We start from the raw sequence: 57671 nt of genomic DNA, 5'->3' as shown, positions 1-57671 counted from the left end.
ATCCTTATTGGCTCCTTGATAATACGGGTTTAAAAGATAAGGTTGACAGGATTTTACCGGCCATTAACTTTTCCTACAAACCCCTGTCATGGCTTACCATAACAGAAAGATTTGGAGCAGACATGTATTACAATTCTACCGATTATCACGAAGCAATAGGCACCGTGGGCAGCTATCCGACCGGGAGAGTTTATAGCAGGGCTATAACCTACCAGCAATTTAACAACGATCTTATTGTTGATGCCCAAAAAACTTTTAACAATGATTGGTTTACAGAATTGCTAATAGGCAATAATATACTTACCAACTATAATGATAATAGGTTTGACCAGGGTGTTGGCTTGAATGTGCCTAATTTTTATAATATATCAAATGCCTCTACGGTAACTTCAAGCTATGCTTATTACAAAACCAGAAAGATTGGTTTTTATGCACAAGCCAATATGGAATATAAAAAAATGCTTACCCTTGGGTTGACAGGCAGGTATGATGGCAGCTCAGTGCTCTCAACCGATAATCAATTTTATCCTTATGGATCAGCAAGTGCAGGTTTCATTTTTACAGAGCCACTAAAAATGTCTGATAACCCTATTTTAAACTTTGGTAAAATACGAGCTGCTTATTCTTCAGTTGGTAACGATGCTGTTGGTCCATATTCATTAACCAATCCATATTACCAGGCCTCTATTGGAAATATTTCATTTCCTTTTAATGGCCAAAATGGATATCTTTTAACCACGCAGTATGGTTATCCTCTAAAAAACGAATTGGTAAAAGAATTTGAAGTAGGTCTTGAACTGCAGTTTCTTCAAAACCGCATTTCTTTTGATGGCGCTTATTTTAGTAAAAAGAGTGTTGACTTGTTAACTTCAGGCGTGCCGCTTGATGGTGCAACAGGCTTTGCCAGCGCTTCAGAAAATGCAGGCAGCATGCGTAACAGGGGTGTGGAAATAACCCTAAGTGCCATACCTGTAAAATCAAAGAACTTCAACTGGAATATTACAGTGAATTTTACCAAAATTAAAAATGAAGTACTTGAGTTAGCACCCGGCGTACCTTACCTTCAATTTGCAGGTTTTGTAAACCCCGGCATATTTGCCTATGCTAATTCTCCCTATGGGGTTATTTATGGCACACATTTTAAACGAAATGATGCAGGTGAAATGTTATTGGATGATGATGGCTATCCGCAACGGGATGACAACCTTGGGCCAATTGGTAATGCAACCCCCGATTGGCTGGGCGGTCTAACCAACGAATTTACCTATAAAAATTTCTCACTTTCTTTTGTATTAGATATGAAACATGGCGGGCAGATAATGAACCTGGATGGTCATTATCTTGATTTTTATGGTGTTTCAAAAATTACCGAAGACCGTGATGGCTCCAAAGTATTTCCAGGTATTATTGAAAGCACCGGCAAACCAAATACTACAGCTGTACCAACAGATCAATCCTTCTATCAAAATCTTTGGTCTAATATAGATGAAACATCATTGCAGGATGCATCTTACCTTAAACTGCGCCAGGCAACACTGGCATATAGATTTTCTAATGAAACGCTGAAAGGTTCTTTTTTCAAATCAATTACTTTAAATGTAACAGCTACCAATTTCATTTTGCATAAAAATTATTTTGGTGCCGATCCTGAAGTAAGCCTTAATGGCAGCGGCAACGGGCAAGGGTTTGCCAACTTTATGACGCCCACAAGCAAAAACATCCTGTTTGGTTTAAAAGCAACTTTCTAAGCAATAAAAAAATAACTAATGAAAAAAACAATAAAAATAATTTCTACTGTTATATTCATATTTTTTGCAGCCACCGGGTGCAAAAAATTTTTAGATATTAATGATGACCCCAATAATCCATTAGCAGTTTCTGAAAGTCTAATTTTATCCCCTGCTGAAGTAACGCTTTCTACAAGCATAGTTGGTGGATATAACGGCACTATTACTGCCTACTGGATGCAACAAATATCGCTCAACCAGGCACCGCCAAATAATGAATCTTATTTTATTACTGATGCAGATGTAAATAATACATGGAACTTTTATATGTATCCCAATGTATTAAAAAATCTGCATGATATGATAAATATGGCCGAAGCCCAGCAACATAATCAATATGCAGCTATTGGTAAAACTTTAATGGCATACTCTCTGGCTATTACAACAGATGTATGGGGCGATGTGCCTTATAGCGAGGCATTCCAGGTACCGGAAAACCTTACGCCAAAATATGATGCCCAGGAAGATATATACAAAGGCATTCAGGACCTTTTGGATAGTGCTATTTATTACACTAACCAAACGCCAAGCGAAGTTGCACCCGGAACAGATGATTATATTTATGGGGGCGATATGGATAAATGGAAAAAATTTGCTTATATGCTCAAGGCACGTTTTTATTTAAGACTTACAAATGCCCCGGGCTATACAGCATCTACGCAAGCAGATTTAGCACTTTCTGCATTGGCTAATGGGTTTAGTTCTAATGACGATAATGCTTTTGTGCCTTACACCGGCGCCTCAAGTGCAGAGAATCCGTGGTATGAAAACACATTGCCCGGTGCCGGGGGTGTTGTATTAGGCAAAACTTTTGTAGATTCTCTCAAAATTAAAAATGATCCCCGGCTTCCAATTATTGCAGCTAAAAACAAAGATGGTGAGTACGCAGGTAGGCAAGCGGGAATAGATGCTGTTCCTGACCCAAATATTTATTCTTCATTAAATACATTTTATGGAGGCTATCTTCCTTTAAATGAAGACAATTCAGCCGGTGCCGGAGCACCCTTGTTCCTGGCAACCTATGCCGAGCAATTATTTATAAAAGCAGAAGCAACTTTTTATAAAAATGGTGCCATAGCTGCTGAACCGATTTACCGGCAAGCTATAGCTGCGCATATGGATATGTTAGGCGTTTCTGGTGCAGATGCCGCTGCCTACATTAGTTCAAGACCTGCATTAACTGCCGGCAATGCACTTGAAAATATTATTAATGAAAAGTTTGTTGCTGACTTTTTAAGTCTTGAAACCTATAACGACTGGAGAAGAACCGGATATCCGCACCTCGCCTTAGCTGAAAATGCATATGTTGATTATATTCCTTTACGCTGGCCGTATGCAACAACCACTAAACTGGCCAACCCGCAACCTCAGCAAAGTTTAACAACAAAGGATCCTGTTTGGTGGGATGGTAATTGATAATAGTTTTAATTAAATATATAGCAAAGCAGGATGGTTACAAGCCATCCTGCTTTGCTATATAAAACCTAATAATAATCAAGTTCTCTTTTCAAATGCCTTAATTCTTAATTCTGAACAGCAAAGTTACGGTTACAAAAACGGTCTTACTGCAAGATTACTTTAAATAAGCATTACGTAATTATTTAGTGGCATCGCTGCAAATAGCAGCACACCCATTTTTGCTGAAAAAGAACCAAACAAAATGTTTTTAAACTTTGTTGACAATAATAATTTTTACAGCTCCGCCACTTACAGCAGTGATACAATAACAGGTAAATCAGGTTGTATAGATAGCTTTATGGCAGGCCTTATTTATGGTATATATAACCATCTTCCTTTTCAGCAACTCATCAATTTTGCAGCCGGCGCTGCCTTTCAGAAATTATTTATAAAAGGAGAAGCCATGAACAAAACGGTGGATGAAATAAAATCATTCCTGCAGCATTATCACTAATCTTTCGGCCTGTCTGCCGGATCGAGATTGCAGAATTTAAACGGCCCGAAACCCGCGCCATCACTGGCTTTCTTGCAGGCCGGCGGCAATCGCTTGTATGTGGTTTCTTCAGCCGTAATGCTGTCTGCATCAAAGCCGGCATTCGCTACAGCCGTGCGGATATAATCAAGCGTTATACGGTCTGGTATGTATTGGATTTTTAAAATACCGTTGCGTAGATCAGTTTTCCATTGCACAATACCGGCATCGGTATTTGGCCCCTTTTCACGCGTTAAATATTGGTTGAGCCGCTGCTCGCATTCCCAGCATTTCAGTTGCGGCACTTTTATGGTTCCCCACTGCGGCTTATTTTGCATCACCTGTGCATCAGTGCTTCCAATAACAAACATGAAAGCAACAACACTTATCCATTTCATATAAATAAAGTTTTTGATGGTATCAACGATTATGTTTTAAAAACGATAATACTGACAAAACATTGTTTAATCAGTCCGGCCATTTACACCAATAGCCGATATTTAGTTTAGAAGTAACACAAACTTTCTATCATCTTCCCCACACTTCCGGATTTATCCTCCAGCTTTTCAGCAACTCTTCCGTTTCTGCTGAAACAATTTTCTTTTCAATTGCCAGGTCTATCAAAGAAGTATAGGTAGTTAATGATTCAAGCATCACACCAGCTTTTTTAAATGCTTCTTCCGATGCATTAAATCCATAATTAAAAATAGAAACCATGCCCGCTATTTCAACACCGCTATTTCTTAATACATCTACCACCTGCAAACTGCTTTTACCGGTTGAGATTAAATCTTCCACAACTACCGCTTTCTGCCCTTGTTCAAAAAAACCTTCCACCTGGTTGCCAAGGCCATGCTCTTTGGGCTTGGGCCGCACATAAATAAATGGCAGTTTCAACTGGTCGGCGGCCATGGCGCCCCAAGCAATTCCCGCTGTAGCAACACCGGCAATCAAATCGGCTTCAGGGTATTGCTCAAATATTATATTACACATTTCGCTTTTAATAAAATCCCGCAGGTAGGGATAAGAAAGTACCCGCCTGTTATCGCAATAGATCGGGCTTTTCCAACCACTTGCCCAGGTAAAAGGCTGCTCCGGGTTTAATTTAATTGCTTCTGCCTGTAATAATTTTTCAGCAATAATTTTTTCATTCTTCATGCTGCGAAGATATTATTATTGAATATTGCAAACTGTACATTGTATAATCTCAAACAAACATCATGGCAAAAAAAATTATTGCAGCAGGCGGATTGGTCTTTAATGACAATGCTGAGTTGCTTATGATCTTTCGCCGCGGCAAATGGGACCTTCCCAAAGGAAAATTAGATGAAGGCGAAACCATAGAACAATGCGCCGTGCGTGAAGTGCAGGAAGAAACGGGTTTGCAAAGCATAACGCTCGACAGCTTTTTAGGCACAACACATCACGAATATTTTGAACCGCGCATAAACAGTGATGTTTTTAAAGAAACGCATTGGTTTAAAATGCATGCCGCTGCCACGCAAAGTTTAATACCCCAAACGGAAGAAGATATTGAACAGATTGAATGGGTGGATAAAAAAGATATTATGGAAAAATTGCAAAACACCTATCCAAACATCATAGATATTATTAACAAAATTCAATAACGACTAAAATATTTTCTGTCCTTAGTAAAGCTGCACTGGCTTATTTTTAGCGCATGAAAATATGTTTTGCCTGTTTTTTTACCTCGCTTATTTGTATTCAACTGAATGCACAAACATTGCCAGTTGCAAGAAATTATGAAGCTGCTTATAACAAGCAAACCCGCTCAGCAGATGGCAAGCCTGGTAAAAACTATTGGCAAAACACGGCGCACTATAACATTCGTGTGAGCTTTAATCCTGTAACAAGAGTTGTATCGGGCAGTGAAGACATTGCATATATAAATAGTAGCCCTGATACATTAAAGGAAATAGTTTTCAAACTTTACCCTAATCTCTATAAAAAGGGTTCTCAACGCGATTCACCAATTGATACGGCCGATTTAACCGACGGCGTTCAAATAACTAATTTTTCTGTTGACGGTAACAGTCAAAAACTAAAAGAAGCAAAAGGCACCAACATGAGTGTGCAGCATGTTTTATTAATGCCCGGGCAGCAGATGAACCTGCATCTTGATTTTTCTTATATACTCAATAAAACTTCTCATCAGAGAACCGGAATGGTTGACGACAGTTCTGCCTTTATCGCCTATTTCTTTCCGCGAATTGCTGTGTATGATGATATTGACGGGTGGAACAGGACCCCTTATACAGGTCACCTGGAAATGTATAATGATTTCTGCTCTTTTGATGTAAATATTACGGTTCCGAAAAACTATATTGTTTGTGCAACCGGCGATCTGCTGAATGCCGGTGAGGTGTATGCCCCTGCAATTGCAGAACGCATAAGTTTGGCAGAAAAAAACGATAACATCACCAAAGTGATTGATACAAGTGATTTGAATGCTGGCAATGTAACCGCCCAAAATGCTTACAACACATGGAAGTTTAAAGCAGATAGTGTAACAGATTTTGTATTTGCCACCAGCAATCATTATATATGGTATGCAAGCAGTCTTGTGGTTGATAAAACCACACAGAGAAGAACAAGGGTTGATGCGGTTTTCAATCCACAGCATAATGACTATTACAATGTAATAGATTATGCAAGAAAAACAGTGGAGAGCATGAGTTTTACGTTTCCCGCATGGCCTTTCCCATATTCACATGAAACCGTATTTGACGGCCTGGACCAGATGGAATATCCCATGATGGTAAACGATAACCCGCTTGAAGATAAAACAGATGCCATTGCATTAACCGATCATGAAATCTTTCATACCATGTTCCCGTTTTATATGGGCATCAATGAAACAAAATATGCCTGGATGGATGAAGGCTGGGCTTCTATTGGGGAATGGGTTATTTCACCGATGATTGATTCTTCTATTGTGGATGATTATGGCATGAACGCTTATAACCACAGCGCTGATTATGATTTTGATGAACCCATTACTGCATTAAGTACAGGACAAAAAGGCGAAAACTATTTTTTAAATGCTTATGCAAAACCTGCAATGGCCTATTTGTATATAAAAGATATGCTGGGAGATGAACTGTTTACAAAAGCTTTGCATTATTATATTGAACAATGGCATGGCAAACATCCCATGCCACTCGATTTTTTTAACTGCATGAATGCGGGCAGCGGCGAAAATTCAAACTGGTTCTGGCAAAAATGGTTTTATGACCGTGGCTATCCCGATCTTGCCATCAGCAGTGTAAAACAAAACGGCAGCAACATTACTGTTACGGTTATAATGAAAGGTAGTAAACCTGTTCCCGTTCATCTCACCATCTATTATAAAGATGGAACAACGCAAGCTTTGCACCAAAGCATTGCCGTTTGGGAAAAGCGCAATGAAACTTCTATCAGCTTTGCTTCATCCAAAAAAATAACTAAGATTGTTTTGGGCGAAGTACATGATGCAGATGCGGATAAAAGCAATAATGTTTGGAACGCGAAATAAATTAATCATCTTAATAAGTTACCACAGATGCATAGATGTATTTTTATCTGTGCACCTGTGGCAACAACATAATATCCTGTCAAAAATATTTTTTTACCAGCCCGCCAATAAAAGGAAACTGAACAAATTCTTTCTTTTCAATCTTTATAATAAAAAATATAAAGGCAAGTATAAACAACACTGCAATGGTTAAGCTGAATATGATATTATCATAAAAGCCTGTAATTACATTATGTAAAAAGAAAATCAAAACGGAAATGATAATATATGCCAGTAATTTTTTCCATGCATAAGGCACGTAGTATTCTTTCTGGCCCCATATAAAACTTATTACCATCATGCTTGCATAACAAAGGAAAGTTGCCCATGCTGATGCAACGTAACTGTACTTTGGAATAAAAAAGTAATTGATAACAATGGTTATAGCAGTACCAATTAACGTAATCGCAGCGCCTGCCATTGTTTTATTGGTGAGTTTATACCAGATGCTGAGATTATAATAAATACCAAGGCTCATGTTTGCCAGTAAAAGAATGGGAACCACCCTTAACCCGCCCCAATATTTTTCATCAATAAAATATCGCCACACCGGCAGGAATAAAGTAACGCCCAAAAACATTACCGCCACCGTTATTACAAAAAATTTAGTAACACGGGCGTAGGTCTTTTGTGGGTTATCGCTTTCAGCTTGCTTAAAAAAGAAAGGCTCAGCGCCCATTCTGAAAGCCTGGATAAATAGTGTGATAAGAATGGATAGCTTATAACAGGCGCCATAAATACCGCGTTGTTCATCTGCATAGCCATTGGCATTTGGCAGCCACCAACCCAGCATAAGCCTGTCGAAAGTTTCGTTAACAGTGCCACCTAAATTAGCCACGAGCATGGGCAGCGAATAAGCCATCATGCTTAACCATAATGCAGTATTAAAACTCCAGCGTTTGGGTAATATCCACTTGCCTAATAAAAATAAGGTACACAAAGAAGCCAGTGCATTGGCAACTAAAACATAGGTAATAGGATTAAGATCAGGCCTGTAAATGATAATCGCCCAACTGTTGGGATCGGCTTTTGCTTTTGCCGGGCAATAGCTCAGAAAAAAAACCGTAAAACCTATATTGATTAAAATGTTTGCAATTTTTATAAGGGCAAATAGCCTGGGCCTGCCTTCATACCGCAGCCTTGCAAACGGAATGGTTGCAAGCGCATCAAGTCCAATAACGATAATGCTTAATTGCACCAGCAGCGGGAATTCTGCAAGCGATGTGGCTTTGGCAAGCCAATCCTGGTTTAACCATAGCACAATTGTTAATACAACGGAGCTTATAAGCAGGCTGATAGTAGATGTGTTATTCACCGATTCATGATCAACATCTTTGCGCATAAACCGGAAATAAGTTGTTTCCATGCCATAGGTAAAAATGGCATTGAATAAAGGAATGGCCGCATACATTGCAGTCATCTGCCCATAGTTTGCCGTGGAAATAAGCGCAGAATAAGTAAGGTACGGCGTTAATAAATAATTAATAAACCTTGCTGCTATACCGCTTACGCCATACCAGAAAGTTTGTCCCGCCAATTGTTTAATACTGCTCAATCAAAAAAATGTTTCGGCAAAAATAATGATTGGGCAACAGCCGCCTGCCCGCAGGAATAATAATATTTTAAGCTTTAAACTTATATAATCTATATTGACAGGCCCGCAATGAAAGCTTCAACAAATTTTCACCGCATACATTCACCATTCACATTGGTAACATTGCCGTAACATTAGCATAACATTGAGGTAATTATAACGTAACACCTTTGCAGCCATAAATACTAACTATGCAAGGTGGAAATTTGGCAGCAAGAATACTTTCAATCATCTTTCTAATATTTATTACCTCGTTACCAGCACTGGCCCAAACAGGCAAAATAACAGGCCGGGTGGTTGATGAATCAAATCATGCCATCACAGGGGCCAGTATTAAAGTAGCCGGCAGCACCGCAGGCACTGTTACAGATGTAGATGGCCATTTTACATTAAATATAAGCGCAAAAGACAGCGTTACCATTGAAGTATCTGCAGTGGGCTTCACTGCCAAAACAATAAGCGGCATTATACCCGGATCAGCAGAAGATTTAAACATTAACCTTACAGCATCCAGCAACGATTTGCAGGCAGTAACGGTAAAAACTTCTGCACGCAGGGAAAGCACCAATGCGCTAATCAGCTTTCAGAAAAATACAAATGCAGTTGCCCAGGTAATTTCTGCAGAAGCCATAAGACGTTCGCCCGATAAAAATACCGGTGAAGCATTAAAACGCGTTACAGGCTTATCAATGCAGGAAGGCAAATATATTGTGGTACGCGGCTTAAGCGACCGCTATAACCAGGCCATGCTTAACGGTGTTTTGTTAAGCAGCACGGAACCCGACAGGAAAACTTTTTCCTTCGATATTTTTCCTTCGTCTATTGTTGAAAATATCATCGTAAATAAAACCTTCATACCTGAATATTCTGCAGAATGGGCAGGCGGTTTAATACAGGTGAATACAAAAGATATTCCCTCAAGGAATTTTATGAATGTGCAGGTAGGTACCAATTTCAACACCAATACCATTGGCAAAGATTTTTATATATATAAAGGAGGAAAGCTCGACTGGCTTGGCATTGACGATGGCACAAGGGCTTTGCCAGGTAACTTCCCCACAAAAAACCAGTTTTCGGTATTAGGCAGCAGTGAAAAAACACAGCTCGGCACACCAGTAGCTTCAGGCAGTTGGGCGCCCGAAAAGAAAGGCAGTTTTTTGCCAACCCTGGGACAAACTTTCCAGTTTAACTCCGGCTTTGCAAGCAAGGTACTGAAAGATAAAGACCTCGGCGGCGTTATCTCTGTTACCTACAACAGGAGTTTAAAGAATCTTGATTACAACAACAGCTTCTATAATATAGATGGAACAAAAGCCGATCCTTCGTTCCGGTATCATAACAATCGTTATTCAAACGATGTTTTATGGGGTGCGTTGGCCAACTTCTCTTTAAGGCTTAACAGCAATCACAAAATTTCTTTCAGAAATATTATTAATACAAATTCTTCTGACTATACAACCCTGCGTACAGGTAAAGATTTTGAATCGAATGCACAAACCGGCGAGAATATAAAAGCCTATGAATATGCTTTCAGAAACAATACTTTTTTCAATACGCAGTTAAGTGGCGAGCACAATATCCCATCGCTGAAAAGCAAGATTAACTGGTTTGGCAGCTTCACCATTCTTGATCAATATCTTCCCAAACAAAGACGCTTACAATACAACCAGGCAGCAGGAGACGATACGGCGCCATACCTTGCTTTGTTATCAAACACATTGTCCCAAAAAACAGGAAGTATATTTTATTCAGATCTGAATGATTATATATACAATGCCGGCGGCGATATTACTACCAGCTTTAACCTGTTTGGTCAAAAACAAACTGTAAAAGGCGGATATAATTTCCAGGTGAAAGACAGGATTTATGATGCACGTCCTTTCTCGGTAACATTGCCTTCCGATAATCCGGGATTAAAAGCGCTCGACCCGTCGCAGATATTCAATGCTTCAAATTTCGGCGACGGCAGTAACCAACTTCATTTTGATGAAATACCCGGCATTTATTACAGGTATATAGCCAATTCAATTTTAAATGCAGGTTATATTCAATTTGATAATGCTTTCACCGATTGGTTACGCATAGTTTGGGGCGCCCGTTATGAATATTTTGACCAATTAGTAGGCAGTGTTTATAAATCAGACCCACGTTTTAACTGGCAAAAGAAAGGCGATCTTTTGCCTGCCTTAAATATCACTTTTAAATTAAACAACAGGACTAATTTAAGAATTGCCGGTTCGCAAACCATTGTAAGGCCGGAATTCAGGGAACTGACCGGAACAGCGTTTTATGATTTTGAAGTAGGCGCCACTATCATTGGCAATCCTAACCTTGTAAGAACAAAAATCACCAATGCCGATATCCGCTATGAAGTATATAGCCGGCCCGGTGAACTCTTTACCCTCGGCGCATTTTATAAATATTTCCAAAGCCCGATAGAGCTTGCATTTAACCAGACAGGTGCCGGAGGCTCAAGCACATTTAATTATCTCGATAACAATAATTCAAAAGCGCAAACTTTTGGTGGTGAAATTGAGTTTCGCAAAAAGCTTGATTTCTGGCCTGCTTTCGAGCGCTTTACCGTGCAGGGAAATTTCTCTTACATCTACAACCGCGTAAAGTTCCAGGAGCAATCGCTTAACAGGCCAATGCAGGGCCAGTCGCCATATCTTATAAATGCAGCCCTACAGTATGATGTACAGGAAATTGGGCTAAGTACAACTATGTTATTCAATCAGATTGGAAGACGCATATTGTATGTGGGCAACGAGCAGGTGCCTGCTATATGGGAAGCGCCAAGGCCGCTGCTCGACCTGCAGATTGCCAAGAAATTAATGCATAATAAGAGTGAATTGAAGCTCAACATTGCAAACCTTATAAACAAGCGCGCCAATTTTTATCACGACCTCGATGGCAACAAAGTGTACAATAAAGGCGCTGACGCGTTGGCTATATCAAGGAATTACGGTACTAACGTAAGCCTGTCTTTTTCATATAATATAAAATAAATTAAAACTTTAAATCAAATACAAATGAACAAGCTACTTAGCTGTGCAGCATTATTAATCTTATTATTAGGTTCATGCCGCAAAATTCAGGAAGATGTAATTATTCACCCGGGCGGCAGTGGCAGTGATTCTACTGAAGAAAACACTGTTCTTGAAGGAAAGATTTCTTCAGACAGGACACTGAAAGCGAACTATGTATATAAGATCCGTGGATTTGTTTACGTAGTGAACGGCGCCAAGCTTACCATTGAACCGGGCACTGTTATAAAGGGAGAAAAAGGCAGTTCAACAAGGGGCGCATTGGTTATTACAAGAGGCTGCCAGATTATAGCGGATGGCACTGCTGATAAACCCATTATTTTTACTTCAGACCAGGCAAACCCGCAAAGAGGTGACTGGGGTGGCATAGTTGTACTTGGAAATGCAAAAACAAATGCGTCTTATAATGGCGTGCAGGGAACAGGTTCTGTTGAAGGCGGCGTAAACACTGCCGAAGGCCTGGGCTTGTTTGGCGGCACAAACGATGATGACAATTCCGGCATATTGCGTTATGTGCGTATTGAATATGCAGGCTACGCTTATTTACCTGACAATGAACTTAACGGCTTAACACTTGCCGGCGTAGGAAAAAGCACTACTGTTGACTATGTGGAAATATACAAAGCGAACGACGATGCCATTGAATGTTTTGGAGGTAATGTAAACCTTAAGCACACTGTATTTATAAGCACGCTGGATGATGATTTTGATACGGATAATGGCTGGAGCGGCAACGTGCAGTTTGGTATTGTAATAAGGGATTCTGCCATTGCCGATATTTCAAAAAGCGAATCTTTTGAAAGCGATAACGATGCTAACGGAAGTTCTTTAATGCCGCAAACATCAGGCACATACAGTAACATTACGGTTATTGGCCCACGCGCTGCACTTAATAATGCCGGTAACAGCCTGTTTCTTGCTGGTGCACAAATAAGAAGAAATTCAAGTATATCAATATTTAATTCTGTTATAATGGGTTATCCCACAGGTATTTTAATTGATGCCAGCAAGGGCACACCAACTGATAATAATATAACTGCAAATACGCTGCAAATACAAAATACAGTTGTAGCAGGTTGTAATGTTCCAGTTGATTATGCTGCAAGCGCTTCGCCTACCGGCTGGGATAAAGACGCTGTAAGCAAGTGGTTTTTAACCGCAGGTTACGGCAATTCAATATTAACCAACAACAGTGATGTATTATTAACGGCACCATTTGATTATTCAAATCCTGATATAACGCCAAAGGAAAATTCACCTTTGTTAAGCGGCGCAAGCTTTTCCGCTCCCAAATTATCAAACAGTTTCTTCAGTAAAGTTAGTTTCAAAGGCGCTGCAGGTGCCTCAGGCGATGAAGCTAACTGGTGGAAAGGCTGGACAATGTTAGACCTGAATTTATAATCCTTAATATACACTTAATGTTCCGTTCACAATTTAGTTACATAAATAAAGCATTTTTGTGATGGGTTCATAGCATTAAGTTAGAGATTCTATGCAGCCTTGCTTTCCAGCAGGGCTTTTTTATTGCTTTTATTTTCAGCAGTTTTTGGCAATAATTCTTCTTGCATTCATTAAACAAATGAGCCGCCCATTTCTGAACGGCCCTAAGCATAACCCCCATAAACTGTTTAATGGTGTAACAGGCTCTTTGTTAATTTAACCAATGATATTAATCGCAGTAATTATTAAACAGGTAACAGCACATCAGCGCAGGTTATATAAAAACTTATTGCATTTTAATAAAACATAGTAATTAAGTTTTATCAATTCACCACGTGCACAGGCCTATCATTAAAAAACGCAGAAAGGTTGGCTAATGTTATGTTCATCATTCGTGTTCTGGCTTCTTTTGTAGCCCATGCAATGTGCGGTGTGATCATACAATTTTTTGCTTTTAATAAAGGGTTGGATAAAGAGGGTGGTTCTGTGGAAAGCACATCAATGCCCGCGCCTGCTATTATATCGTTGTTTAATGCATCGGCAAGGTCTTCGTCAATAACAATCGGGCCGCGGCTTGTGTTCAATAAAAAAGCAGAAGGCTTCATCAGTCGTAAACTTTCTTTATTAATAAGGCCTTTTGTTTCAGGAGTTAAAGGACAATGAATACTTATTACATCTGCCTGTTGCAATAGTTCCTGCACGCCTGCCCATTTAAAATTTTTACGATGCTGCTGATTGGTTTCCGTTCTGCTGTTGGCAATTATATGCATACCAAACGCGGACGCTATATCAGCAACTTTCTGCCCGATAGTGCCAAAACCAATGATGCCGATGCTTTTACCATCAAGTTCCATTAAAGGATAATCCCAAAAGCAAAAATCAGGCGATGCAGACCATTTGCCCTTTATAACAGCATCGCTGTGGCGCTGCACATGATGTGTTAATTCAAGCAGCAAGGCAAACGTTAACTGCGCCACAGAAGCTGTGCTGTAACCCGGCACATTGCATACAGGAATATTCCTTGCACGTGCTGCAGCCACATCAATTATATTATAACCGGTTGCCAGTACGCCGATATATTTCAATGAGGCAAGCTGATTAATGGTTTGTGCTGAAAGCGGCACTTTATTGGTGAGTACAATGTCTGCCTCTTTTGCGCGTTCCACAATCTGCAACGGGTTTGTGCGATCATAAACAATCAATTCACCTAACGCTTCCATTTCTTTCCAGGAAAGATCGCCCGGGTTTAAAGTATAGCCATCTAAAACAACAATTTTCATCGGTAAAATTTTATTAATAAACATGCCTTATTTGCAAATCCTTATATCAATTTTCCACTTCGCCTATTATACAGCCGGATATATTCCATGCGCTGAAGCTATTGCCTTCACGTTTGCCTAAAGGAACAGCGACCTTTAATGTATGTGTGCCTCCTGCAAGATCATTCAGCGGAATATATACCGGGTTGGTAGTGGTGCCGGGACACCAGTTACTGCGGCTGTAATCGGAGGAGGAAACGCCATTGCCAAAATTCCCTGAGGAAGGATTGAACATCCTGTAAGTCCCGCAATCGGTGCGCCAGGGAATGAATTCAAATATTTTCCTGCCGTCTAAAAATATTTCGTTTAGCTTTTTATTAAATTCATCGCCGCCACCCCATCCTCCATGGCCTGTTGCAATATAACGCAATGCGGCATTTTTTAATCCTTTCGGAATGTTTACCGTAACAGTTAGCGAATCATCGTCGAACATAGTACCATAATTCTGCTGGGCCATTTCCATAAGGTTAAGCGTATTGAATACTGGCTGCACCCAATATTGTTTTTTAATACTGTCGGCTTCTTCTTCATGGTATTCCAGGTCAAGGTTTATGATATGGCCGCCTTTATCATAATTACCAATGTAAACACCAATCCAAACTTCATTATTCAGGCGTGGTAACAGCTCTGTTATATCCTGTTTATAGTTTACAGAATCAGCCCAGTTATAGCCCTCAATTTTTGAGCGTTCATTATAATGCCGCACACCAAACGGTGTAAAGAAACGCATCAATTCAAGCGGGGGCAGATAATCTTTTGTTTCAACCACGCCCTGGTATTCCTGCTGCTGCTTATCCTTATAAACCGGCAATACTTTTACGCCACTTTTTAATGCATCCAGGAAATTTATTTTTTTATCGAAGGGAATAATAAACACGCTGCCGGTGCGATCGTATGCATCGCCATTGGAATATTCAGTTAAACTGGCAAACACCAGCGCATTTTGCATAGCAGGCAGTTTCATTTTCTTTACAACCACCGTACCGCCGGCATACCGGCACACAGTATTTATTTCATCGTCTTTAGGATTAATAATAGTATCGCCAAAATTTATTTGCTGATGATTGAAAACAGGGATAGTAGTAAAGCGGTTATCAATCTGTTTCCTGCGATAGGTGGCTTCGTCCACAACCTGCAGGTTATTTGCAGGCATAGCAACATCTGTGTCGTTTATCTTTTTAAGATCTACAGATGTTGCATATGTTTCAAAACTTCCGTTGCGCACCATTTTTAATATTAATCCCAATGCAGGTGCAACACTGATAGACGGGCTGCCCTTTATACCGGCTTCATTCGTAAACCACACTTCAATTGTATTTGAGCGAATGGTAAGTTTTGCTTTTTGGCAATGATATCCCAGTATTGTTGCCGTATCATTTAAAACAGTTGCCTTTTCAAAATCATTAAACGGTGTTTTTAAAATATAGTGGCTGCCATCTTTCATGGTGAGGATTTGAAAGGCCTCCTGGTGGTTGTAATCAATAAACAGGTCTTCACTATTGGCCCTTCTTCCGCTTTGCACAAGATGCGCTGTGTTATTTTTAAAATATAGCTGAAGCGGCGGCGCCTCTTTAAGTTCTTTGGCATTATTTCGATAAGCGTAAGTTATTATGCCTTCAGATGTGGTTTTGGTGCCAGGCTGTGCTATTGATACCACATAAAAAAATAATGCAAATATCAAAAGCATATATTTTTTTTGCACTTCTTGAAAAAGTATCACAGCATAATTTTTCAAATTGTTATTTAGCATTTATCATTAGAAATTTTTCATTGAATGAATAATAAATTACAATGGTTGCTTACAGACATTCGCTGTAATTTAAATAATACACTAATTAAATAAGCCTGATGCAATATTAAGCGCATCTGCCATAATATATTTTTTCAAATTGTTCTTAATATAGTTTGATATACTTTAATAGACTGATGAAATATCTTAGACACATGAAAAAACTGTTTGCTTTTATTTTTATTTTACCTGCTCATTATTTGTGCGCACAGCAAATAGATTATAAAGGATTACCGCAATGGAGCTGGCACACAGAAGATTCTACAGAGTATTACTTGTACACACCATCAGGCATGAAGAAAAACAGGAAATATCCTGTTGTACTAGCAATGCATGGCTGTTGCGGTGAAGATGATCATGCAAGCCTGCGCAATACGGTTGACCCTATTGTGCGCATGTGGCACAACTTCTCCAACAATACACAAAAAATTCCCACTTACATTATTGCGCCTGCAACTTCACGAGGATGGCGGCAGCATTTTAATGACCTGAAAAAAATAACAGACAGTCTTATTGCCGATGGTAAGGCAGATCCGCAACGAATATATGTTTGCGGATTTTCAATGGGTGGAGAAGGCACCTTTGATATAATACAACAATATCCTGGCTATTTTGCAGCAGGCATTACAATGGGCATGGCTTTTCATGGAGATTCAACTAAAGTAAAAGATATTCCTATATGGTGCAACCAGGGTGAGACCGATTATTTTTCAAGATCGCTGCGCAAAAATGTTGCGGATATCCGTCACTTAAATGGCGCTGTAAATGATACAGGCGCAACTTGGGTTACCGGTGTAAATCCGCGTTATTCAAATTTTAAAGGTTATGATCACGGCGTGATGTGGGTTGCAGCCAGCACACAGAATTTAACGGATTGGGCTTACTCAAAAATTAATGACGGCAATATTTATCCAACAGTATTTTTTAAAACACCTTCCTATAAACAAACGGCAGAGGCTGGAGAAAAAATTAACGTTGAAATTGCCGCACACGATGCCGACGGAAGCATTAAAAAGGTGGAAGTTTTTTACAATGGCAAATCAGCAAAAACTTTTAAGAAAGCGCCTTATAAACTTGCATTAAAAGCCCGCGGCGGCGACAACATTATAAAAGCAGTTGCTTACGATGATAAAGGCAAAACATCAACGGCTGAAACCATCCTGAGAGTAAATATAAAACCATCTATAGCTTGGCAGTTTTTATACGATGCACAGGTTGCAAAATTTTACAGCGCTAAAATAAATGCCAGCGGCGGCAACGGTGTATTAACTTTTATTGCGGATGAAACAAAACTTCCGCCGGGTTTGCGCCTTTACCCCGACGGCACATTAAAAGGCATACCATTAATTGCAGGCAGTAATTATTCAATTCCGGTTAAGGTTTACGACGAAGACAATGATACGGCGGAATATACTTTTAATTTAAGAGTGCCTTTAAAAAGCAGGAGTGATGTACTGGTTACAAACCCCGTTTCCGCTAACGGAATACCTTATCGCGTTTCAACAATGACGTTAGGCGAATCACCGTTTTTTGATAATAAAGATACCGTGTTGACTATGGCAACGGAAGAAATTAACTTTAGTAATGTTGGCAGGTATGAAGGGTTGACTTTTATTAAAACCAATATTAATGAAAAAGACACGGCGGCTGACAATTTTTTAAGCTTTACTACAGATGAAGATGCAATAGTGTATGTGGCGTATGAAACCCTGGACTCCAACTATCACTCAACCATTCCAGCCTGGCTGAATGATTTTAAAAAAGAAGAGGGACAGATTGTTGCGCAGTATCGTTATTACAATGTGTATAGTAAAAGTTTTCCGGCAGGAAAGGTAACGTTGCCATCAGCAGATGCAAAAGTCAATAATGTTGGCACCGGTTATTTTATAATGATCAAAAAAGATTAATACAGTTGTTATGATAATTAAGATTGGCTGTAGTCAGCCAATCTTAACAATAATAGTATTACATGTTGTGCTTTAAAAGCTATTAGGTAGAAATTATGCAGTAAAATTTTTTGTTGAGGCAACGAAACATTTCCTGAAAATTTAAGTGGTTAATAATACAAGAGATTTCTCCTATCGTGGAAACGACGGTTCAATCTTCATCATAATAAACTTAATAGCGCAACATGTATATTGCTGTTAGCTCAAACAACCGCTGAATACAGTATGAAAAATTTTATAAGTGTAATTATATTTTGCGCCATTTCGTTGAATGGGTTTACGCAAAACATTATTAAAAGCAATGATCCGCGTATTCGTTACGAAGGCCGCGTAAGTGTTAATGATGATTCGGCTATGCTAAGCTGGCCGGGAAATTCCATCACCATTAATTTCAAAGGAACCGGTGTGAAAGCTTTACTCCGCGATGAAAAAGGCACTAATTACTTTAAAGTTATCGTTGACGGGCAACTTATGCCTGATATAAAAATGGATTCTTCAAAACAATTATACACGCTTGCTTCCGGCCTGCAAACAGGAAGGCATACGGTGCAGCTTTTTAAAAGAACAGAATGGGTTTTTGGGAGAACATGGTTCTACCAGTTTCAGCTTGATGCGGGCACAACTATTTCCAGAGCGCCTGCAGCCCAAAAAAGAAAAATAGAATTTTATGGTAACTCTATTACCTGCGGTTATGGCGTTCTGGATACCAGCGGCCAGGACAGAGGCACGCCGCCGTTTGAAGATAATTACCTAAGCTACGCTGCTATCACTGCAAGACATTTCAGTGCGCAATACAGTTGTATTGCCCGCAGTGGTATTGGCATTTTAATAAGCTGGTTTCCGCAGGTAATGCCAGAGATGTATGACCGTTTATATGGCGATGACGTGAACGGCAAATGGGATTTCAGCAAATACTCACCGGATATTGTGGTTATTAATCTATTCCAGAATGATTGCTGGCTGGTACAACAGCCGCAACATGAACAATTCAAACATCGTTTTGGCACAACAGCGCCATCGCCGGAACAAATTATTAAAGCCTACCAGAATTTTATTGAAAGCATTCGCGGTAAATATCCCAAAGCCCATATTATTTGTGCCCTGGGAAATATGGACGCTACAAAAGAAGGTTCAGCATGGCCGGGTTATGTTTCAAAGGCTGTAGAAAATATGCACGATAAAAAGATTACTGCACATTTTTTTCCTTATAAGAATACGCCCGGTCATCCGCATGTAAACGAGCAGCAGGCAATGGCCGATGATTTAATAAAATATATCGAAGACAACATACAGTGGTAGCTGCATTACGTTACGACATTTAATCGCTAAATAAAAAGAGGCAGTCTTGCTTTAAGACCGCCTCTTTTTATAAACACATTTGAGCAAATACAGCATTATTCGTCATCAGAACTTTCATCATTACTTTCTACACCAGTCTCAGTCTCCTCTCCTTCCTCACTAAAGCCTTCATTGTTTTGAGGCAAATCATATTTCTCTTCAATATCTACAAATTTTTTACCCAGCAGGCTGCGGGTGCCATATTGTTGCGGGCCAATACCCTCGACCCTCGATGTTGCCGGGTAAATTATTTTACTGCTTTCTTCTTTTGACACATTAATAAGCTCAATATGAAAGGTCCAGCTTTTTTCAAAATCATAGATGTAAATAAACTTCTGGTTCGTGTCACGGATTTCACTGCCAATGGTGGTATTAATCATTATCAGCGGTTCGGCTTTATATTCCTTATCATATTTTTCAAGCGTAATTTCCCTGCCGCGCTGCCAGTTATCGTTGCTCCTGTAAAAAGTTGCCTGGTGTTTATTGTCAAACTCATAAGATTTTAAGATTGCATTGTGCAGGTCGAAAAAATTTTGAGAATGCTTTATCACCACATCCCTGTAAACGGCTTCATCTTCTTCGTAATATGCCCTGAATTTTAAAACTGCCATGGGTAGAATTATTTATATGTCAATTTATTATTTCGATTATAATTAAGCTTTTCATGCAAAAATCATACTGGTTATGCATACTTTTTTTTATTAACAGGCCTTGTGTTCTGCAGGCTATTTTAAAATCAAACAGCAACAATACATAAAAAAAATGTTATGCAATGTTTTATGCCAATGGCTTTAAATTCAGCACAGCGGCTTTTTCAATCATTAAATTATAAGCGGCTTCATAATCGTTTGGAATTTCACCGTCAAGTATGGCTTCGCGTATGGCATCTTTTATAATACCAATCTGCCTGCCGGGCGGCAACCCGAAAGTTTCCATAATTATCTCACCTGTTATAGGTGGTTGCCAGTTACGTATTTTGTCTTTCTCTTCCACTTCAATAAGGCGTTTACGCACTATTTCAAAATTGCTTAAATAGCGTTTTACCTTTATTCTATTCTTGCTTGTTATATCAGCTTCGCACAACATCATTAAAGCATCAATATCATTGCCGGCATCAAAAAGCAAACGCCTTATGGCGCTGTCTGTTATATTTTCTTTTGTAAGACTGATGGGCCGCAAATGCAGCGCTACCAGCTTTTGCACCAGTCTCATTTTTTCATTCTGCGGAAGTTTTAAACGTGCAAAAATTTTAGGCACCATCCTGGCGCCCACTGCTTCATGCCCATGAAACGTCCAGCCTTCTTCTTTGCTGAAACGTTTTGTTGCAGGCTTTGCAATATCGTGCAGCAAAGCAGCCCAGCGTAGCCACAGGTCATCCGTTTTGGCTGCCATATTATCCAGCACCTGCAGTGTATGGGTAAAATTATCTTTATGGCCAATGCCATCAATATATTCTGCGCCCTGCAATTCAAGCAGTTTGGGAAATATGATTTGAAGCAGCCCGCTGTCTCGCAAGAGAAACCAACCCACAGAAGGTTTTTCAGCAAGCATAATTTTATTCAGTTCATCAGTAATACGTTCCTGCGATATAATTTTTATACGTTCTGCATCTTTTTTAATAGCATTGAATGTGCCGGTTTCAATTGTAAAACCAAGTTGCGTTGCAAAGCGGATGGCCCGCATCATGCGCAAAGGATCATCGCTGAAAGTGGTAACAGGCTCAAGGGGTGTTTTAATTATTTTTTCATGCAGATGTTGTATGCCATTAAACGCGTCAACAACTTCACCATAATCATTTTTATTCAGGCTGATGGCAAGTGTGTTAATAGTAAAATCCCGCCGGTTAAGGTCGTCTTCCAATGTGCCGGTTTCTACTGCAGGTTTGCGGGAATCCGGTGCATAGCTTTCTTTTCGTGCACCCACAAATTCGATTTCAAGACCCGGAATTTTTATTTGTGCTGTACCAAAATTTTTGAAGTAAGCAACTGCTGGTTTGGGGTTGAATAATTCTGCCACTTCATGCGCCAGCTTAATACCATCGCCAATGCAAACAATATCGGCATCTTTGGTTGGCCGGCCCAGCAATTTATCACGAACAAAGCCTCCAATAAGATAACATGGCATAGAAAGATCTTCTGCTGCCCTTGCTATTTTTTTAAAAATTAAAGCTTCATGGCCGGTTAATTCAATTTGCATAGCCGGCAAAGATAGGGTGGAAAAAAGGAGTGTTTATTTATTCAAACTCCAGTTCATTGCTGAAGAATTCCCAATCAAACAAAACATAATCAGGATGTATAAAATGGTTTATGATATAACGCGTTTTTTCTGCCCTTGTTTTCAAACGCAGAAAATCAACCTCTTCATCTTTCTCACTGTCACGTTTTAATGATAATTGGTTTATCATCGCTTTATCTAACTTGCCCATAAAAAACTTTTGAATAAACCCTCAAAAATGGTGCATCTGAAAACCTAAAATCCACGAGCCATTGATTTTCAGGGGCGGATTATTTCAACTTTATTTTTTTTCCAGCGAATGAGCGAGGATGCCGCATGTTCGGCGTTATCATCCTGCCTGTACTGTACAATATAATCCACACCTTTTTTTATAACCGGCGAAACCTGCACAAAATTTCCGGGCGAAGGTTCGCCGCTAACATTGGCCGAAGTGCTCACAATGGGTTTGCGAAACCGTTTAATAAGATGCCTGCAAAATTCGTCGCTGCATATTCTTATGGCAACCGAGCCATCGGCATTACAAACATTTTCTGCCAGGCCTAACGCATGTTCATAAATTACAGTGGTTGGTTTCTGCACGGTTTGCAAATAGTCAAAAACAGCAAGATCAGGCGAGGCGGTATATTGTAAAACATCTTTTTCCGAAGCCACCAACACAACAAAGCTTTTCAGCTGCGGCCTTTGTTTAAGCCGGATGATTTTACTTACCGCTTCATTATTTGTGGCATCGCAGCCTATGCCCCAAATGGTATCGGTGGGGTAAAGTATAGTGCCACCTTTCTTTAATTGTTCCAGTGCATTAATTATATCCTGCTCAAAATCGGTTTCATTCATTTCCCTTGTTTTTATTTACGGCCTGCTCCAGCACATCATATAATTTTTTTGACTGCTTGTGCAAATCGTAATTTTTTTCAATATGCCCGCGCCCGGCCAATCCCATTTCTTTGGCAAGCAAAGGTTTCTCAATAAGTTCAATCATGTATTTAGCCATGCCATCTATGTCATGTTCATCAACCAGAAAACCTGTTTTGCCATTAATAACCGCTTCTTTTATACCGGCATGTTTGGTACTTACAACCGGCAGGCCACAGGCGGCAGCTTCGAGGATAGTATTAGGGGTTCCTTCCATATCACCATTCGCCGCCGTTACGGAATGCTGTACAAATATATTGGCCTCGTGCATGTAATTGATTACTTCTGTTGCATTTTGAATGCCTGTAAAAATTACATCATTTTCAAGGCCAAGCTTTTTTACAAGCTCAGCGCAATTTTCGTACAGGCCTGACTTTTCTCCAATTATTATTAATTTGGCATTGGTATGCACCTGTTTTGTTTTTGCAAATGCCTGTATGGTTGATTGCGGTGACTTTTTTGCAATCAACCTGCCCACACAAAGAAAAAGCGCATCCTGTTTTTTAGGATATGCCGGGCTGAATTTTTGAACATCAATGCCATAGGGTATCAGCGAAATTTTATCTTCAGGAGCGCCGAGTGAAACCAGCTTATTCTTCATATCTGCCGATACGGCGATAATGCCTGCGGCTTCTTTAAACAATGTTTTGTAAGCTTCCTTATATTGTTTCAATATTTTTTGCTGTGTTGCATCAAAGCCGTGAAAATGCACTACTAACGGCAGGTTTAAAACTTTGCAAATGGGAAGGATATGCACGGCCGCAAAGCCATAGTTGGCAAGCACAATATCAATGTTATTTTTCCTTAAAAAATTCTTCAATCCATGATTGCCAAAGTAATTATTACGCTCACCCGAAATAGTTTTTGCAATGTTGTGCATTACCCAAAAAAAGCGTGAGGACAATAGCGTATCGTCATCGTTTCGCTGCGGCAGGCGCCCGCCGTGCACAGGAAATATTGCGGCATAGTTAGCAAGTTCTTTTATCTGGTTAAGCAGGAATGTTTCAGAATACCTGTCTTTCTCAGTCCTCGTTATGCAAATACGCATCCGTTAAATTTATAAAGGTATTTATTGTGTGAGCGATACATTTGCAACAATAATAAAGCTAAGCCAGATTTTATGAAATTATCTGTAATAATCACCACATATAATGCGCCGGCATGGCTGCAAAAAGTTTTGTGGGGTTATGAAGCGCAAACTTTTAAAGATTTTGAAATGGTGATTGCAGATGATGGTTCGGCAGGTGAAACACGGCTTTTGATTGATAATATGCGCAAAACAGTTTCTTACCCTGTTCAGCATATATGGCATCCTGATGAGGGTTTCAGAAAATGTACGATCCTTAATAAGGCCATTGTTGCATCGCAAACCGATTATCTCGTTATTTCTGATGGCGACTGCATTCCAAGAAAAGATTTTCTGGAAGTACATATCAATAAAAGAAGACAGGGATATTTCTTATCCGGCGGTTACAGCAAGCTGCCTATGGATATTTCACAAAAGATAACAAGAGAAGATATTTTCAATCAGAATTGTTTCGATATAGATTGGCTGAAGGCTAATGGTTTGCCTGCAACATTTAAGAACAATAAGTTTACGGCCAAAGGCTTTAAAGCCAGCCTGCTCAATTTTATTACACCCACCCATGCATCATGGAACGGGCATAATTCATCGGCATGGAAAAAAGATATTTATGCCGTGAATGGTTTTAATGAACAAATGCGCTACGGCGCATTGGACAGGGAAATGGGCGAACGGCTGGAAAACAGCGGCATTAAGGGTTTGCAGATAAGATACAGCGCTGTGTGTGTGCATCTCGATCACTCAAGGGGTTATAAGAATAAAGAAGATCTTGCCAGGAACAAAGCGATATGGATGAAGAGCCGAAAAGAAAAATTAACATGGATTGAAGACGGCATTGTAAAATCAGCTAAACCGGTTTCGCAACCCGCTTAATAAAAATTATTACTCAAACTATAAAACTAAAATTTCTCCAGGATGGAATTACAATCACTCATTCTTGAAGCATGGAATAACCGCGAATTATTAAAAGAGCAAAAATATTCAGATGCTGTAAAAGCCGTTATAGAAGAAGTTGATAAAGGCCGGCTGCGTACAGCGGCTCCAACCGGTAACGGATGGCAGGTAAATGAATGGGTAAAGCAAGCCGTTTTATTATACTTCGCTGTTCAGCCAATGGAAACAATGGATACGCCGCCTTTTGAGTTCTATGATAAAATACCATTGAAAAAAGGTTTTAAAGATTTAGGCGTAAGAACTATTCCGGGCGCTGTTTCCCGTTACGGTGCTTACGTTGCAAAAAATGTAGTGCAGATGCCGAGCTTTATAAATATCGGCGCTTATGTTGATGAAGGTACAATGGTTGACACCTGGGCCACTGTGGGCAGTTGCGCACAAATAGGCAAACACGTTCATCTCAGCGGCGGCGTGGGTATTGGCGGCGTGCTGGAGCCTTTGCAGGCCACGCCTGTTATCATTGAAGATGGTTGTTTTGTTGGCAGCCGTTGCATTGTGGTGGAAGGTGTGATAGTTGAAAAAGAAGCAGTGCTTGGTGCCAATGTAGTGCTTACCCAATCCACAAAAATTATTGATGTAAGCAAATCTTCACCTGTTGAATATAAGGGATATGTACCGGCGCGGAGTGTGGTAATTCCCGGCACCTATAATAAAGATTTCCCGGCCGGCTCCTTTGGTGTTAGCTGTGCTTTAATTATTGGCCAGCGCAAAGAAAGCACAGATAAAAAAACAAGTTTAAACGATGCTTTAAGAGATTTTAACATAAGTGTATAATTATATTTATATTAATACGGCTTTTTGGTTTTGTTTTTGAACAATAGTGTTCAAAGCCGTTGCTGATTAGAAATAATTACCTGGAATACAGCCTGCAGTGTCAAAAGTCATGCAGGCTGTACAATTTTATACCACATAAGTTTTACAATTATCAAGGCAGGTTACTGATATTTACAGCGTGCATGCAAAAGATGTTATTATCATTGGCAGTGGCTTTGCCGGTCTTTCGGCGGCCTGCTTCCTGGCTAAAGCGGGATTTAATGTTATGGTGCTTGAAAAACATGATCAACCCGGTGGCCGTGCAAGGCAATTAAAACTGGATGGATTTAGTTTTGATATGGGGCCAAGCTGGTATTGGATGCCTGATATTTTTGAAAGGTTCTTTAACCAGTTTAATAAAACAAGAAGCGACTATTACGAACTCATAAGGCTCGATCCCTCCTATCGCATTTACTGGCAAAATGATATCGCGGATATTCCTGCGGATTATCATGCATTAGAAAACTTATTTGAAAAACTGGAGCCTGGCAGCAGCAAAAAACTTGAACTATTTTTAAACGAAGCGGCCTATAAGTACAAAACAGGCATGCAAAATCTTGCCTATAAACCGGGGCTTTCCATCACCGAATTTTTAGATAGCGATTTAATAAAGGGAATATTTGAGCTTGATGTTTTTACTTCAATAAAAAGACATGTAAGTAAATATTTCAAGCATCCGCACCTGCAGCAACTGCTTGAATTTCCTGTTTTATTTCTTGGCGCTTTGCCTGACAAAATTCCTGCTTTGTACAGCCTGATGAATTATGCAGACTTTAAAGGTGGAACATGGTTTCCTAAAGGTGGCATGTACAGTATTGCTGAAGCCCTGTACCAACTGGCGCTTGAACTTGGCGTACAATTTCAGTTCAACAAAAATGTAATTAAAATTGACGTTGAAAATAAGCTGGCTACTAAAATTCATGTGCAGCATAATGACAACACTTCATCCGTTTACAGCGCTTCAACGGTGATAGCTAATGCAGATTATCACCACACGGATAATGTTTTATTACCTAAAGCACACAGGAATTATACTGAAGGTTACTGGAATAAAAAAATAATGGCGCCGTCAGCATTAATATATTATGTGGGATTGAATAAAAAGCTGCATGGCATGGCGCATCATTCTTTATTTTTTGATACTTCTTTTAAGCAACATGCCGCAGAAATTTACATAACAAAACAATGGCCGGCAGATCCTTTATTTTATGTAAGCGCAACCTCCGTAACCGATAGTTCGCTGGCGCCGGCAAATAGTGAAAATCTTTTTTTCCTCATTCCGGTGGCAGCGGGGTTGAATGACGATACATCTGAATTGCGTGATCATTATTTTGAAAAGATGATATCACGTTTTGAACAAAGGATTAATCAACGGGTTAAAGAGCACATCATCATTAAAAAAAATTTTGGATGCAGCAATTTTATGGAAGATTATAATGCCTATAAAGGCAATGCTTATGGCCTGGCCAATACGCTTATGCAAACAGCTATTTTAAAACCTTCCATAAAAAATAAAAAAATAAAAAATCTTTTTTATACCGGCCAGCTAACCGTACCGGGGCCGGGTGTGCCGCCAGCTTTAATAAGCGGTGAAATTGTAGCAAAACATATAATTAAGCTGAACAAATGAACATTATTTAAAACTTGCATTAATTTATAATTCTGATTAAGTTGCAGGCAATAACATGATTGACCTCTTTCATAAAACAAGCCGGCAATGCAGTAAAATAACTGCAGAAAACTACAGTACATCTTTTGCCGCTGCCGTAAGGTTATTACATAAAAACATAAGGCCGGATATTTACAGTATTTATGGTTTTGTGCGCCTTGCCGATGAAATTGTTGATACATTTCATAACTACAATAAAGAAGCATTGTTTCATGCCTTTAAAACCGATACTTATAAAGCCATTGAAGAAAAGATAAGCCTCAACCCTATTTTAAACAGCTTTCAGCTCACCATAAATAAACATAATATTGACGTTTCCTTAATTGATGCCTTCTTTAACAGTATGCAATGTGATCTTGATAAAACTTATCACTCAGAAATCTCTTATAGGGAATATATCTATGGAAGCGCAGAATCAGTTGGGCTAATGTGCCTGCATATTTTTTGTAGTAATGATAAAAAATTATACGACCAGTTAAAGGAATATGCAAAAAGGCTTGGCGCAGCTTTTCAAAAAGTAAATTTTTTGCGGGATATAAAAGCAGATAATGAGCAACTTAACCGCATGTATTTTCCCAACTGCTGTTTTAAAAATTTTACGCCACAAAATAAACAAGAGATTGAAGCGGATATTCAACAGGATTTTGATTACGCTTATAAAGGTATTTTATTATTACCGCCAGAAGCAAAGCTTGGTGTTTATATAGCTTACAAATATTATTTATGCCTCTTTAAAAAAATTAAACGGCTGCCCCCAAAAGCAATATGCAGAAAGCGTATACGGCTTGCAGATCATATAAAAATCTTCATTCTTGCCAAAGCCGGTTTGCAACACCGGTTGAACATTTTATAGCAACAATTAACGGCGTTTAAATTATTTATTATATTTATCGCGTTATGAGCAGCACATCGTCAGCAGCGTTGCAGGAATTTAAAAATCTTGTTGCGCTAAAGTTTCAGTTATATAATAGTTTGTTTATTTCGTTACCGTTTCACCGTATAGAAAAAACAGGGGTATTGCTTTCCTTATTTTTATTGGAATGTGAAGAAGGCTTCGGCAAACATAAAAGCCCCGCAGATATTATTGATAACTTTTTAGAAAAAAATACTTCGTACGAAAAAGAGGAAGAACGGATAGACCTTTTATTCCGCTTTGTGCAATATGCAGAACGGCAGGTGGTTTTGTTTGATGCATTGGAAGATGCCGCTTTTACAGATGTAAATGATGTAAACGGCTCGGGCACAATAAAGCAATTGTGCTCGCAAATAACACAGATGCAGAAGGAAACCGATTTTGTAAAAAAGCTGAATGATTTTGCTGTGCGTATTGTATTAACAGCACATCCAACGCAGTTCTATACCGGTGAAGTGCTGGGTATTATAAACGATTTAAGCAGCGCTTTAAAAGATGATGATACGGAAGTGGTAAATAATTACCTGCAGCAACTTGGCAGAACTCCTTTTCTTAAAAAACAAAAGCCCACGCCTTATGATGAAGCACTAAGCCTTTTATGGTTTTTGGAAAATGTATTTTACGATGCGGCAGGCAATATTATGTCAATTTTAAAAAACGACGTACAGGAATCTGAGCGCTTAAACCATCCTTTAATACAAATGGGTTTTTGGCCCGGCGCAGACAGGGATGGCAACCCGTTTGTTAACACCGGTATTACCTTAAAAGTGGCTGAAACACTCCGGGCGGGCATCCTGCGTTCTTATCACAAAAATGCACGATGGTTAAAACGCAGGCTTACATTTAAAGGCACGCAGGAACTGATTGCCTTGCTTGAAAAACGTCTTTACGATAACCTTTATGATGCTGATAATGTTGAACAAATAACGCAGGAAGAAATAAAAGATATACTGCAGCAAATAATTGTTACGCTTCATGCCAACAATGATTTGTTTATAGAAGATGTATATAAGCTTTTGTTTAAGTGTGAAATTTTCGGTTTGTATTTTGCTTCACTCGATATACGCCAGGATAGTTCTGTGCATGCTAAGTTTTTTGAATCGCTTGCTGCACAAAAAATACTGCCGCAGAATTATGCCGGTTTTGATGAAAACAAAAAGATCGATGCCCTGCTAAAATTGCACGGGCATGACATATCATTTAAAGATGATGATCTTTTAAATGATACCATACAATCGGTTAAGGCCATAAAAACCATACAGGAAAGAAATGGAAAAGAAGCCTGCCACAGGTATATTATAAGCCACTCGTACAGCGCCCTGAATATTATAGAAGTATATGCTTTATTAATATTAGGCGGATGGAAAAAAGAAGCATTGAGTGTTGATATAGTTCCTTTATTTGAAACAATCGATGACCTGGCCAATGCAGCCGCCATTATGAAAAAACTGTATTCCAACAAAATATACAGGCAACACTTAAAGCTGCGCAACAATACGCAAACCATTATGCTTGGTTTTTCTGATGGTACCAAAGATGGTGGCTATTTAATGGCTAACTGGAGCATTTATAAGGCCAAAGAAGAATTAACACGCATCTCCAGGAGTTTTGGTGTTGATGTAATATTCTTCGATGGTCGCGGTGGCCCGCCGGCACGCGGTGGCGGCAAAACACATAAGTTCTATGCATCAATGGGGCACGATATTTCAAACAAAGAAATACAATTAACGGTGCAGGGGCAAACCGTAAGTTCCAATTTCGGCACCATCAGTTCAGCACAATTTAATATTGAACAATTAATTCATGCCGGTATTTCAAACGATCTGTTTTCATCAAAAGAAAATACCTTAACCAGGAGCGAAGAAAAGCTGTTAAAGCAACTTTCTGAAGACAGTTATGAAGCCTATCTGCAGTTAAAAAATCACCCGGCATTTGTTGATTATCTCGCGGAGATAAGCCCCTTGCGTTTTTACTCGGAAACAAATATTGGCAGCAGGCCAACCAAGCGTGGCAAAACATCAACACTAGCTTTGAAAGATCTCAGAGCTATCCCGTTTGTGGGTTCATTCAGCCAGCTTAAACAAAATGTAACAGGCTATTATGGTGTGGGCATTGCATTGAAAAAAGCTGAGGAAAACCGCAAATGGAACAGCGTGGTTCAGCTATATAAACACTCGCTTTTTTTCAAAACTTTAATTGATAATTGCGAGATGGCAATGATGAAATGTTATTTCCCGCTTACACAATATCTTGCCGGTAATTCGCGGTATGGAAAGCTTTGGAATATGATGAATTCTGAGTATAATCTCACGCTGCAGTATTTACAGAAGCTTACAGGCAATGACACACTGATGGCGGGGTATCCTGTTGAAAGTTCAAGCATACACATGCGGGAAAGAATTGTGCTGCCGCTGGCTACCATTCAGCAGTATGCCTTAATGCAGTTGCGCTCAAAAAATGATTCGCAGTACAAAGAAAAATATGAGAAGCTTGCTATGCGCTGTTCATTCGGGATAATTAATGCCGGGAGAAATTCAGCATAAAGTGCTTTAGAAATCAGGTTCCAACAAATTTTTTTAGTACAATCACATAAAATAAAAAGGGTTCCGCAATGAACCCTTTTTTATTTTATTATAATCTTATCAGCTAAGCCTGCTCAACGGCTTTGGGTAATTTGTCGCCAAACTTCTTTTTATAAAAAAGCATTGCATCTTCAATTATATCCAAAGCTTTTGCTTTATCGCCAAAATCGGAAACGACAACGGATTTCTTTTCAAGCGTTTTATACTCTTCAAAGAAATGCCTTAATTCTTCAAAGAAATGCTGTGGAAGTTCTTCTATATTATTATAATGGTTTACACCGGGGTCATTGTTGGCAACGGCAATTATCTTATCATCTGCATCGCCGCCGTCAACCATTTGCATAACGCCAACAATTTTGGCTTCCATTAATGTTAAAGGCTGCACCGGCAAAGAAGTAATAACCAATATATCAAGTGGATCTTTATCGTCTCCGTAAGTTTGTGGGATAAAACCATAATTCACAGGATAGTAAAAAGAAGAATAAATAACGCGGTCCAGTTTTAACAAACCACTTTCTTTATCAATTTCATACTTGCATCTTGAGCCTTGGGATATCTCAATAACAGCATTAACAATTCTGGGTGCCCTATCTCCAGTATTTACGCCATGCCATGGATGAAGAACAGTAGTGGTAATCATAATTAAATTTTTGCAAATGTACTTTTAAACAGCTTTTTTAAGAAGTCTTATTTGAGATAGATGAAATATTTTAAAAAAACTAATTAAGAAATCCGGAAAAAAATTTTCAAATAGATCGTTTTTTATATATTTATCCTTTTTAAATCCAGCCTTATATTTAGAATGACAGGTAAACAATTTTATCAAAAAGTTTATACTGAATTGGGCTTATATTTGTAATGCTTTATTAACCTCGTTTAGTTTCCCAATGAATGAAATCTTACTAATAATAGCGGCCTACCTAATAGGCTCTGTACCAACAGCAATATGGGTTAGCAGGTATTTTTTTGGAGTTGATATTCGTGATTATGGCAGCGGTAATGCAGGCGCCACCAATACTTATCGCGTATTAGGTGCAAAATGGGGCACGCTTGTAATGATTACGGATATGGTTAAAGGCGTTATTGCCACTTCCCTGTACATTTTAATTCCATATTACGTAACAAAATCCAATGAATGGGACAGGACAAATCTTATGATCGGGCTTGGCCTCGCTGCAGTTGCCGGCCATATCTTTCCCATTTGGGCAGGTTTCAGGGGCGGTAAAGGCGTTGCAACTTTGTTTGGAATGATATTAGCTATTCAACCCATCGTAGCTGTATGCTGTGTTGGGGTGTTTTTGCTAGTTCTATATTTAACGAGGTTTGTGTCGCTCAGTTCTATTCTGTCAAGTGTAGCATTTGCCGTTTTTATTCTTTTTATTTTCAATGATGATGTTACACTATACAGGATATTTTCTGTAGCGGTAGCATTAATGGTTATACTCACCCACCAAAAAAATATAAACCGGTTGTTAAACGGAACAGAAAGCAAGGTTCCAATCCTTAAACACCGCGACCGCCGCCGCAGCAACAGGCAAAAAAGAAGACGTTGATCTTCATTTTTAACTATTGTTGAATTTTTAATTATTTTATGAAACGCCCGCATAAAATACTTCCCTTTCAGGAGCATGTATATAAGGCGTTCCATAAGACCATTTAAAAAACAGAAATCATACGAATGAAACCAAAAATCATCCTGCTACTTCTCTTTGTAGCAAGCCTTAACTTTTTTTCCTGCACACGAAATGCAATTACCGGCAGAAACCAGCTTTCACTGGTTCCCGAATCTGAAATGCAGCAAATGGCTGTAACCCAATACAGGGAATTTCTCGATACCAGTAAAGTTGTTCCAAAAACAAATGCCAATGCAGAAATGGTGAAGCGCGTTGGTTCCCGCATAGCGTCGGCCATTACCAAATATTACCAGGAAAAAGGTATTACGAATGATATTGCTAATTACAAATGGGAGTTTAACCTGGTTCAGGACAAACAGGTGAATGCATGGTGCATGCCCGGCGGCAAAGTGGTTGTTTATACAGGCATTCTTCCCATTACGCAAAACGAAGACGCGCTTGCCATTGTATTGGGACATGAAATAACGCATGCTGTTGCAGGCCATGGCCGTGAACGCATGAGCCAGGTAATGGTAGCACAAGGATTACAGATAGCTGGGAACGTGGCTTTATCAAAAAATACACAAACGGTAAATATTTTCAATAATGTTTTTGGACCTGCTGCGCAGGTTGGTGTATTGTTACCGAATAGCCGTAACCAGGAACTGGAAGCAGATCATTACGGGCTGATCTTTGCGGCAATTGCAGGCTACAACCCGCAGGAAGCTATATCTTTCTGGACGCGTATGGCAAACTTGAGCAAAGGCGGTGCACCACCTGTATTTTTAAGCGATCACCCAAGCGATGCTGACAGGATTCAGAAATTAAAACAGCTAATGCCCGAAGCGCTTTCTTATTATAAGCCTTCCAAATAACCAACAGGAGATTGTTTACCAATATTTTACCCTTAAGGTTTAACGTCTAAAAATAATCTTACAGTAAACGACATCGTTCGTTATTCATCACTCAAAAACAGCATTAGTAACAAGTATATAAATCTTCTTTATACCATAAGTTTCTTAATAAATTATTCGTGCAATATTCTTCCCGGAATAAACAGGCAATAAAAAACCCCGCGGCTGCGGGGTTTTGAAATTTTATAACGAAAAGAATTATTTCTCTTCTTCTTTCTTAAGCTTCTCTTTAATTTCAGCTAAAGCGCTAAGATCGCCAAGTGTAGCTTTTTCAACCTTGTTCTGAATGTTCTTAACCGTTTTACGTGTCTTTTCAGATTCGGCTTTTGCTTCTTTCTTAGCTGATTCCTGTTCAGCCACTTTTACCTGTTCCCATATTTTGGTATGGCTTACAAGAATACGCTTTTCATTACGGTCAAATTCAATCACCATAAATTCCGCAGTTTCATCTGCCACCAGGCTCTTGCCGTCTTCTTTAATTAAATGACGGTTAGGTGCAAAACCTTCAAGGCCGTAAGGTAACTGAACAATAGCGCCGCGGTCATCTTTACGGATGATAGTTCCTTCATGCACGCTGCCTACAGCAAATGTATCCTGTAAAGCTGTCCATGGGTCTTCTTCCAGTTGTTTATGACCAAGCTGCAATTTGCGGTTTTCTTTATCGATGGCCATTATCAGCACATCAATTTCTTCGCCTGTTTTTGTGTATTCACCAGGATGATTGAAGCGTTTCAGCCAGCTTAAATCGCTGATATGGATCATACCGCCAATACCTGGTTCAAGCTCTACAAACACGCCGTAAGGAGTAATGTTTTTAACCACACCTTTGTGCCTGCTGCCTTCCGGATATTTTTCTTCGATATTATTCCATGGGTCTTCTGTAAGCTGCTTGATGGAAAGACTCATTTTGCGGGATTCTTTATCCAGCGTTACAACCTTAGCTTCATGCTCATCACCCAGTTTGAAGAATTCTTTTGCATTGATAGGTGTGTTAGCCCATGTAATTTCACTCACGTGTACCAAACCTTCAACGCCGGGAAGAATTTCAAGGAAAGCACCGTAGTCTTCAATGTTAACTACTTTGCCTTTTACAACAGCGCCTTCATGTATAAATTCAGGCAATACATCCCAGGGATGTGGGGTAAGCTGTTTTAAACCAAGGCTGATGCGTTTCTTATCATCATCAAAATCAAGCACAACAACCTGCAGTTTCTGATCCATCTTCACTACTTCACTTGGGTGAGAAATTCTGCCCCATGAAATATCCGTGATGTACAGTAAACCATCTAAGCCGCCAAGGTCCATAAATGCACCAAAGTCTGTAATGTTCTTAACAGTACCTTCAAGCACCTGGCCTTTTTCGAGCTTGCTGATAATTTCTGCACGCTGTGCTTCAATATCGCTTTCAATTAATGCTTTGTGTGATACAACGGCGTTCTTTATGGCTTCGTTAATTTTAACAACCTTGAACTCCATTGTTTTGCCTACAAACTGATCGTAATCAGTTACAGGTTTAACGTCAATCTGAGAACCAGGCAGGAATGTTTCGAGGCCAAATACATCTACAATTAAGCCGCCCTTTGTTTTGCTGGTAACGCTACCGGTAACCACTTCGCCTGTTTTGTGCACTTCAACAATGCGCTCCCATGCACGAAATACACGAGCCTGTTTGCGGCTGAGGTGAAGGTTGCCATCGCGGTCTTCTTTTTCAACCACCATAACTTCCACAACATCGCTCACTTTAAGACCGGGGTTATCGCGGAATTCGTTAAGCGATACAAGACCATCGCTTTTAAAACCAATGTTTACAACAACATCAGTTTTAGTAAGGCCTACAACGGTTCCGTTTACAATCTCACCATCTTCAATGGTAACAAAAGTGTTCTCGTAAACCTTGTCATACTTTTCTTTTTCTTCTTTGCTGTAGTTTGTAACATTACGCTTATCAACGCTCCAGTCAAAATCGTCGTGCGCTGCAAGCTTTTCTTCTACAGGCTGGGGAAGTGTTTCTGCAATAGTGTTTTCCACTGCGGGCTGGGTTTCAGTTTCAGAAGCTGAATCTTCTGTCACAGGTGCATTTGTTGTCGCTGTAGTTGCTTCTGCCTGTGGGGCATTGGCAGACTCCTGTGCCTCAGCGTTTGTGTTAGGAATATTATTTTCACTCATAATAAAAATCCCGTTGTTTTAAATCGGGGCGGCAAAAGTAAGTAAAATACAATAAAAACACGTATTTGCAACGGGCCGGTTTGTTAATGAATTCTTTAAGAGAAACGGCGTTATAGTCGAATAAGCCGGTAGAAAACCTAAATGATCAATGCTCATTTCAGCCATTGAATCAAATATTGAATATTGTATTGTTGAATATGGATTACTATACAGGACTATGAATGAATATAATTGTGTAAATGTTCAATCGTTTCTTTCTGTGTGAGAATGGTTTCTTTAACCACGTCATTAATAGATATAATACCGGCAAGCTGCCCGTTTTCTATAACCGGTAAATACCGGATATTTTTTGCAGACATCAGCTCCATACAATGTTCTACAGTATCATTTTTTACTACAGACGGATAACCGGTATCCATTATTTCACCCACCGTGGTTTCGCTGGAAGAGCGGCCTTTAAGAATTACTTTACGGGAATAGTCACGCTCCGTCATAAGGCCAATAAACCTGTCGTTTTGAGATATGGCCACAGAACCGATATTCTTATCAGCCATTAATTTCAGAGCGTCAATCACGGTTAATTCAGATTGAACAGTTTCAACATGACTGCCCTTGCGTTTCAATATGTCAGCAACGTTTTTCATAAGGATAAAAATACAAAATTCTGTGAAAGTTTCCTTATGAAAAATCAGCCTCTACTTCTTATTTTTTTGCTGGTCTTTCAATTGCTGCACCTTTTTTTGCGCCTCCATCATTTTTTCATATTGCTCCTGCCATTTGCTTTTTTGCTTTACCTTTTTGGGGGCTTTGCGGCGCTCGTGCATATCAGCAAGAATTTTATCATGGTCAAGAATATAATTCTGTATAACGAACTGAATGCCTAATGTAATGAGGTTTGAAACCGTATAATACCAGGTTAATGCCGCCGGCAATGAATTAAAGAACAACAGCATGAATATGGGATAAACATAAGGCATGTATTTTAACGCAGGGTTATTAGGGTCCTGCGGCGTCATATTCATATTGTAGATAGAAATAAGAAAACTGGTAGCCACGGCAAGCAGCGCAAACAAGCTGATATGGTCGCCGATAATGAAAATTTTGCTGCCAAACTGCACCAGTATATCATAAGTTGATAAATCATCCGACCAAAGGAAAGGCTGGCCTCTCAGGCTGATATTGGAGTTAAAGAAACTATACAAGGCAAAGAATATTGGAATCTGCAGCAATAACGGCAAACATCCGCCCAATGGATTTGCACCCGCCTCGCGGAAAAGCTTCATTTGTTCCATGGCAAAACCTTGCTGGTCTTTTCCAAATTTCTTTCTCAGCTCGTCTAATTCCGGCCGCAGCAATTTCATTCTTGCGCCACTTTTATAACTCTTATAAACAAGCGGCGATGTGATTAGCCTGATAAAAATCGTAAGCAAAGCAATCACCCATCCATACACAGAAATAAAGCCTGCAAAGAAGTTGAACACAGGCATTATAATGTATTTATTAATGGGTCTTACAAATGCATAAAAATCACGGCCAAGGTTTACGATGCCATCCATTTCAGGAGCGGCGTTTTGTAAAGCTTTATAATCATTCGGGCCAAAATACAATTGCATAGGGATATTAATATTGGCCGATGCAGGTACCTGCATTTGCAATGTGGCATCAACCAAACCAATTACCTGTGTAGTATCTGTGCTGCGCGTCCAATGCACTTCGCCCCCTTTAAAATTATCTTTGGCAATAAGGGCAATATTGAAAAACTGTTGTGCGGCGCTTACCCATTGCACCGGCTTTTCAAATTTGTGTTCTGTTTTGGATGATATGTAATCGAAATCATTTCCCTCGGAAAAACAAACATTCGACATGCGACGCTCATACTCAGCCGATTTTTCAACCTGCATCAACTGGGAAACAAAATGAAAATTAAGTGTGTTATTGGTTATAAGGCTTTGCGCACCCGCCAGCGATATGTTCCAGTCAATTAAATAACTGTCTTTTTTTATAGTGTATTGATGAATAATGCCTGCGCCCGCCGAATCCATTAATTTAAACTGAACGGTTTGGCTGCCATCGGCATTTGTTACAGGTTTTTCTGCAACAAAATCCATTTCTGAGGTGGAAGCTGATTTATTAGCGCCCGTATTTATTGCATAGCTGAAGCCGCCTTTATCGCTTTCTCCCAATACAACCTTACCGCCGGTTTGCGAATTATACTGCTTTAATTCAATGTATTTTACTGCGCCGCCTTTGGTAGTAAATACAGCTTTAATAAGATTGTTCTCTACAGTAACCAACTGCTCCGGAATACTGGCAGCTTTGGCAAAATTGCCCGCAGCATTTGTCTTGCCTATAGAATCAGCGTGAAGGGAATCGAGTTTTAAAGCAGCTTTTTGTTCGGGTGTGATTTTATTAATGGAATCAATGCGCAGGGAATCCTGTATATGTTTTTGATTTGTTAGATAAGCTTGTTGTTGCTTATTCGTGTACCAGAAAAAAACAAAAAATAAAACAGCCAGTATAACTATACCAATAATTGTATTCTTATCCTTCATATAAAAAAATAAGCGGCAAAGGTAACAGATTGGGTAATTGCAGGCAAAGCGAAAAGCAAAAAGTAAAAATTAAAAAAACTTTAAACTTTAATGGAAAACATTCAAAATTATCTAACCTTTCTGCCCTTCCATTTGTAAGTGCCAAATGTGCCCAGCCAACCGGAAATTACAGTATATAAGATATGAAAGGGTTGCATAAGCACAAACGAAAGCATTAACCGCTGCAGCGAATAAAATTTTGAGACTTTATACATAAAAGGCATTTCCAATAATGCCTTAAAAAGAATGAACGACAACCACACTAAAAATAACTGCGGCCTGAAAAAACAGGCGATAAATAATACAAGTAAAAAGAAGTTTACAAAATAAACCAGCAGCAATACCCAGAAAACACGCTTGTCTTTATAACTGGTAGCTTTGCTCGCCCAGCGAATGCGTTGGTTTAAAAAACTCGTCAGGTCGGGCATGGGCGGTGTTTTTACAATTACCTTCCCGCTGAATAAGTAGCCAATATTTTCAGGATACTTCGTTTTTATTTTATGCATCAGCAACATATCATCGCCGCTGGCAATATGATCGGCATTTTTAAAACCATCCACTTCATAAAAAACTGATTTTTTATAGGCGAGGTTAGCGCCGTTGCACATGCTGTGCGCGCCTGCATAAACCGACGCCGCCGTTATACCCTGCAGGCTTAAAAAATCAAGGCACTGAAAAATATCAAGAAAAGAATTATTGCAGGTAAACATTACCGGCGCTGCTATAAATACACGGTTATTTTTTTGAATATATGCATCAAATAAATGCAGCCATTGCTGCGGCACGATGCAATCGGCATCTGTGGTAATAATCCATTCATATTTACTTTGCGCAACAGCCAGTTCAATGGCTCTTTTTTTATAGGAGTTAATGGTTTCGGTAATAATATTTTTTAAGCTGATGATATGGACATTGGGATAGGTTGTTTGCAAATCATGAACAATTTCAGGCGTTCTGTCTGTGGAAAAATCATCGGCTACAATTATTTCAAACAAATCTTCGGGATAATTATTATCAAGGATTGACCGGATGCAGTTTTCAATATTTTCTTCCTCATTGCGGGCTGGAATAATAACGGTAAACCTTGTTGCGGGTTTTATAACCGTTGTATCAAACATCTTCAACTTACTAAACCAATACAAATAAAGATTGATGAGCAAAAGATACAAACAAAGCAGCGTGGCAGTGATATAAATAAAATAAGTGAGCAACTGCATATAGCCCGCAAAGAAAACTACAATCAGTGATTCAGCAATGCAGCAATTTTATTTGCATATTTTTCTTTCATTAACTGGTGGCCCGCATGTATAATTGTTATGTTGATATTTTTTGCATTTTTAAAAATACCGGCACGTTTGCTGAGAATAATACGGTCATATTCTCCAAATAAAAAATTCAGTTGTACAGGATATCTTTCACACAAGTGTTTTATATGCCAAAGGCTGGGTTTGAATTTGCGCATAAAAGTCCAGCGTTTATATAACAGCATTCTTTCCTTTTCTTCATCCAAATAATAATGCATGAATTTTATGATGCTTTTATTAAGCAGTTTCAACCTGGCAATTGCATTAACCGTTTTAAAAAACCAGCCGGGATTTTTCATGGTATAGGCAAAGGCTTTATTGCCCAAATGCGTTTGTGTGGTTAGCCGGTACCAGATATTCTGATGCAAACCATCGGGTGCAACTAATGCTGCTGTTTCAATTTCATCCGGCATTTTTTCTATTAAATGCATAGCAACCCGCCCGCCCATACTGTATGCAAGTAATGAAAATTTTGTATTGGTAAAATGTATCAGTTTTATAATGGCAATCAGGTCATCCGGTGTAAAAGGCGCTTCTTCGTTCCATTGAGTTTTGCCATGAAAAGGAAAGTCAATAGCATACACCGTAAAATCATCACCAAGCCTTTTTTGCAGAAAAGCAAATGAATAACCGTTTTCTCCATAACCATGAAAACAAAATAATGTTTTGGCGCCTTTGCCAAAAACATAATAATGAATAAGGGAAGCTTTATATGCCAGGAAATGATGCTGCATGAAACGCTTTACATCTTAACAGAAAAAATTATTTTGAATACGTTGATCATGTGCTAAAGATATATAATTTTGAAATAGTTGCATAAACAACTATATGTCGGTAAACCAGTTTAAAAGAGGAGAATTATACAGCGTTATTAATGGAATGGCCAGTACGGCGGTTGCAAGGCGGTTACAAAAGAACCTGCGCAATGCAGGCATTGATATTACAATTGAACAATGGACGGTATTATATCATTTATGGAAGGAAGATTGTTTAAGCCAGCAGGAATTGTGCAACCGCACTTACCGGGATAAACCAAGCATCACAAGATTGATTGATAACCTGGAAAAACAAAAATTATTAAAACGGGCATCGCACAAAAATGATAAGCGCATTAACCTCGTGTGCTTAACGGATGCGGGAAGGGCTTTACAAAATGTAACCCTTGAACTAGCCAATCAAACGATGGATGAAGCGCTGCAGGATGTGAAAAAAGAAGAAATTGAAATTGTAAAAAGAGTGTTGCAGAAAGTGTATGATAATTTGAATTCATAAATCGCTGATAATTTAAAGGACGTTGTAAGCATAAAGTTCAGAGTGATTGATATAGATAATGCATTTGAAACAACAGGCGAAAGCTGAACAGCGTACATGCAGTACAAGGGAGTGACACAACGCAGTTGAAGAGGATTACAAAAGCTGGTTACAAATTATTTATTAATAAAATTAATACCATGGAATCTGTGGAAAATAAAACAATATTAAAAGGTGGTGAATGGCTTATTAAAGAAAGCGGTGCCAATGATATTTTTATCCGCGAAGATTTTAGCGAAGAGCAGCACATGATCATGGATATGTGCAAACAGTTTGTTGACACGGAAGTGCTGCCCATTATTGACCGCATTGATAAACTTGAACCCGGCCTTATGCGCTCCCTGCTGGTTAAAGCCGGCGAACAGGGTTTATTAAGCACTTCTTTCCCGGAAGAATATGGTGGCCTTGCCAAAGATTTTATTACATCCACTATCGTGAATGAAGGGCTTGGCAACGGTTTTTCTTTTTCAGTGGCTATTGCCGCGCATACCGGCATTGGCTCGCTGCCTATTTTATATTTTGGAACGGAAGATCAAAAACAAAAATATATTCCGAAGCTTGCCAGCGGCGAGTTTATAGGCGCTTATGGTTTAACGGAACCCGGCAGCGGCAGCGATGCGCTTGGCGCTAAAACAACGGCACGCTTGAGTGAAGACGGAAAATATTATGTATTGAACGGCCAGAAATGCTGGATAACCAATGGCGGCTTTGCAGATGTTTATACCGTATTTGCCAAAGTGGATGGCGATAAATTCACAGCCTTTATTGTTGAACGTGGCTTTGAAGGTTTTACACAAGGTCCCGAAGAACATAAGATGGGCATAAAAGGTTCTTCTACCGTGCAGTTATATTTCCAGGATTGCAAAGTGCCTGCTGAAAATGTATTGGGTGAAATTGGCAAGGGCCACATTATTGCTTTTAATATTTTAAACATAGGCAGGTTAAAGCTATGCGCCGCAACCAACGGCGGTTCCAGGAGCGCACTGAATATGTCGGTGGAATATGCCATTAACCGGGAGCAGTTCAATACATCCATTTCCAATTTTGGCGCTATAAAAGAAAAGCTTGCTAACATGGCTATCAGTTTATGGGTAAGTGATTCGGCGCTGTACAGAACGGCTGCATTGATTGAAGCAAAGCGGGCAGAACTGGAAGCCTCCGGCAAAACGCATGAGCAGGCTTTGCTTGGCGCTGCCGAAGAATATGCTATTGAATGTGCGATATTAAAAGTGTTTGGCAGCGAGGTATTGGACTTTATTTCCGATGAAGGCGTACAGATACATGGCGGCAATGGTTTCAGCGATGAATATTTAATATCGAAAGCTTACCGCGACAGCCGCATTAACCGCATTTATGAAGGCACCAATGAAATAAACCGTTTGCTCATTTTAGATATGACATTAAAACGCGCCATGAAAGGAAGACTGGATTTAATGGGGCCTGCCATGGCGGTTGCCAACGAATTAATGAGCATTCCCGATTTTAGTAATGATGATGAAACGCCATTCAGCGAAGAGAAAAAATATATCATCAACTTTAAGAAAGCCATTTTAATGGTGGCGGGCGCCGCCGTGCAAAAGCTGATGATGAATATTGATAAAGAGCAGGAGATATTGATGCACATCGCTGATATGGCCATTGATACTTTTCTTGCAGAAAGCTGTTTGCTGCGCCTCATTAAACTTACTGAAAAGAATGGCGAAGCCAGTGTAGCTGTTTTGAAAGATATGGTTGATTGTTTTATTTACGATGCTGCAGACCGCATAAATAAAAACGGTAAAGATGCTTTGAATGCTTTTGCAGAAGGTGATGAATTACGCATGATGAACATTGGCCTGAAAAGGTTTACAAAAGTTCAGCCTTATAATTCCAAAGCTGCCAAAAGAAGGATTGCAGATAAAATGATTGCCGATAAGCGGTATGCATTTTAAAACTGATTTTAATTGCGTAAACATGCCATCCGGAAAATTCTGGATGGCATGCTGCGTTTTACAAACTCTATCCTGAAAATTTGGGTATCTTAATCCATTCCACCTCAAGAGATTTCTCCTTTCGTCGAAATGACGTGCGAAGGGGCTTGTGTTTTGCCATCATCGTTTAATTTGGTAATCCGTATTAGCCAGCGGCCCGTTATTCGAAGGAGCATTAACAGCATGTTTTTCTTTTAACCAAATCATTCATGCGACTGAGAAATCTCTGAAGGTTAACGTTGTTATTAAAACATCTTAATGCATCCATTTCAAGAGATTTCTCCTTTCGTCGAAATGACGTGCGAAGAGGCTTGTGTTTTGCCATCATCGTTTAATTTGGTAATTAGTATTAGCCAGCGGCCCGTCATTTCGAAGGAGTATAACAGCATGTTTGTCTTTTAACCAAATCATTCATGCGACGGAGAACTGCGAAGCAATCATGGAGGGAATTGAAAAACCAAATATTAAACGAAATAAATCTCTTAAAATTAAACTTGTCAATAAAATGCCACCCGACAGTTTGGAAAACCCTGCATTCATATTATACCGAAGCCAGCAACACCTGCCAGGCGCCGTTTACATTTCCTTTATCAAGTAATTCTTTTGCATAGCGGTGCAGTTCAGCTTCCATTTCATCGGGGCTTACGGAATAATATTGAATGATATTTTTCAGTTGTTCATCATCAAACGAAGCATCAACAAAAGGTATTTCTTTTACATTGGCCAATTGCGCAAGATGATTGCCCGTTAATATTTTACTTATGCGGATAGCAGCAGGCAAGCCATCAATACCAATTCCTAAATCTCTCACCGGCCTGATAACTTTAAAAAGATTGGTTGCATCAACCTTGCAATACCAGTCGCCGCCAAGCCTCGCCACATGGTGCAGTTTTGTTTGATCGATGGCTGAACCATCTTCATTCAAAATGCTTTCATCAACGTGCATGCATATAACTTCTGCAATAATTAATTGCCCCGAGCCGCCAATATCGCCAAGGCTTTTTATTTCAAGCACCTTGCATTCCAGTTGCACTTTTGCTTCTTTAACACGCGGTGGTTTTATATAAAGGGAAGGCAATTTTGTAAACCCCGCTTTTATAAATTCATCTGTACCTTTTGCATATTCAGTGCTGGCAAGGTTTATCTGCTGTACAATAGCATAATCACAAATATTAATAACCACTTCGGGCACTTCACTTATATTTTCGAAAGTATGTTTATGTGTATTATTTCTTCCTCTTTTTACTGTTGAAAAAATAACCACAGGCGGATCGTAAGAAAAAAGGTTAAAGAAGCTGAATGGACTGAGGTTTGAATTTCCATCCTTATCAATCGTGCTTGCCAATGCAATTGGCCGTGGTGCAATGGCATATTGCAGCCAGTTCATTTTTTGCGGAAGCGCAAGTGCATTTAATTGTACCGTGTGCATCACATTATAATTAGCAGGAAAGGTTATTAGAATTTGCTATGAAGTTTTTTTCTTTTGAAGAATGGAGAAATCGCCTTCTTCTTTTTCAATTGTATTTACCAGTTTGCCAAGGCCTTCAACTTCCATCTCAATTACATCACCCTGTTGCAGCCACTGTTCCTGGTAATTTTCATCCTGCAGTTTACCGGTGCCGTTCAATTCAAGAAAACAGCCGGTACCAACGGTACCGCTGCCAATAATATCGCCGGGATATAGTGTAGCGCCATACGATGCACGTTCAACCAGTTCTGCAAATGTCCAGTCCATATCGCTTAAATTGCCTTCACTTACCTGTATGCCGTTTATTGCACATGTCATTTTTAAATTCCAGTTTTTGCCCACATGACCTTCTTTTGCCGGCACTTCAAATTGCTCCAGTTCATCCAATGTAACTAACCACGGGCCTATGGCGGTTGCAAAATCTTTTCCCTTTGCCGGGCCCAGGTTCAGCAGCATTTCTTCTGATTGCAAAGTGCGGGCACTCAGGTCGTTCATAATCATTAATCCGCCAATATATTCATCAGCTTCTTCTGCAGGAATATTCCTGCCTAATTTGGAAATAACTATTGCCACTTCCAGTTCAAAATCGAGCTTCTTAAAATGATCGGGCATACACATAACCGGCCCCGGGCCCTGCACGCCATGATGATTGGTAAAATAAAACACAGGATACTGATCAAACTCGGGCAGCATGGGCACTTTACGGTTTCTTCTGGCAGCAGCAACATGCTGGCGAAAAGCATATCCATCGCGGCAGCTTGAGGGAAAAGGCACAGGCGATAATAAATCTGCGCCACTAAGCGGAAAACCTTTTTCTCTGCCAATGCGGTCATCCAGAATTGCCTGGTGCAGCTTTAAAGCAAGCTCGTAGTTATCTTCCCAATAAGTAAGGAACATCATCATGGATGATGGCATTTCGCTATGCAGCAAATCTGTATCGTACAGCAAATTATTTTCAAGAATAGCTAACTGGTCATGTCCTTCTTTTAAATAAGAAACCAATTTCATTCGTTCAAGTTTTATTTTTTCAATAGCCTTCGTGTGATAAAAAAAATCTGGCGCTGGTTCATTCTCAATTGCAGCATAATGTAATGTTGCCCCCCCGTAAATGGATATATCCATTCATTAACAATTATTTCCGTGCGCAATTTTATGGAATAAAAGTTGAGAAACAGAATGTTAAGCGGCATTATTCTTTGAAATACGGTTATAGGCAAATAATCATAAAAATTCTTTTTCATTACTTTTGTGGGTGAATTAGCTAGCCCCAGGGCACCATAGAATACTTATAAACATATATTTATGACAGAGAGAGTTACCAAACCTTCTTTCATAAAGAACGCAGATGCTGAATTATTTCAGCAACTAAGGAAAGAGGTAAACACTACAGTTAGCAGATTGGAAGAAAAAAGAAGACCGGGAATTATTGTTAAAGCTATTCTTTTCCCCGCACTTTACATTTTATCATACTTAGCAGCGCTTTATTGGGCTTCAAATACTTCCATTTATTATTTCTGCTTTTTTTCAATGGGCTTTTTGCTGGTATTAAACTTTTTAAACTTAATACACGAAGCCGTTCACAACACTTTGTTTTCAAATAAACGTATCAACAACTGGTATGTTCATTTCTTTGACCTGATGGGCGCCAACAGCTACATCTGGAAAATAAGGCATATACGGCTTCACCATAATTATCCAAATGTTATGGGCTGGGACAGCGACTTTGAGCAAAGTCCTTTGGCAAGGGTATTTCCGCATGCACCGTTTTCCAAAATGCATAAATACCAGCATATTTATTTGCCGCTCTTTTATCCCTTATATCTTATTAACTGGCTTTTAGTAAGGGATTTTAAAGACTTCTTTAGTAAGAAAAAACTGGTTTGGAAAGTGGTAGATCATATACCGACGATTGAGTACGTTAAACTGTTTATTTTTAAAATTGCCTTTATATTATATACAGTTTTGTTGCCGGTATTGTTTTTTAATGTTAGCTGGGGACACGCCATTGCTGCTTTTTTAATTATGTTGTTTACAGCAAGCATCGTTTCATTACTGGTATTATTATCACCACATGCAAGCACAGAAAGTGAATACCCGGTGCCTGATGAAAACGGGAAAATGCCCATGGCATGGTTCAGGCACCAGCTTAGCTGCACCAATGATGTAAGTGAAGACAATTGGTTTATCCGGTTTTTTATGGGATGTTTTAATTATCATATTGCCCATCATTTGTTCCCGGCGGTAAATCATGTTTTTTATCCTGAAGTAACACAGGTGATACGGGAATTTGCTGCAAAAAATAATTTGCCTTACCGACAGTTCCCGCTGGTTAAATCATTGCGCAATCATTACAAGCTATTGCGCACAAATGCCTTTCATGAAAATATTTTTGAAGAAACAATGTAACGGTAAGTTGTAAAATAAAATAGAGGAAACAACCATAGGTTGTTTCCTCTATTTTTAAAAGCCTGCTTTAGTGCCGGTATACATCAAATTAATCGCACTCCTTCATACACATCTTCCATTTCCAGAAATATATCAACAGCGCGTATGTCAAAGCCTTTGGATGTTTTATTATATTCTTCCAGTTCCCAGTGCTGTGCTGCATTCAGGCGGAATATTTCAACGCCAATGTTTTCAGAGTCAACGAGCACATATTCCTGAAGTGAAGGTATATCACGGCATAATTTAAACTTATCTCCGCGGTCGTAATTCTTTGTGCTGTCTGATAAAACTTCTATCAATGCAGAAGGGTTCAGCACATTAAAATTGTCGTTATTTAATGTAACAATATTCCCGCATACAATTGAAATATCAGGATAGGTAAAAAGTGTATTTGCTTCAATATGAATGCGCAGATCGCTGCCAAAAGGTTTACAGGGGTTTCCTTTTAGCTTTTGTTTTAAAGCAGCAAGAATATTATCGCAAACCATTACATGCGGCACTTTCGCGCCACTCATTGCAAAAATTTTCCCCTTATAATATTCATGCTTTTCACGGGATGCATTTTCTCTTTCGAGATAATCCTCGATGGAAACCTTTTGCTTGTTATATGCAATTGCAGGCTCTTTTACTTCCATGTTTTAAAACTACGAATTTTTCAGTGCCTTCCTGTAATACAGCCTAAATTTCAAACCAGTTGTGGCAAGCAAAATCCATTTTCATCAGATAAAGCATTTAGCCTGTAAACATGGCTGCACGAAATTTCAGCCCGCTTTTTACTTACCAGATAACAACCCTTAAACTATCGGCCCTGTACATAGCATCACCGGGTTTTACATTGAACGTTTTATAAAATTCCGGGATATTGCTCAAAGGCCCGTTAACACGGTACTGTGCAGGCGAATGCACATCTACACGTATTTGCCTTGCAACAGATTCAGGCGTCGCATTTACCATCCATGCATAACCATAAGCAAGGAAATAACGCTGGTCCGGCGTTAATCCTGCAATCACTTCATTATTCTTATACTGACTTGTTTTTTTGAATGCTTCATATCCCATAACAACACCACCAAGATCAGCAATATTCTCGCCTTGCGTAGCATCGCCATTTATATGCAGGCTGTCAAGCATAACATAGTTGCTGAATTGTTCAACGATTAGTTTTGTTTTGGCAAGAAATTTTTCCCGGTCTTCTTTCGTCCACCAATTTCTGAGATTGCCTTTATCATCATACTGGCTGCCCTGGTCGTCAAAGCCATGTGTTATCTCATGCCCGAATGTAGAGCCGCCAATTATACCATATAAAACCGCATCATCAGGCAGGCGGCCTTCAAAGCCGGGAACAATAATATTGCAGGCAGGCACCACAATTTCATTATTACTCGGGTTATAATATGCATTATAAGTTTGTGGCATCATCGTCCACTCTCCACGATCAACAGGTTTGCCCCATTTTGATATCATATAATTATAAAACCATTGGTTTACACGCATTACGTTTTGCGCATACGAACTGCGGTCAATTGTGAGTTTGCTCATATCTTTCCACTTATCAGGATAGCCTACTTTCATTACGATTTTTGAAAGTTTATACAAAGCCTTTGTTTTGGTGGAATCGCTCATCCAGTCGAGCTTCTTAATATGATCTGCAAATACATTACGAATGTTATTGCCTATTTCAACCAGCTTATCTTTCGTGCCTTCGGGCAAATATTCTTTTACATATACCTGGCCTATTAATTCACCCAAATAGCCGTTTGTATTCTCTACAACCGTTTTCCAGCGCGGCTTTCGCTCTTTAATACCATTTAATATAGTTGCATTGAAATAAAAGTTTTCATCATCAATGGCTTTGTTTAAATAAGAAGCGTATGCATCAATAAGGTTCCAGCGCATGTAAGCCTTCCAGTCATTGAGTGAAAATTTTTTCAGTGTATTATTTAAGGCTGTATAAAATTCAGGCTGGCCAACAATAACCGTATCGCCATTTTTTATACCTAATAAAGGCAGCACATTATTCCAGTTAACAGCCGGCGTTAATTTATTAAACTGTGCCACGGGCATTTTGTTATAGTTCTTTTCCGGGTCGCGCAAATCGGCAAGCTTGCGGCTATGTGCGGCAAGCTCCGTTTCAAGCTTCATGATATTCGATGCATCTGCACCGGCAGTTGAACTGTCAGTACCGGAAAGCCGCAGCATTTTTTGAATATGCTTTACATATTCATCACGAATATTTTTTGTGCGCTCATCATTATCAAAATAATAATCGCGAACACCAAGGCCAATACCGCCCTGCCCAAACAGTATGGCATATTTATCGCTTATCTTATCATCCTGTGTTATATAAAAAGAAAAAAGCGGGTTAGCGCCTATTGTATGCAAATGCGCTATTGCAGCTATAACAGAATTTACACTGCTTATTGAATCTATAGCTGTAAGTTCTTTTTCCAGTGGCGTTATACCTGCCTTTTCAATGGTTACCGTATCCATCCCGCTGGCGAAAAAATCACCTATCTTTTGTTTATTGCTTCCGGTTGCATCATTGGCTTTTGATGCTTCTTCGCATATTCTTCTTACCTGGTCGTTAATTGTATCCTGTATGGTTCTGAATATGCCATTGCTTTTCTCACTTGACGGAATAGGATGCGCTTTAAACCAACCTCCATCTGCATAATGAAAGAAATCCTGTGCAGGATTAACGGTTGTATCTCGATTGGTTACAAGCGGATCAGGTTTATTTTCATTTTTGCTTGTTGAAGTATTGCACGCAGTAAGCAATATTGTTACCGGTATACATGCAGTTAACAGGCTGCGAAATAACATAAGTAAATTTTTTGAGCTAAGTAAAGTAATGCAGGCTGAAGGAGCAACTTATTTATTTATACGGTTTAAGTTTTTGATGTGTGATGAAGTAATTCTTTTTCTCACAGATAGATAAGTAATCCATGCATTTCGGCCAGCCATATATTAACAGATAACCGTTCACGACCAGCGATTATATTGTTGGGAAAGTATTACAGCCGCGGTGTGCGACGCAACCGTGCTTAACAGCATTCCTGCTGCCGGTAACATAAAAACAGATAATAAATGCGAAAGCATTTATCATGCGGCATTTGTTCTTACTTTTCCTTTGCGCGGAAAGAGTATTTCTGCAATAAAAATGAGCACAAGGCTGAGTGCAGTGGTAGCTGTTACTTTACCAATGAAGAAGAAGAAATCGCCAAAATCCATCCATTCAAGAAACACAAGCAATGTTGTATGCATGAAGGTAAGTATGAGGATATATGTTGCATAAGAGCCCCAGCCCATGCTTTTAACCGATGGCTCTGCAAAACTTAACTGTGTTGTTTCCTGTGGTATTAAAAGGTTTAATAAGAACGGCCGTAAATAAGCAATTAAAACGCAGGGAGCTGCATGAAGGCCGGGTGTACCGCTGAAATAATCGTACGTTAAGCCGAATATAAATGCCAGCAGCATTAATGGCGCACGGCCTGTATTGAATGGCAGCCATAAAATAAACAGAAAATAAATGTAGGGTTTTACAAACTCATGTACGGGCGGCACTTTATTAAACACATAAACCTGCACAGCTATGAACAATACAAAACGGATTATATTTTTCAGCAGGTTCGTCATTTATCTTTCGGCGTTTTAGCTTCCAGTTGTTTTTGTTCAGCCCAAATCATGTTATTAACCAGGTAAGCATATTGAATATTATAAAAATCTGTTGATGTTTTCACTTTCAATTCATAAAAGCCACTGCCGGAGTCGCCCTGTAAAGCAGCTACGGTGCCAATCATTATGCCTGGCGGGTAACTGCCTGACAAATTACTGGTGATAATGCTATCCCCTACTTTTACTTTAGCCGACTTGGGTACGTTATGCATGGTTACATAACGGGGGTCTTTGCCATCCCAGTCAACAAGACCGGTATAGAAACCCTTCTTCGTCATGGCACTTACTTTTGCATTGCGGTTAAGCAGGCTCATTACACGGCAATAATTATCGCTTACCATAATTACCTTGCCCACAATTCCACGCGGGCCTGTTACGCCCATATCAACCTGAGCGCCCTGTTTGGCACCACGGTATAAAGTGATATAATTGTTTTGTTCTGAAATATCGTTGTTTACAATTTTGGCAGGAAGGAATTCAAATTTCCTGACGCGGCCCAGCGTGTCTTTCAGCAGTGAATCTATCTGGAATACTTTTGAGGTATCAGGCGCTTCAAAACTTGATTGCAGCATGCCCCTAAGCTCAGCATTTTCAGCAGCCAGCGCTTCATTGGTTTTTTTAAGGCGGAAATAATATTCAATAGCATTATACTGCGCGCCCACTTTACCTGTGGTTTCATTGGCAACATTAGAAAAAGCAACCTGGTAAGTTTGATTGTAATTAATAAGGGCAGCCAGTGAACCCCCCATCAAAATAAGGAACAGGAACAGGTTAAAAAAATGACGTATGAATGCAATTATGTTACGCATAACAGCCCCTCCCTACCTCCTCTAAGGGGAGATGAAAGAAAACATTTGCAGAACTTATTTTATTTTTTGAAAGCACTAATAGATGATAACTTTTAAAAGAGCAAGCTCTCTTAAAGCCCCTCTCCAGGAGGGGTTTGGGAAGGCTTTATTATTTCATTACAAAAGGATAACGCTGGTAATTTTTTAATGCCAGCCCTGTTCCGCGCACAACACTAATCAGCGGGTCTTCAGCAATATGAACAGGTAATTTTATTTTCTGGCTTAAACGTTTATCCAAACCACGCAGCAAGGCGCCGCCGCCGGTTAAATATAACCCTCTGCGGTAAATATCGGCAGCCAGTTCAGGCGGCGTGGTTTCCAGCGCTTTTAAAATAGCTTCTTCTATTTTAAAGATGGATTTATCCAATGCTTCAGCCACTTCCTGGTAACTCACCATAATTTGCTTTGGAATACCGGTTACGAGGTCACGGCCGTTTACCGGCATATCTTCCGGCGGGTTATCCAGGTCCTTCATAGCCGCGCCGATCGTTATTTTTATTTGCTCTGCTGTACGCTCGCCAATAAGCAAACTGTGATAACGACGCAAGGCTTCCATAATGTCAGCGGTAAATTCATCGCCTGCAATACGAATGCTCTGGTCGCAAACAATACCGGCCAGCGCAATTACGGTAATGCCTGTTGTGCCACCGCCTATATCAATGATCATATTACCAACCGGTTCTTCCACATCTATTCCAATACCCAAAGCAGCGCTCATAGGTTCATGAATCAGATACACTTCGGTTGCACCGGCCTGTTCCGCGCTGTCGCGAACCGCACGTTTTTCAACTTCTGTTATGCTGGAAGGAATACAGATCACCATTCTCCATCTCGGCGCAATCAACGGTTTTTTAGGATAGATCATCTTGATCATTTCCTTTATCATTAATTCAGCAGCATTAAAATCGGCAATTACGCCATCTTTCAACGGGCGTACGGTACGGATGCTTTCATGTGTTTTTTCGTGCATCATCAGCGCACGTTTTCCCACGGCCAGCACCTCCTTTGGATTATTCCTGTTTAAGGCAACAATGGATGGCTCATTTACCACCACTTCATCATTATGTATAATCAGGGTGTTTGCGGTGCCCAGGTCAATCGCAATTTCCTGTGTGAAAAAATTAAAAAGTCCCATTATATAATTAGTTACAAATGTTATTATTAAATAAGCCGCAAAGGTGCAGGATATAATTCGAATTTACAAAGCACGGATATTTCTATTTCAAGGGTTTTTGTTAATATACACAAACATTATTTTTTTAGTTCCAAACTTTTTTTGGTGAGGAAGACAATTATTGATATGTAAAATGGTTTTCGTAAAGCGTGAATCGTCAAATGTGAATCTAAGAGCGTTCAATTTTGAAATTGCTATTATTACTTTAAACCTTAAGTTTTCAACTTGTTTCAATACAGGAAAACCTTTGAAGTTTTCACGTTTCAGGACTAATAACTTACGGCTTAAATTCATATCCAATATCGCTTCTGAAATACATCCCTTCAAAATCTATATTGCTTAAAGCATTTTTTGAAAGTTGCACTGCATTAGCAATATTTGAGCCAAATGATGTAACCGCTAAAACCCTTCCGCCATTTGTTATAATTTCACCCTTATCATTCAGCTTTGTCCCCGCATGAAAAATGAAGCTTTTACTTTGCAAACTATCAACCGGCAAACTTATCAGCTTACCTTTTTCATAATCGCCCGGGTAACCGCCGCTTACCGCAACCACAGTTGCGCAGGCGCGTTCATCGAACGAAATAACTGTATCTTTTAAAGTATTATTATGTACGGATAAAAATAATTCTACAATGTCGTTTTTCAAACGCGGCATTACTACTTCCGTTTCCGGATCGCCCATGCGGCAATTATATTCTATAACAAAAGGTTCATTGCCCACTTTAATCAAACCAAAAAATACAAAGCCATTGTAAATAATATTTTCTGTTTGCAAACCCTTTATAGTTGGCTGAATGATCTTTGTTTCAATCTGCTGCAAAAATTCAGCGGTTAAAAATGGCAAAGGGCTCACGCAACCCATGCCGCCGGTGTTCAATCCTGTGTCGCCTGCACCAATACGTTTATAATCTTTTGCATGGCCGATGATCTTATAATCTTTACCGTTAGTTAGTACAAAAACGCTCAGTTCAATGCCATCTAAAAACTGTTCAATCACCACTTTGCTGGATGCTTCGCCAAACTGCTGATTGATTATCATTTCTTCAAAAGCCCTCAATGCATCTGCTGTTGTTTGTGCAATTACAACGCCTTTGCCTGCGGCTAATCCATCGGCCTTTAATACAACCGGCAAACTGTGCTGATGAATATATTTTTTGCCTTCTTCAAAATTATCTTTTGTAAACTCCGCATATGCAGCCGTTGGAATATTATGGCGCTGCATGAATTTTTTAGAGAATGCTTTGCTGCCTTCCAGTTGTGCGCCATTTGCAGAAGGGCCGATAACAATTATATGTTTGGTGGATTGGTCTTCCTGTAGCGCATCATACACGCCGTTTACCAGCGGGTCTTCTGGCCCCACAACAATCATTTCAACATTATTGCCAACAGCAAATTTTTTGATGGCTTCAAAATCATTTACACCGATGTTTACATTTTTTCCGCATTGCGCTGTACCGGCATTGCCCGGCGCAATAAATAAGTTTGAACAATGTTTGCTTTGCGCCATTTTCCACGCCAGTGCATGTTCACGGCCACCGCTTCCCAACAACAAAATATTCATGAAAACATAATTAGGCGGCGAAAGTAAAAGTTTTATGCTTTCTGAATTAGATTTTGTTAATTGTAAAAACTGCTTATTTTGGGCTGCCAACTAATTATTTTTCCAGTAAACAAGCTTTAATGAATATTAACGAAGATGCAAAGGTAGCTGCTGAACAATCTGCACGCAAAAAACATCCCAAAGGTTTATATGTATTGTTTGCCATTGAAATGTGGGAACGGTTTAACTATTACGGCATGCGCGCCATACTCATTTATTTTATGACGCAGGCCCTTTTATTCAAGCTTGATTTTGCGTCTAATTTATATGGCAGCTATATAAGTTTATTATACCTCACACCGTTGGTGGGAGGATATTTTGCTGACCGGTTCTGGGGTAACAAACGGTCTATATTTGTTGGCGGCATCGTAATGGTTATTGGTGAATTGATTTTATTTATCTGCGGTACTATTTATAATACTTCACCCGGTTTATCGAATGTGCTTTTCTTCTCCGGCCTTGGTTTAATGATTGCTGGCAACGGTTTTTTCAAACCCAATATTTCTACGCTTGTAGGGCAGCTTTATCCAAAAGGTGACCTGCGTGTTGACCCAGCTTACACTATTTTTTATATGGGTATAAACCTGGGCGCATTTATAGGCCCGATAGCTTGCGGCACGGTGGGCAATACGGGCAGCCCTGCAGATTTTAAATGGGCGTTTCTTGTGGCCGGTGTAGGCATGATTATCAGTCTTATTATACAAAGAATATATCACAATAAACTGGTGCGCGATCCGGAAGGAAAAATATTGGGCCTTAAACCAGATGACCTGATGGTTGATACATTAAACAAAGAAGCTTCAAGCCATGTAAAACCGCCATCACCAATATGGCTGAACCCTGTTTTCACGGTGATCATCATGCTTGTATTTGCCGCTATTTCCATTGGTGCGCTTTACCTGGATACGCAAACAAATTACCTGTTTTATCTTTTGGGCGGCAGCTTCCTGTTTATCATCATTCTTATTTTTTCAGATAAAAATCTTACCAAAGAAGAGCAGCAAAGAATTTGGGTAATGGTGATCATTGCATTTTTTGTTGTTTTCTTCTGGGGCGCTTATGAACAAACCGGCGCTTCATTAGCCGTTTTTGGAGACCAGCAAACCAACCGGCACCTGTGGGGCGATTATGTAATGCCGCCCAGTTATTTCCAGTCGTTCAATTCTGCATTCATCATCATTTTTGCACCCATACTGGCATGGCTATGGTTAAAATTGGGCAAGAAACAACCGGCCACACCTACCAAAATGGGCATAGGTTTACTTTTGTTGGCTTTAGGTTTTTTATGGATTGCTTACGGCGTAAAAGATGCTGCCACCAAACAGGTAAGCATGATATGGTTAACAGGTTTATATCTGCTGCATACCCTTGGCGAATTATGCCTCTCGCCCATTGGCCTTTCCTTATTCAATAAATTATCGCCGCTAAGGTTTGCATCGCTGCTCATGGCTGTATGGTTTACAGGCAATGCAGGCGGCAATAAATTAGCCGGCGTGTTAAGCAGCCTGTATCCTGAAGGTGGTAAAACCACGCACTTCCTGGGTTATGAGATAAGCAATCTGTACGACTTCTTTTTACTCTTTGTTTTCATGGGTGGCGCAGCCGGCATTATCCTTCTTTTACTTTCAAAAAAACTGCAAAAGATGATGCACGGCATACAGTAAGCCGGCAATAAATTTCTGAAATGTTTTTTATTATATAAATTGAACAATGTTCCTGTCATTGCTTTTATCCTATTACTTTAATTAAACTATCATGTCCGAACCAACTTCATTCAAGCCATTTGTTTCGCCGCAAACAAACATGAAAGAATTCTCCGTAAAAGCAATTGTTATGGGTTGCATCATGGGTTGTTTGTTTGGCGCGGCAAACGTTTACCTTGCATTAAAAGCAGGTTTAACCGTAAGCGCCTCCATTCCAATCGCCGTTATCGCAATTACTATCGGCAGAAAATTATTGAAGACAACCATCCTTGAAAATAATATCATTCAAACTACAGGCTCTGCCAGTGAAAGCATAGCCAGCGGTGTGGCATTTACGCTGCCCGGATTTTTATTTTTATCGATGGTAAACGGGCAAAGTGTGGGGGCAAATTTTTTCAATTATATAACCATTCTGATACTCGCCATATTTGGCGGATTGCTTGGCACATTAATGATGATCCCCCTGCGCCGCTCCTTAATTGTAAAGGAACATGCCACCTTACCTTACCCCGAAGGAACAGCCTGCGCATCCGTTTTAAAAGCCGGCGAAAAAGGCGGCGACATAGCAAGAACAGCATTTGTTGGTTTAGGCGTTGCAATGGTGTATGCCATCCTGCAAAAGGTATTGCACATTATTGCAGAAACGCCCGATTATATAACCAAACTCAGCAATAAATATTTTCCCGCCGCAAAAGTGAGCGGCGAAATAACACCGGAATACCTGGGTGTTGGCTACATTATAGGTACACGCATTTCTGGCACGCTGGTAGCCGGTAGCGTATTAAGCTGGCTGGTATTTCATCCCTTGCTGGCTACGTTAATACATGACCAGACTGTTATTGCTGACCAACTGGTAAAGCTTGGTTATTTGAAAGATGTGCAAACGGCTGGCGGCCCCGGCGGCTGGAATCCCGTTACACACTTATTCGATGACACTGCCGATGCTATTTACCGCGCTTATGTGCGGCAGGTGGGCGCCGGAGCCGTGGCGGCAGGCGGTTTTATTACATTATTAAAAACCATCCCGACGATTATCGCTTCATTCAGGGAAAGTATTGGCTCTATTAAAACCAATAAAGAAGGCGGTACGCAACTGCGCACAGAAAAAGACCTTAGTTTAAAAGTAGTTTTATTTGGAAGCCTTGCATTGATTGCATTGATCGCTTTCATCCCTATGATACCCGGCGATTCAATTGGCAGCAAACTATTGCTGGGTGTTTTGGTAGTAATATTCGGTGCTTTTTTCGTTACGGTTTCATCACGCATCGTTGGCCTCATCGGCACAACCAATAACCCGGTAAGCGGCATGACAATAGCCACTGTAATGAGCACCTGCCTCGTATTTATCAGCATTGGCTGGAGCGGCAAAACATATGAGCCTATGGTGCTTGTAGTTGGCGGCATGATATGCATTGCCGCAGCAAATGCAGGCGCCACCTCGCAGGATTTAAAAACAGGTTTCCTGGTGGGCGCAACGCCCCGCAACCAGCAGATAGCTTTATTTATCGGCGCCATTGTTTCTTCGCTTGTGATTGGCCTTACCATAAAAGTACTTGATAAACCCACTGCCGATATGGTGGCGCAGGGTTATTCACATGCCATTGGCACCGATAAATTTCCCGGCCCGCAGGCCACATTAATGGCTACATTGATAAAAGGCATTTTATCCTTTAATCTCGACTGGCAGTTTGTATTTGTGGGCGTTGCACTGGCTGTTGTAATGGAACTATGCGGTGTAAATTCTTTAAGCTTTGCCATCGGTGTTTATCTTCCGTTAAGCACCACATTGCCTATATTCTGCGGCGGCGCTATCCGCGGTTTTGTTGACTGGCGTAAAAAACGCAAAGGAGAAGTTGAAGCTGAGGATGATTTGGGTAAAGGCAATTTATTTGCAACAGGCCTGGTTGCCGGCGGAGCATTGGCAGGTGTTATAGTTGCTTTATTAACTGCAGGCAGCGAA

44 protein-coding genes and 1 pseudogene (1 of these 45 running past the window's edge) are annotated in these 57671 nt (G+C 39.7%); 21 read left to right on the top strand and 24 right to left on the bottom strand.

What is annotated here, in order from left to right; genetic code table 11:
- The 3 genes from ACTHN6_RS00225 to ACTHN6_RS00215 all read left to right on the top strand — a co-directional run.
- Window positions 1-1748: the 3' portion of a SusC/RagA family TonB-linked outer membrane protein gene (locus tag ACTHN6_RS00225; protein ID WP_440433696.1), read on the top strand. Its footprint begins 1300 nt before the window's first position; 1748 of the gene's 3048 nt are visible here — the last part of the coding sequence; its start codon lies off the left edge, out of view; its stop codon occupies window positions 1746-1748.
- 18 nt (window positions 1749-1766) lie between these two features.
- Window positions 1767-3203, top strand: a complete 1437-nt coding sequence (locus ACTHN6_RS00220) for a SusD/RagB family nutrient-binding outer membrane lipoprotein (RefSeq protein ID WP_440433695.1) — start codon at window positions 1767-1769, stop codon at window positions 3201-3203.
- Between the two features lie 244 nt (window positions 3204-3447).
- A complete protein-coding gene (locus ACTHN6_RS00215; RefSeq protein ID WP_440433694.1) occupies window positions 3448-3699 on the top strand; it encodes a hypothetical protein in 252 nt (83 codons plus the stop codon).
- Here the strand turns inward: ACTHN6_RS00215 and ACTHN6_RS00210 are convergent.
- Window positions 3696-4115 carry a heavy-metal-associated domain-containing protein gene (locus tag ACTHN6_RS00210; protein WP_440433693.1) on the bottom strand — a complete coding sequence of 140 codons (420 nt, stop codon included), beginning with the start codon at window positions 4113-4115 and terminating at the stop codon, window positions 3696-3698. The two genes, ACTHN6_RS00215 and ACTHN6_RS00210, sit on opposite strands and share 4 nt — an antisense overlap.
- A gap of 130 nt (window positions 4116-4245) precedes the next feature.
- Window positions 4246-4875 (bottom strand): orotate phosphoribosyltransferase, encoded by a 630-nt coding sequence (pyrE, locus tag ACTHN6_RS00205; RefSeq protein WP_440433692.1) that lies wholly within the window; start codon window positions 4873-4875, stop codon window positions 4246-4248.
- Between the two features lie 62 nt (window positions 4876-4937).
- Between pyrE and ACTHN6_RS00200 the strand changes: the two genes are divergently transcribed.
- Together ACTHN6_RS00200 and ACTHN6_RS00195 are read left to right on the top strand one after the other, a co-directional pair.
- Window positions 4938-5345 (top strand): NUDIX hydrolase, encoded by a 408-nt coding sequence (locus tag ACTHN6_RS00200; RefSeq protein ID WP_440433691.1) that lies wholly within the window; start codon window positions 4938-4940, stop codon window positions 5343-5345.
- Window positions 5346-5398: 53 nt separating this feature from the next.
- Window positions 5399-7252: a M1 family metallopeptidase gene (locus ACTHN6_RS00195; RefSeq protein ID WP_440433690.1), complete on the top strand. Its 1854-nt coding sequence runs from the start codon at window positions 5399-5401 to the stop codon at window positions 7250-7252.
- A gap of 79 nt (window positions 7253-7331) precedes the next feature.
- Here the strand turns inward: ACTHN6_RS00195 and ACTHN6_RS00190 are convergent, their stop codons facing one another.
- Window positions 7332-8846, bottom strand: coding sequence for a lipopolysaccharide biosynthesis protein (locus ACTHN6_RS00190; RefSeq protein ID WP_440433689.1), 1515 nt, complete (start codon window positions 8844-8846; stop codon window positions 7332-7334).
- Window positions 8847-9076: 230 nt separating this feature from the next.
- Between ACTHN6_RS00190 and ACTHN6_RS00185 the strand changes: the two genes are divergently transcribed.
- The gene (locus tag ACTHN6_RS00185; RefSeq protein WP_440433688.1) at window positions 9077-11893 is read left to right on the top strand and encodes a carboxypeptidase-like regulatory domain-containing protein; all 2817 of its coding nucleotides are present in this window, start codon (window positions 9077-9079) and stop codon (window positions 11891-11893) included.
- Window positions 11894-11917: 24 nt separating this feature from the next.
- A complete protein-coding gene (locus ACTHN6_RS00180) occupies window positions 11918-13333 on the top strand; it encodes a hypothetical protein (RefSeq protein ID WP_440433687.1) in 1416 nt (471 codons plus the stop codon).
- A gap of 362 nt (window positions 13334-13695) precedes the next feature.
- On the opposite strand, the gene ACTHN6_RS00175 is transcribed toward ACTHN6_RS00180, so the two are convergent.
- The gene (locus tag ACTHN6_RS00175) at window positions 13696-14652 is read right to left on the bottom strand and encodes a D-2-hydroxyacid dehydrogenase (protein WP_440433686.1); all 957 of its coding nucleotides are present in this window, start codon (window positions 14650-14652) and stop codon (window positions 13696-13698) included.
- A 46-nt stretch (window positions 14653-14698) separates the two neighbouring features.
- Entirely contained in the window at window positions 14699-16378 is a 1680-nt protein-coding gene (locus tag ACTHN6_RS00170) for a PNGase F N-terminal domain-containing protein (protein WP_440433685.1), read from the bottom strand.
- A gap of 257 nt (window positions 16379-16635) precedes the next feature.
- On the opposite strand from ACTHN6_RS00170, the gene ACTHN6_RS00165 reads away from it, so the two are divergent.
- Both ACTHN6_RS00165 and ACTHN6_RS00160 read left to right on the top strand, forming a co-directional pair.
- Window positions 16636-18387: an Ig-like domain-containing protein gene (locus tag ACTHN6_RS00165; RefSeq protein ID WP_440433684.1), complete on the top strand. Its 1752-nt coding sequence runs from the start codon at window positions 16636-16638 to the stop codon at window positions 18385-18387.
- A gap of 264 nt (window positions 18388-18651) precedes the next feature.
- On the top strand, window positions 18652-19725 hold the full coding sequence (locus ACTHN6_RS00160) for an SGNH/GDSL hydrolase family protein (protein ID WP_440433683.1): 1074 nt from the start codon (window positions 18652-18654) through the stop codon (window positions 19723-19725).
- Window positions 19726-19820: 95 nt separating this feature from the next.
- On the opposite strand, the gene ACTHN6_RS00155 is transcribed toward ACTHN6_RS00160, so the two are convergent.
- The 5 genes from ACTHN6_RS00155 to ACTHN6_RS00135 all read right to left on the bottom strand — a co-directional run bounded on the left by ACTHN6_RS00155 (window position 19821) and on the right by ACTHN6_RS00135 (window position 23959).
- The gene (locus tag ACTHN6_RS00155) at window positions 19821-20375 is read right to left on the bottom strand and encodes an IS1096 element passenger TnpR family protein (protein WP_440433682.1); all 555 of its coding nucleotides are present in this window, start codon (window positions 20373-20375) and stop codon (window positions 19821-19823) included.
- 166 nt (window positions 20376-20541) lie between these two features.
- The gene (locus ACTHN6_RS00150) at window positions 20542-21960 is read right to left on the bottom strand and encodes a CCA tRNA nucleotidyltransferase (protein WP_440433681.1); all 1419 of its coding nucleotides are present in this window, start codon (window positions 21958-21960) and stop codon (window positions 20542-20544) included.
- 37 nt (window positions 21961-21997) lie between these two features.
- Complete coding sequence (locus ACTHN6_RS00145; RefSeq protein WP_440433680.1) at window positions 21998-22189, bottom strand: hypothetical protein; 192 nt, start codon at window positions 22187-22189, stop codon at window positions 21998-22000.
- A 68-nt stretch (window positions 22190-22257) separates the two neighbouring features.
- Window positions 22258-22833 (bottom strand): L-threonylcarbamoyladenylate synthase, encoded by a 576-nt coding sequence (locus ACTHN6_RS00140; protein WP_440433679.1) that lies wholly within the window; start codon window positions 22831-22833, stop codon window positions 22258-22260.
- On the bottom strand, window positions 22826-23959 hold the full coding sequence (locus ACTHN6_RS00135) for a glycosyltransferase (protein ID WP_440433678.1): 1134 nt from the start codon (window positions 23957-23959) through the stop codon (window positions 22826-22828). The genes ACTHN6_RS00140 and ACTHN6_RS00135 overlap by 8 nt, the downstream gene beginning before the upstream one ends.
- A gap of 72 nt (window positions 23960-24031) precedes the next feature.
- On the opposite strand from ACTHN6_RS00135, the gene ACTHN6_RS00130 reads away from it, so the two are divergent.
- From ACTHN6_RS00130 to ACTHN6_RS00110, 5 genes and pseudogenes are all read left to right on the top strand, one after another.
- A complete protein-coding gene (locus tag ACTHN6_RS00130; RefSeq protein ID WP_440433677.1) occupies window positions 24032-24868 on the top strand; it encodes a glycosyltransferase family 2 protein in 837 nt (278 codons plus the stop codon).
- Window positions 24869-24910: 42 nt separating this feature from the next.
- A complete protein-coding gene (locus ACTHN6_RS00125) occupies window positions 24911-25723 on the top strand; it encodes a 2,3,4,5-tetrahydropyridine-2,6-dicarboxylate N-succinyltransferase (RefSeq protein ID WP_090659853.1) in 813 nt (270 codons plus the stop codon).
- Between the two features lie 163 nt (window positions 25724-25886).
- Window positions 25887-27392: pseudogene (locus ACTHN6_RS00120) on the top strand (phytoene desaturase family protein); the annotation flags it as partial.
- Window positions 27393-27447: 55 nt separating this feature from the next.
- Window positions 27448-28284: a phytoene/squalene synthase family protein gene (locus ACTHN6_RS00115; RefSeq protein ID WP_440433676.1), complete on the top strand. Its 837-nt coding sequence runs from the start codon at window positions 27448-27450 to the stop codon at window positions 28282-28284.
- Window positions 28285-28328: 44 nt separating this feature from the next.
- Window positions 28329-30887: a phosphoenolpyruvate carboxylase gene (locus ACTHN6_RS00110; protein WP_440433675.1), complete on the top strand. Its 2559-nt coding sequence runs from the start codon at window positions 28329-28331 to the stop codon at window positions 30885-30887.
- Window positions 30888-30990: 103 nt separating this feature from the next.
- Here ACTHN6_RS00110 and ACTHN6_RS00105 read toward each other — a convergent pair whose 3' ends face one another.
- Entirely contained in the window at window positions 30991-31566 is a 576-nt protein-coding gene (locus ACTHN6_RS00105) for an inorganic diphosphatase (protein ID WP_440433674.1), read from the bottom strand.
- Between the two features lie 247 nt (window positions 31567-31813).
- Here ACTHN6_RS00105 and plsY point away from each other — a divergent pair, with 247 nt between their 5' ends.
- Entirely contained in the window at window positions 31814-32479 is a 666-nt protein-coding gene (plsY, locus tag ACTHN6_RS00100) for a glycerol-3-phosphate 1-O-acyltransferase PlsY (RefSeq protein ID WP_440433673.1), read from the top strand.
- A gap of 125 nt (window positions 32480-32604) precedes the next feature.
- Window positions 32605-33414, top strand: a complete 810-nt coding sequence (locus ACTHN6_RS00095; protein WP_440433672.1) for a M48 family metallopeptidase — start codon at window positions 32605-32607, stop codon at window positions 33412-33414.
- A gap of 237 nt (window positions 33415-33651) precedes the next feature.
- Here the strand turns inward: ACTHN6_RS00095 and rpsA are convergent, their stop codons facing one another.
- The 5 genes from rpsA to ACTHN6_RS00070 all read right to left on the bottom strand — a co-directional run bounded on the left by rpsA (window position 33652) and on the right by ACTHN6_RS00070 (window position 40248).
- Entirely contained in the window at window positions 33652-35619 is a 1968-nt protein-coding gene (gene rpsA / locus ACTHN6_RS00090; RefSeq protein ID WP_440433671.1) for a 30S ribosomal protein S1, read from the bottom strand.
- 215 nt (window positions 35620-35834) lie between these two features.
- Window positions 35835-36263 carry a CBS domain-containing protein gene (locus ACTHN6_RS00085; protein ID WP_440433670.1) on the bottom strand — a complete coding sequence of 143 codons (429 nt, stop codon included), beginning with the start codon at window positions 36261-36263 and terminating at the stop codon, window positions 35835-35837.
- Between the two features lie 51 nt (window positions 36264-36314).
- Window positions 36315-38171, bottom strand: coding sequence for a membrane protein insertase YidC (gene yidC, locus ACTHN6_RS00080; RefSeq protein WP_440433669.1), 1857 nt, complete (start codon window positions 38169-38171; stop codon window positions 36315-36317).
- 107 nt (window positions 38172-38278) lie between these two features.
- Window positions 38279-39427, bottom strand: coding sequence for a glycosyltransferase (locus ACTHN6_RS00075; RefSeq protein WP_440433668.1), 1149 nt, complete (start codon window positions 39425-39427; stop codon window positions 38279-38281).
- A gap of 23 nt (window positions 39428-39450) precedes the next feature.
- Entirely contained in the window at window positions 39451-40248 is a 798-nt protein-coding gene (locus ACTHN6_RS00070; RefSeq protein WP_440433667.1) for an alpha/beta hydrolase, read from the bottom strand.
- 94 nt (window positions 40249-40342) lie between these two features.
- Between ACTHN6_RS00070 and ACTHN6_RS00065 the strand changes: the two genes are divergently transcribed.
- Together ACTHN6_RS00065 and ACTHN6_RS00060 are read left to right on the top strand one after the other, a co-directional pair.
- A complete protein-coding gene (locus ACTHN6_RS00065) occupies window positions 40343-40786 on the top strand; it encodes a MarR family winged helix-turn-helix transcriptional regulator (RefSeq protein WP_440433666.1) in 444 nt (147 codons plus the stop codon).
- Window positions 40787-40965: 179 nt separating this feature from the next.
- Window positions 40966-42756: an acyl-CoA dehydrogenase family protein gene (locus tag ACTHN6_RS00060; RefSeq protein ID WP_440433665.1), complete on the top strand. Its 1791-nt coding sequence runs from the start codon at window positions 40966-40968 to the stop codon at window positions 42754-42756.
- 580 nt (window positions 42757-43336) lie between these two features.
- Here the strand turns inward: ACTHN6_RS00060 and ACTHN6_RS00055 are convergent.
- Together ACTHN6_RS00055 and ACTHN6_RS00050 are read right to left on the bottom strand one after the other, a co-directional pair.
- On the bottom strand, window positions 43337-44224 hold the full coding sequence (locus tag ACTHN6_RS00055; RefSeq protein ID WP_440433664.1) for a flavin reductase family protein: 888 nt from the start codon (window positions 44222-44224) through the stop codon (window positions 43337-43339).
- 36 nt (window positions 44225-44260) lie between these two features.
- A complete protein-coding gene (locus tag ACTHN6_RS00050; protein WP_440433663.1) occupies window positions 44261-45271 on the bottom strand; it encodes a fumarylacetoacetate hydrolase family protein in 1011 nt (336 codons plus the stop codon).
- Window positions 45272-45565: 294 nt separating this feature from the next.
- Between ACTHN6_RS00050 and ACTHN6_RS00045 the strand changes: the two genes are divergently transcribed.
- Entirely contained in the window at window positions 45566-46669 is a 1104-nt protein-coding gene (locus ACTHN6_RS00045) for a fatty acid desaturase family protein (protein ID WP_440433662.1), read from the top strand.
- An 83-nt stretch (window positions 46670-46752) separates the two neighbouring features.
- Here the strand turns inward: ACTHN6_RS00045 and ACTHN6_RS00040 are convergent, their stop codons facing one another.
- The 6 genes from ACTHN6_RS00040 to purD all read right to left on the bottom strand — a co-directional run bounded on the left by ACTHN6_RS00040 (window position 46753) and on the right by purD (window position 53969).
- Window positions 46753-47343 (bottom strand): Uma2 family endonuclease, encoded by a 591-nt coding sequence (locus tag ACTHN6_RS00040; RefSeq protein ID WP_440433661.1) that lies wholly within the window; start codon window positions 47341-47343, stop codon window positions 46753-46755.
- A 142-nt stretch (window positions 47344-47485) separates the two neighbouring features.
- Window positions 47486-49531 carry a M13 family metallopeptidase gene (locus ACTHN6_RS00035; RefSeq protein ID WP_440433660.1) on the bottom strand — a complete coding sequence of 682 codons (2046 nt, stop codon included), beginning with the start codon at window positions 49529-49531 and terminating at the stop codon, window positions 47486-47488.
- A 279-nt stretch (window positions 49532-49810) separates the two neighbouring features.
- Entirely contained in the window at window positions 49811-50344 is a 534-nt protein-coding gene (locus tag ACTHN6_RS00030; RefSeq protein WP_440433659.1) for a rod shape-determining protein MreD, read from the bottom strand.
- Window positions 50341-51192, bottom strand: a complete 852-nt coding sequence (mreC, locus tag ACTHN6_RS00025; RefSeq protein ID WP_440433658.1) for a rod shape-determining protein MreC — start codon at window positions 51190-51192, stop codon at window positions 50341-50343. The genes ACTHN6_RS00030 and mreC overlap by 4 nt, the downstream gene beginning before the upstream one ends.
- A gap of 148 nt (window positions 51193-51340) precedes the next feature.
- A complete protein-coding gene (locus ACTHN6_RS00020; protein WP_090659914.1) occupies window positions 51341-52366 on the bottom strand; it encodes a rod shape-determining protein in 1026 nt (341 codons plus the stop codon).
- 316 nt (window positions 52367-52682) lie between these two features.
- Window positions 52683-53969: a phosphoribosylamine--glycine ligase gene (gene purD, locus ACTHN6_RS00015; protein ID WP_440433657.1), complete on the bottom strand. Its 1287-nt coding sequence runs from the start codon at window positions 53967-53969 to the stop codon at window positions 52683-52685.
- A 119-nt stretch (window positions 53970-54088) separates the two neighbouring features.
- On the opposite strand from purD, the gene ACTHN6_RS00010 reads away from it, so the two are divergent.
- A complete protein-coding gene (locus ACTHN6_RS00010) occupies window positions 54089-55672 on the top strand; it encodes a peptide MFS transporter (RefSeq protein ID WP_440433656.1) in 1584 nt (527 codons plus the stop codon).
- A 91-nt stretch (window positions 55673-55763) separates the two neighbouring features.
- The coding region (locus ACTHN6_RS00005) for an OPT family oligopeptide transporter (RefSeq protein ID WP_440433655.1) at window positions 55764-57671 on the top strand (1908 nt) is incomplete at its 3' end.

This window comes from Parafilimonas sp. (assembly GCF_051953455.1).
In the GTDB taxonomy this organism is placed as follows: domain Bacteria; phylum Bacteroidota; class Bacteroidia; order Chitinophagales; family Chitinophagaceae; genus Parafilimonas.
Note: the sequence above shows the minus strand (reverse complement) of the source record. Positions and strands in the feature narration are given on the sequence as shown.

What these genes read in the sequence shown, in the direction of transcription:
- ACTHN6_RS00220 (WP_440433695.1), top strand. Translation starts at nt 1,767, where the DNA reads ATGAAAAAAACAATAAAAATAATTTCTACTGTTATATTCATATTTTTT.
- ACTHN6_RS00215 (WP_440433694.1), top strand. Translation starts at nt 3,448, where the DNA reads ATGTTTTTAAACTTTGTTGACAATAATAATTTTTACAGCTCCGCCACT.
- ACTHN6_RS00210 (WP_440433693.1), bottom strand. Translation starts at nt 4,115, where the DNA reads ATGAAATGGATAAGTGTTGTTGCTTTCATGTTTGTTATTGGAAGCACT.
- pyrE (WP_440433692.1), bottom strand. Translation starts at nt 4,875, where the DNA reads ATGAAGAATGAAAAAATTATTGCTGAAAAATTATTACAGGCAGAAGCA.
- ACTHN6_RS00200 (WP_440433691.1), top strand. Translation starts at nt 4,938, where the DNA reads ATGGCAAAAAAAATTATTGCAGCAGGCGGATTGGTCTTTAATGACAAT.
- ACTHN6_RS00195 (WP_440433690.1), top strand. Translation starts at nt 5,399, where the DNA reads ATGAAAATATGTTTTGCCTGTTTTTTTACCTCGCTTATTTGTATTCAA.
- ACTHN6_RS00185 (WP_440433688.1), top strand. Translation starts at nt 9,077, where the DNA reads ATGCAAGGTGGAAATTTGGCAGCAAGAATACTTTCAATCATCTTTCTA.
- ACTHN6_RS00180 (WP_440433687.1), top strand. Translation starts at nt 11,918, where the DNA reads ATGAACAAGCTACTTAGCTGTGCAGCATTATTAATCTTATTATTAGGT.
- ACTHN6_RS00175 (WP_440433686.1), bottom strand. Translation starts at nt 14,652, where the DNA reads ATGAAAATTGTTGTTTTAGATGGCTATACTTTAAACCCGGGCGATCTT.
- ACTHN6_RS00170 (WP_440433685.1), bottom strand. Translation starts at nt 16,378, where the DNA reads ATGCTTTTGATATTTGCATTATTTTTTTATGTGGTATCAATAGCACAG.
- ACTHN6_RS00165 (WP_440433684.1), top strand. Translation starts at nt 16,636, where the DNA reads ATGAAAAAACTGTTTGCTTTTATTTTTATTTTACCTGCTCATTATTTG.
- ACTHN6_RS00160 (WP_440433683.1), top strand. Translation starts at nt 18,652, where the DNA reads ATGAAAAATTTTATAAGTGTAATTATATTTTGCGCCATTTCGTTGAAT.
- ACTHN6_RS00155 (WP_440433682.1), bottom strand. Translation starts at nt 20,375, where the DNA reads ATGGCAGTTTTAAAATTCAGGGCATATTACGAAGAAGATGAAGCCGTT.
- ACTHN6_RS00150 (WP_440433681.1), bottom strand. Translation starts at nt 21,960, where the DNA reads ATGCAAATTGAATTAACCGGCCATGAAGCTTTAATTTTTAAAAAAATA.
- ACTHN6_RS00145 (WP_440433680.1), bottom strand. Translation starts at nt 22,189, where the DNA reads ATGGGCAAGTTAGATAAAGCGATGATAAACCAATTATCATTAAAACGT.
- ACTHN6_RS00140 (WP_440433679.1), bottom strand. Translation starts at nt 22,833, where the DNA reads ATGAATGAAACCGATTTTGAGCAGGATATAATTAATGCACTGGAACAA.
- ACTHN6_RS00135 (WP_440433678.1), bottom strand. Translation starts at nt 23,959, where the DNA reads ATGCGTATTTGCATAACGAGGACTGAGAAAGACAGGTATTCTGAAACA.
- ACTHN6_RS00130 (WP_440433677.1), top strand. Translation starts at nt 24,032, where the DNA reads ATGAAATTATCTGTAATAATCACCACATATAATGCGCCGGCATGGCTG.
- ACTHN6_RS00125 (WP_090659853.1), top strand. Translation starts at nt 24,911, where the DNA reads ATGGAATTACAATCACTCATTCTTGAAGCATGGAATAACCGCGAATTA.
- ACTHN6_RS00115 (WP_440433676.1), top strand. Translation starts at nt 27,448, where the DNA reads ATGATTGACCTCTTTCATAAAACAAGCCGGCAATGCAGTAAAATAACT.
- ACTHN6_RS00110 (WP_440433675.1), top strand. Translation starts at nt 28,329, where the DNA reads ATGAGCAGCACATCGTCAGCAGCGTTGCAGGAATTTAAAAATCTTGTT.
- ACTHN6_RS00105 (WP_440433674.1), bottom strand. Translation starts at nt 31,566, where the DNA reads ATGATTACCACTACTGTTCTTCATCCATGGCATGGCGTAAATACTGGA.
- plsY (WP_440433673.1), top strand. Translation starts at nt 31,814, where the DNA reads ATGAATGAAATCTTACTAATAATAGCGGCCTACCTAATAGGCTCTGTA.
- ACTHN6_RS00095 (WP_440433672.1), top strand. Translation starts at nt 32,605, where the DNA reads ATGAAACCAAAAATCATCCTGCTACTTCTCTTTGTAGCAAGCCTTAAC.
- rpsA (WP_440433671.1), bottom strand. Translation starts at nt 35,619, where the DNA reads ATGAGTGAAAATAATATTCCTAACACAAACGCTGAGGCACAGGAGTCT.
- ACTHN6_RS00085 (WP_440433670.1), bottom strand. Translation starts at nt 36,263, where the DNA reads ATGAAAAACGTTGCTGACATATTGAAACGCAAGGGCAGTCATGTTGAA.
- yidC (WP_440433669.1), bottom strand. Translation starts at nt 38,171, where the DNA reads ATGAAGGATAAGAATACAATTATTGGTATAGTTATACTGGCTGTTTTA.
- ACTHN6_RS00075 (WP_440433668.1), bottom strand. Translation starts at nt 39,427, where the DNA reads ATGCAGTTGCTCACTTATTTTATTTATATCACTGCCACGCTGCTTTGT.
- ACTHN6_RS00070 (WP_440433667.1), bottom strand. Translation starts at nt 40,248, where the DNA reads ATGCAGCATCATTTCCTGGCATATAAAGCTTCCCTTATTCATTATTAT.
- ACTHN6_RS00065 (WP_440433666.1), top strand. Translation starts at nt 40,343, where the DNA reads ATGTCGGTAAACCAGTTTAAAAGAGGAGAATTATACAGCGTTATTAAT.
- ACTHN6_RS00060 (WP_440433665.1), top strand. Translation starts at nt 40,966, where the DNA reads ATGGAATCTGTGGAAAATAAAACAATATTAAAAGGTGGTGAATGGCTT.
- ACTHN6_RS00055 (WP_440433664.1), bottom strand. Translation starts at nt 44,224, where the DNA reads ATGCACACGGTACAATTAAATGCACTTGCGCTTCCGCAAAAAATGAAC.
- ACTHN6_RS00050 (WP_440433663.1), bottom strand. Translation starts at nt 45,271, where the DNA reads ATGAAATTGGTTTCTTATTTAAAAGAAGGACATGACCAGTTAGCTATT.
- ACTHN6_RS00045 (WP_440433662.1), top strand. Translation starts at nt 45,566, where the DNA reads ATGACAGAGAGAGTTACCAAACCTTCTTTCATAAAGAACGCAGATGCT.
- ACTHN6_RS00040 (WP_440433661.1), bottom strand. Translation starts at nt 47,343, where the DNA reads ATGGAAGTAAAAGAGCCTGCAATTGCATATAACAAGCAAAAGGTTTCC.
- ACTHN6_RS00035 (WP_440433660.1), bottom strand. Translation starts at nt 49,531, where the DNA reads ATGTTATTTCGCAGCCTGTTAACTGCATGTATACCGGTAACAATATTG.
- ACTHN6_RS00030 (WP_440433659.1), bottom strand. Translation starts at nt 50,344, where the DNA reads ATGACGAACCTGCTGAAAAATATAATCCGTTTTGTATTGTTCATAGCT.
- mreC (WP_440433658.1), bottom strand. Translation starts at nt 51,192, where the DNA reads ATGCGTAACATAATTGCATTCATACGTCATTTTTTTAACCTGTTCCTG.
- ACTHN6_RS00020 (WP_090659914.1), bottom strand. Translation starts at nt 52,366, where the DNA reads ATGGGACTTTTTAATTTTTTCACACAGGAAATTGCGATTGACCTGGGC.
- purD (WP_440433657.1), bottom strand. Translation starts at nt 53,969, where the DNA reads ATGAATATTTTGTTGTTGGGAAGCGGTGGCCGTGAACATGCACTGGCG.
- ACTHN6_RS00010 (WP_440433656.1), top strand. Translation starts at nt 54,089, where the DNA reads ATGAATATTAACGAAGATGCAAAGGTAGCTGCTGAACAATCTGCACGC.